Origin of the sequence: Oceanobacter mangrovi (assembly GCF_019740315.1) — a bacterium.
Taxonomy (GTDB): Bacteria; Pseudomonadota; Gammaproteobacteria; order Pseudomonadales; family Oceanobacteraceae; genus Oceanobacter; species Oceanobacter mangrovi.
In genome coordinates this window covers 346029-403699 of record NZ_JAHXZR010000002.1, presented here as the reverse complement: position 1 = coordinate 403699, position 57671 = coordinate 346029, and the positions used below count along the sequence as shown (strand labels likewise).

Here is a 57671-nt window from a genome sequence, read left to right as displayed (position 1 = left end):
CATACTGAAAATCATCATCAGCCCGGTTGGGGTCGAGCCAGCAGGCTTCGGGTTTCAAACCAAAAGATTCGCTACTCCAACCCGGGGGTTGTTGTTGAATCTGTGCCGCGTACTGATGCAGTTCGTCGACCATTGCCGCGACCATTTCGGCGCGCCTGCCCCGAATATGGCGATTATTCAAATCCTGCTGGTTGGCCCATTCCAGAAAACCTGTCAGTTCATCCAGCTGCTTGCGAATGCGCCAGCGATAACCGGCCCAGAAGGCATCGACGGATTTGGGCGGCTTGTTTTGGGACTTCCAAACCGGTGGTTGAGCGTCAAACAGATAAGCTCGACCACCACGCTGACTGTTCAGCAAGGAAATATTCTGCGGCTTGGTGCCACCAAAGGTCTGGATGGCGAGATTCAGATAATCTCTGGTGCCCACCTGCCAGAAATGGCCTTTACGACGAGCCTCCCGAGCGTCTTTGGCTGCGTCGCTGAATCGGGAATGCTGCACCCGCTGGAAAACAGCATGATTCAGGGAAGATGCCGACAGTGGCGCTAACAGGTGATAGCCGGACTCTTCCTCTGTCACAGGAAAATAAAGCTGCTTGGCCAGGGAATGACTGGACGGCTCTTGTACCTTCAGTGCTTCCTTGAAGCCTGACAGCCAGTCAGCCAGCTGTTTTTCATTGGCAAACGGTGCCAGTGCAGAAGAGTCATCTGCGGACAGTTGATCCAGCAAGCGTTCACCGTCGTGTTCCAGCAACAGTAAATTGGCGACATCCAGCGCTGCTGCATTGCCGACTACGTCAGCTTTCATGACCGCTAAATCCGCCGATGACAATGTCCGCTCGGAACCGGCTACAGATGAGTTGACCAGCAGGCTGGTGCCTTTGGCATCACTGTGGGTGTACTTCAGCGCATGACTCACCAAATTGATTTGTTTCGCCCTGCCCGCCGCATCGGTTAGCCACGCCTGTGGCTTGAATTTGTCCAGCAGCTCTTGCTTGCGCTGCTGCCAGTCGAGCCGGAATTCGGCGAAGTCCTCGGCAGCTTTTTCCTTTTCCGCCCGGGCCAGCTCCTTTTCCAAAGGCTCCAACTTGGCTGTACATCGATCTTCGATGTACAGCCGGATTTTTTCGGTCAGTTCCATTGCACCTCCTGCAGGTTCCTGAAATTTTAAAAGATGGAATTAGTAAATATCCCGGAAGATCCCCAGCCACGGATGGTATTGCCATGTTTCTGCCCCACTGCCATCAAGGCGACGCAGGCGGATCTCACAAAAATGTTTGCTGATATCAGACACTTCACGACCCAGCTGTTCGGACAGCTCCGCTATCAGTGCCTTTACATCACCCTTCAACCACGATGAGCAATGTTCACCCGGTGTGAGTTCGGGGTAATCGAAGTTCAGTTTTTGCGGTGATAGCTGTCCATCGCTTTCACGGATGAGATGGAAAACCGGCTCTTCCGTTTCGTCTTGCTGATACAGCACAAAGGCATCATCTGGGCTGGAGTGCCGGAACGGTGTACGCCGTTGCATTTCGGCATGCCAGTCCGGTGTTGGGGTTAGCTGCCACCAGCGGTCGGCGCAGGTTCGGCCCTGAATCTGAACCGCCTTGTTTTCGAACAAGGCGGCGATCAGGTGCAGGTGTTCCAGCTGGATCAAGCTGGTGCCATGTTCCACTTTGGCGGGCTGTAAAATCCGTGGAATGGATGAAATCGCCGCCAGCTCTTCGACAGCGACACAAGAACGAATCGCCCAGTGCTCCGAATCCAGCCGCAGCATTTGGGGTTGCCCGATCGCTTTGGCTTCAAAGCCGGGCTGGGTGTACACCAGGGCTTGCGACTCATCGTCGTCGCCCAGCTGCTTCAGGGCCAATTGTTTCAAGGCCCGGTAGTTGTAGTTCAACACCAGCATATTGGTGGTTTTCGGCGGCTGCTTGCGATGACGCCGAATACGCCCGGCCAGTTGAATCAACGAGCGCATGGAGCTGGGTTCGGCAATGGCCCAGTCGTAATCGTGATCGCGGCCTACTTCCGTTACCGGCGAACCCAACACGACAAACAGGTGGTTTTGTTCAGGGTGATTGTCCAGTGCAGAACGGATTTCCGGCTGTTGCCACAGGGCTTCCGGAGTCTTGCGATTGAGAGTAGTGTCCAGCCGCGCCTCGATAAACGACCGTACCAGCAACGGATGCTGACTGTGATAGACGCACAGATGTAATCGAGTATTTTCCGGAACACTACCTTCAACAAGCTGCCGGGCGACCGCCACCAGCGGATTAATATTGGCCATTCGAATCAAACCCAGCGACACCTGCTTGCCGGTTTGCGGATCGACCGCTGAATGCGCCAGATGCAATCTTTTCATGCCCTGCCACAAGCTGCTGCAAATGGCTTCAATGACGGCTTCCTTGCCGTCGTTATTGGCCTCAACATCCAGCACTTCCGCCAGCCGCAGAGCTTTGCCGGGTTCAAGATCGGCTTGCAGGTGTTTAACCCGCGAAGCTGCAAATTCGCTATTGGCCGCTTTGAATGCTTGTTGATCACCACAAGGCCTGGCTGACGAGCCGAATTCATCAAACCAGCCACAACAGATTTCATCCGACTGACCTGGCGTTCCACAAGCCTGGTTGTAGTGTTTGCGGCCAGCCTGATAAGCACTGAACAGAGCCGTTAACATCGCTGGCGGCATGCTGGCAGATGACAGCAAGACCCGACTACCCAGTAGCCCGGCCCAGTTCACCAGCCGGCAAAGTGCAGGCAAGTCGGCAGAGTCAAAGTCATCCGGTTCGTCGAGCACCAGATCCGACGTCAGTAGCCGCAGCATGGGCGCAATTTGTTTGCCGCCACGAACGCCTTCGGTGGCAGGCATCAGGTGGTCGATGGTGCATACCAACACCGGGGCGCTCAGAAGCTGCAGCGATTTTGATGGCTGCTGATTACGGTCCTTTTGCCCCAGCCAGCGTCTTAAAGGCCCGTCACTGAGCGTACCGTCATAACTGATGTGCAGGGTGTCATCGAGTAAATCGGCGGAGGATTCACTGCCATTTTGTTCTGATTCAGGCGGCTGCTGCTGTTCTGTCTTACGCCGATGAAGTTCCTGCACCGCTTGCGAGCCAACCAGCACTGCCAGTTCGTCTGATTCCAGCTGCAAACGCTCTTGCAGGGCATCACCGGTTTGCAGCGTCAGTGTTCGCAACCCCAGCGCAATACTGAAACGACAACCCGGCTGCTCATTGGCCAGGCCATACATAATGCGGGCGTTGGCAAAGGTTTTTCCCTTACCGGTTGAGGCCATGTTGACGCCAAAGAAACCTTGCCTGGCAGATAATTCCGCCAGGCCTGTCGCGAGATCGTAGGCTTTATCTTGCCAACGGTAATCGGAGTGTTTGGCTCTGGCCTTGAGCGTTTTATGGGAAACCAGCACCGGCAGGTTTGAACGCAAGTTAGGTAGCTGGCGCGCCAGTAGCAGTGCATTTTGACCGACACCGATATTGTGTTCATCCAGATGTTGCTTCAGCGGTCGTTTGCCATTGGCGTCTGGCTTGTCGGTATTGGCGAACACCTGATACTTGTCATCCCACCATTTTGTCTGCTTTCCAGCCGCGGAATAGCTGTGATCCGCGAGCATCAAGGCCAGCCGAGACAAGTGGCTGCTGAAGTGGTCCTGCTGCAGCCATTGGCTTTGGCCATTATGCAAAGAACCTTGCTTCAAGGTTCGCTGTGCCAGTTGCTTTGCTTTGGTCCGCCATTGCAGGCTGGCGATCGGTGTACCCTGAGCGAAAGTGAACAGGTGTTGCCAGTCTGCAGCCGTCCACTCAGAGCGCAAACACTGGGCTGAATTCCAGGGGGCAAACCAGTCCCGCTGCATCAGGGTTAATTTATCCAGATTCAGTTGAGGAATACGGTCACTTTCGTTTTCGATATCCTCTGCGCGCTTTCCTTCACGCGTTGGATAAACCGGTAGCCGATGATGACTGACGATCAACCAGCCAATCGCTTGCGCCAGCGGCAAACCTTCGAGCAGAAGAAACGGATTTTTCAACGCCTGTTGTCGGTCTTCCCTATATCCCGCCAGCGCTTGCTGGCACAGCTGATCATCTGCCGGTGCTACGTCAGCAAGTGCCCTCAACCACTCAGTATCCGTTTTCCCGGCCGATATTTTCGCTTTTACGAATGCGACAAACATCAACAGCGACAACCACTCATGCCGCAGCGGCTCCTGCATTCCACGCTGGCCCAGCAACTTCTGCTGAAACAGCGTATTGGCTTTGCCAAAGTCATGAAACAGCCCGGCAATCCCTGCCATCAGCGCAATCGCCTCAGCGGTATGCCACTGATTTTCAGAGTCGGACTTGAGTACATCCCTTCCCGTCGAATTGGTCGGCACCCGCCCCTGGGCGTTGAATTTACGGGCGTTACCAACGATCCATTCCAGTTCCAGCTGCTGCGTGCCGCGCACCCGGTGACAAACGACGGCGGTGTTTCTGCGGGCGGTTTTGCGCAGCAGCTTGCGAACCATTTTCAACCCTTCCAACGTCACCGGACCTTCCCAGCTACGGTCTCCGGCTCGCTCAAAGAATTGATCCAGCACCCGCCGGGTTTCGATCAGGGCTTTTTTGCCGCATTGGGATTTGATGATCACTATCATGCGTCAGGCGCTCCGGCCGACTGGCCCACTTGTTCAGCTGTGTCTTTGATGGCGTCGATCATGCGATCCAGCACGTCGAATTTCTGCAATTGGCTGATGAGTTGTTGGCGAAATTCCTGTTCATCCTGGCCAGCCATAGCGGAACTGAAAGCAATCGGCATAACGATGGCGTCCTTGATCAGGTCGGCAACGTCAAACACCAGCCCTCCCCGTCGGGTCTTGCCATGCAACACAGCCAGTCCGTGCGGCAGACCTAACACCCAGCAGGCAGTTGCCGCCAGCCCATAAGCGAGATAATTGCCATGATCGAGATAGCGGTTAGCGAGGTCGGTGCCACCGCCCTGCTTGGCACGACTGAATTCACCGTAACAGACAGCCTGACCAGCCAGCTTGTACAGAGCCTTGGTCATGATGGCTTCGGTGCTCAGCACGTCGTTGCTGCTGTTGGCGCCAGACAGACGTTGTTCGAAGGACTGAATCACGCCGTCCAGCTGATCTAGCGCAACCGGGAATTCTATGTCCCGGCTTTTACTGAGTTTGCCCCAGATTTCGCGCAGATTAGCCAGCCGGGCCTGCTGAAAATGAATCGCGGCATCAAGCCGTTGCTGGTCATCAAACCAGAATCGACACCAGAGTTGCAGATATTCGGTAGGACGGTATTCGCTTTGGGAGGTGAGCCACTCAACGTCCGCCTGGACTTCATTGCAGGCGAACAGCGGCGTGCCACCGCCACCACAAAAGCCGATCAAAACACCGGCTTTGGCCAGCTCACGGACTGCCGCCTGGGTGATGGAGGTTCCCGTCCCCAACAAGATCACTGTGGTATTGGCGATCGGGATATTCCAGTAAAGCGATTCCTTGCCAGCTTCGGTCACATACTCAACCCGGCCGCCGTTCACCAGCACCCGGCAGTATTGCAGGTAATAAAGGTTGGCTCTTTTGGAATGCAGAATGGTTTTAAGTTCGGAAGGAGTAAAGTCGTCCATGTGTCATCCTTGACTGAAGCTGGAATCTTCAATCTAGCACATGATCGAATTTATCCTATCCGTGGTTTGATCCAATTGCCGACAAAAATCTAGCTGGTACGCCCCAGCACCCGGTTAATCCAGTCCTGCATTGGCCAGTAAACCGCCACGGCAGTGACGACACCCAGGCTGTTGGCGAGCATGTCGTCCCAACCCATAAAGCGGTGTGGCAACATGCCCTGCAGCAATTCCATTGAGCCACCTAACGCGAGGCAGAACAGCAGGAAATAAATCTGGTTGATACGGCGTCGAAAGCTGATCAGGCCCAGTCCGGCGAGGGTGCCGTAGGCCAGAAAGTGGGCGATTTTGTCGGAGCCTGCGATGGTGTCGCCGGTCGATTTGAGCGAAGCCCAGACCACGATGGCGAGCACAGCTACTAACAGAAAACGGGAGGCTAGAAACAGGTAGTTCTGAAGTTGGGTCATGGATCGTGACTTGTGCCTGTCAGGCTCTGGTTAATAAAAAACCACCCGCTTGAGCGGGTGGTATTGGTGACGCAACAGTCGTTAGAAATCCTGGAACTGCAGCCCCAGTTTCTCTGCCGTCTCCTGGCTGCCTCTTGGTGCCACCACGGCTTTGCTGCCCTGTTGCCCCTTGAGGTACTGCTCGGCTACGCGTTGTACGTCGGACCAGCTGGTAGATAACAAACGCTCACGGAAGTTCTGGCGAATTTCACGGCTGCGGCCACCACGGTCCATATGGAAGGTTTGCTTGGCTTCACCTGCTGGTGAGCCAGGGCGATCCATACCGCCGATCAAACCCAGCACAGCCTGTTCAACAAGGTCTGCTCCGGCAGCGCGTTCCAGTACCCAGTTGATCGAGCGGGCGAAGTCATCAAAGGTACCTTCTACCCGTGGATCACGGTAGGAGTAGAATTTGAAACAGCCGTTAGCATTGTCCTGGGTCGCACCAGCACCGTAGGCACCGCCTTTCTCGCGAATTGCAGTGTGCAGGAAGCCGTTACGCAACACCCCAGCCAGCACCGACAACGCCGCCGAATCTTCACCGGTCAAAGTGGTGGTTGGCAGCGCCCAGGCACAGAAGTTGACCTGTGAGTCGACCATCCAGTAGCTGGCAGTGTCCTGCATTTGCCACTGCATGATTTTCTTGTCACGGCCGGAGGCGTTTTGCCATTGTGCCGCCACCGCAGCCATATGCTGCTGGCGGTGCGGTTCGTCATGCACCGCCACGGCTTCGTCCGGCAGCTGACCGATCACTTGATAGAGATCGTTCATGGCAGCAGCAATAGATGCTCCACCATCCTGCTGTGCCTGCTTGAGGTATTGCTTCAGACGTACCATTTGCGGCATGCCGCCAATGCAGTTGGCAATGTTGGCTGCCGCATTAAGGGACGCCGCAGCAGTCGCCATCGCCAGACTGTGGCCGCTGCCCGTCACACCGTTTTCCTTGCGGGCGGTCATCTGGGTCAGCAAGTCGAGCAAACGGGCTTCTTCGTTGAAAGTGGCGGTTTGCCAGGTTTCTTTCATCAAGGCACTGAATTCAGCAGCCTTGCTGCCGAGCGCCTTGCCTGTCATCACGATGTAGCCGTGCAGGTCGTCACACTGGTCGACACTGCCGCGGATGCTGGCGTAGCTGCTGAGGCTGCCAACCAGTGCGGTCTGTTTGATTTGCTGAGCCAGGTAGTCGTTACCGCCAGCGCCAACTTCGGTCCAGGCGTTGGTGAACAATGGCAGCCAGCCCAGTTGGTCAGCCGACAGCTCTGGCAAATCGGCTACCAGCTGTTGGTACAGAATGCCGTTGGTGCCGGTAACGTATTCGGTGGTTGGCAGGGCATCGGTCGTTTTGGCAGTCGCTGCGGTATAGGCAATCTCAGGTTTGACGTCTTCCAGCGTCACCTGTGGCAACAAGCCCGGGTCATCTTCCTGTGCCTGGCGTTCCTGCAGAGCTTCTGCCTGGTCGCGAATGGCTTGCAGCTGTTCATCAGACAGGCTGGCCTTGATGGTAGCCAGACGCTGTTCTTCCAGCCGCTTGGCTTCGGCATTAAGACCGGCATCGGGAATCAGGCTGTAACGTACGCGGTGACGGTTGTTCAGAATCAGTCGCTGCACGGCTTCCTGAATCCAGCCTGGCTGGCTGACTTTTTCCCGCAGCTGCTTGAGCGCCGGGTCAAGGTTCAGCATGCCCACCGGGTCACCGTAATGGGTCGCGGCTGGCAAGGCATTAAAGATCAGCTGCAGGCCGTATGGGTAATGATCGCCGCCGATTTCGCGCTGGTGCAGTTCCAGTTGGTGTAGCGCGGATTCAACCAGACCACTGTCGACGCCGTTATCGGCGACGTCCTGCAGGGTATCCAGTACCAGCTTTTCAAAGGCTTCGGCGTGTTGCGGGTCGCTGCCCTCCAGACCACACATAAAGCTCATTTCGCGGTTGGATTCTTCCAGCCCACACAGCGGTGACGGTGAACCGCCAAGATCGGTTTGTTCCAGCGCCTTACGCAATGGCGATGCCGAGTTGTCGAGCAGGATCTGGCTCAGCAGGTTGGCTTCCAGCTGGGCATCGAGATCGGTTGAAAAGCCCAGCAGCCAGCCCAGCACGTGGTGGGTCTTGCCGTCCAGGTCATCACTGTCGACACCATAGTGTTCCTGCACGGCCAACGGGGCGGCGTAACGCTGTTCTGCCGGTACACTCCAGGTCTGGTTCTGACGTTCAAAGCGTGCCAGTACCTGTTGTTCCAGCTTGCCTTGCAGTTCTTCAACGTCGAGATTACCAAACGTCATGAAGATGGCATTGCTGGGGTGGTAATGGGTCTTGTAGAACTTCATCAACTGGTCGTAGCTCAGCGAGGTAATCTCGGCTGGCTCGCCACCACTGTTGTAGTGATAGGTAGTGGTCGGAAACAGGTAGGAGCTGATGCCCTGCCACAGCTGCGACACCGGTGACGACATGGCGCCTTTCATTTCATTGAATACAACGCCCTTGAATACCAGCGGCGACTGCGGATTTTGCGGATCTTCCAGCTCCAGCCGGTGGCCCTCCTGGGCAAAGTCGAGCGGATGCAAGCGCGAGAAAAACACCGCGTCGAGGTAAACATCCAGCAGGTTGTTGAAGTCCTTGTCGTTTTGCGAGGCAAACGGGTAAGCGGTCCAGTCACTGCTGGTCATGGCGTTCATAAAGGTGTTCAGCGAGCGCCGGGTCATCATGAAAAACGGATCGCGCACCGGGAATTTTTCGGAACCACAGAGTACGGTGTGCTCGAGAATATGCGCCACACCCGTGCTGTCTTTGGGCATGGTGCGAACCGCTACCATAAAGGCCTTTTCATCGTGATCACTGGACAGGTGATAGTGCACCGCACCTGTGGCGACGTGCTCATAGTGCTGAACTACGATATTGAGAGAATCAACCGGCGTAGATCCCACCAGGCGGAAAGCATTCGAAGACATAGGCAAACCTTGTATTGGTCGTTCAGCTGTTGTTTTAGTCACGACCGGGTGATGTGGCAAGTGAATAATCACTATTGATGAGATTGACTCAGATGGCGAGAGGGTTGTTTTGTTGCCGTTGCAACGCTCTGTCGTGCTGGCTGAACGGCCCTTGCGGGCCTTCCCTGCTCTCGTCTGCTGCAGTTACATGGTGTGGGTTGGTCGATCCGATTTCATCGCACCCGCCAGGTGGGTTTCGATACGGTCACGCGCCATTGCGCTGTCACCGGTAAACTGCACACCGATACCTGCAGGTTTATTACCCTGCGCACCGTTCGGTGTAATCCAGACGACTTTACCGGCAACCGGCAGTTTGTCCGGGTCGTCCATCAGCTTCAACAGCAGGAACACTTCGTCCCCCAGCTGGTAAGGCCGGTTGGTGGCAATAAACAATCCGCCATCCTTGAGAAATGGCATGTAAGCCCCGTAAAGCACAGCCTTGTCCTTGATGGTCAAGGTCAAAATACCACTGCGTCCAGCACCGGACATCAGATTCTCCCCATAGTTACTGCCAGTCCCCGCCATTCAATCAGGAGCGACTCCAGCAACAGTTGCCTGTTGTGATGACTGACTCCCGACCGCAATTGGCCAGCGACGCTACTAATACGCTCATGCAAGGCTAGCAGCTTTGAGACATCCAGAGTAGATGGCTCAAAACACTGCAAAACCCCGCTTTCAATGATTTGTTGCGGCTGCGCACCCATTCTGGCTTTCATCAGATCAGCCAGCATTTTGCCCAGCCACTCAATAACATCAACCAGTTCATCGTTGCGCCATTGCGCCAGAGTATCTTCCAGCGATGCCTGCTTGCTACTCCAGCGTTGCAAACTGGTGAGCCAGTTCTGATGTTTGCTATGGTAATCCTGCTTGACCCACTCCAGCGCAGCAACCGGCGCCAGCTGATTGCTCTTCAGCGACTGACGTGCGTCAGTTTCTGTCAGTCCCTGCTGTTGCAGCCAGGCCAGAGATACCGCCAGCGGTGGTGGTGCCAGCGACAGCCGCTGGCAACGACTGCGAATGGTTGGCATCACCGAGCCGTGACGTTCGGTTTCGAGCAGAATAAAGCTCTCACCCGGCGGTTCTTCGAGGGTCTTCAGCAAAGCATTGGCAGCGTTGACGTTAAGCACTTCCACCGGCGCAAGAATGACCACCTGACAGGGGCTGATCTGTGGAGTTTGCACCAGAAACTCATTTACCCGCCGCACGCCGTCGATCCGAATCTGCTTGCTGCCGTCTTCTGGTTTACATTCGAGGAAGTCCGGATGGTTACCGGCCTGCCAGAGCTGACAGCTGTGGCATTCACCACAGGCGCTGCCCAGCTGTTGCGGAATCCGCCGGGTGCACAGCAGCCAGCGGGCGATTTCCAGCGACAGCACGTGTTTGCCCATCCCGCGTGGCCCGGTCAACATCAGCGCATGCGGCAAGCCTTGCTGGCGGTGCCGCTTTTGCAAGTCCAGCCAGCTGTCGTGCAGCCAGGGATATAAACTGGCAGGAATCGGATTGCTCATGCTCCTCTCAACACTTCCAGGCTGACAGCCAGTTCTGACTGCACCCGTTCGAGCGGCTGTTCGGCATCGATAATGACAAAACGCGAATGTGTCGCCGCAAGGGTATGAAAGCCGTCGCGTACCCGTTCGAAGAAGGCCAGCGCTTCGGTTTCAAAGCGGTCGGTTTGCTCACCGGTTTCGATTGAACGACCACGGGCGCGGCTCATACCAACACTGACGGGAGCGTCCAACAGGAAGGTGCAGTCTGGCTCCAGGTTTCCTTGCGCAAGTTGTTTGAGGGTATCAATGGTTTCCAGTTCGAGCCCACGCCCAAAGCCCTGATAGGCAATGGTGGAGTCAGTAAAACGGTCGCACAGCACCCAAATGCCGTTTTGCAACGCCGGTTCAATTACCGCCTGCAGATGTTGGGCACGAGCAGCGAACATCAGCAGCAACTCGGTCATCGGCATCATAGGTTCCGCATGATGGGCTTTCAGCAGCTTGTTGCGAATCAGCTCGGCGATTGGCGTACCACCCGGTTCACGGGTCACCAGCACTTCAACTCCCTGCGCCATCAGCCATTCGGCACACCACTGGATATTGGTGGACTTGCCAACGCCTTCGCCGCCTTCAAAGGTAATGAATTTGCCAGGTTTACTCATGACTGTTCTCCCCTGCGGCCGTGTTGGAGGCCGAACTCTCTGCTGTGGGAGCCGCAGCTGGCGTCGATCGGTAATCGCTCTTGCGATTACGAATCTGATACTGCCGCACCGCCTTGTTATGCTCTTCCAGTGTGGCAGAAAAAACGTGCGAGCCATCGCCACGGGCAACAAAAAACAGCTCATTGCCGGCCGCTGGATGCAAAGCGGCATCCAGTGCCGGACGACCTGCCAATGCAATCGGTGTTGGTGGCAGTCCCTTGATGCGATAGGTGTTGTAAGGGTTGCTGCGATCAAGCAGATGCTTCTTGCGCAGGTTGCCCTGATATTCGTCACCAAGGCCGTAAATAATGGTCGGGTCGGTTTCCAGCCGCATATTTTTCTGCAAACGCCGCACAAAGACACCGGCGATGCGTGGTCGCTCAGCTGGCACAGCCGTTTCTTTTTCGACAATCGAAGCCATGATCAGCGCATCGTATGGGGTCGCATAAGGCAAATCCTTGTCGCGCCCAGCCCAGGCTTCATCAAGTTGCTGTTGCATCCGCTGATGGGCTTGCTTCAGCACCGCAGACGCTTTCGATCCACCCCGATAGACATAGGTGTCCGGGTATAACCAGCCTTCCGGATTACCACTCAGGCCCAGCAAGCTGGCAACACTGGCGACCGTCAACGGCTCAACATCCTGGGTCAGGCGTTCGGCATTGGCGATATTCTTCAGAGCTTCCTGCAAGGTCGTGCCGTCAATCAGACTCACCCGGTAACTAACCGGTTCAGCAGTTTGCAACCAAACCAGCAATTGTGGCCCGGTCAGCGCCGCTGGCACATCGTATTCACCGGCTTGCAGGTGTTGCAGGTTCAGTAACTTCGCCTGCACGCGCAACAAAAGTGCGGATGGTAACCAGCCTTGCTGCTGCCATTGGCGGGATTTCAGTGACAGGGTTTCCCCCTGCTCGATATGAATGCGTACCGGTTCGGTATTGTTGGCTGGCATGGTCCAGATGGCGGCGGCCAAGGCTATCAGCACCACGGGGATCGCCAAAGCTGCTGCGATCAGTTTTTTCAAAACAGACTCTCCAGTCGTTGCTGCAGTTGTTTCATCACATCCAGCGACGGATGAGTCAATGACAGCGTCAATGAATCAATCGATTGTACAGGCACAATGCCGGTCAAACTGTTACTCATTACCACCGCGTCAGCTTGCAGCAGATCGTCCAGCCGACATTCCACGATTTCAATGGCTTGTTGTTCCAGCAGCCAGCGGCGTATCACACCATTCACCCCACAATGCTGCAGGGATGGCGTTAACCATTGGCCATGATGGCTGAAATAGAGATTGGAAAAGCAGCCTTCAACCAGCTGGCCCTGGCTGTCGAGCATGATGGCTTCGTGCCACTGGGGGGCAAATTCCGCCCGCGCCAGCACTTGCTCAAGCCGGTTAAGGTGCTTGATGCCCGCCAATCTGGGTTGCTGCCCCAGACGCACCGAACTGACGCCCGTCACCAACCCTGCATTCGCACCCAGCGAACGCCATTTCCAGTCGGCGGCATCCATCAGTTGCAGCTGAATATTGATGTCTGTGAGCGCCGGCAACCCATAACCACGCGGGCCACAGCCACGGCTCACCAGCAGCTTGGCCGCTGAATAGCCGCCCAGATCAATTTGATCGGCCAGTTCGGCCATGGCTTCGCTGATCAGGTAAAAGCTGTCAGAGGGAAAACAGAGCGCCTCCAGGCCTTGCTGGAGACGAGCCGCATGAAAGCGCCAGAGAGGCACATCTGCGGCAGACAGGCGCATGGTTTCAAACAAACCATCACCATATTGCAAACCACGATCCGTTGCTGGCCAATGGTCTTGCCACTGGCCAGCAACCCGACACAACACCCGACTCAAACGAATCAGCCGTTGTAGCGTTTGAACAGCAAGCTGCCGTTGGTACCACCAAATCCAAAGGAATTGGAAATGGCGTATTCCAGTTCGGCTTCACGTGCTTTGTGCGGCACGTAATCCAGATCACAACCGTCATCCGGGTTATCCAGGTTGATGGTTGGCGGAATAACGCCGTTTTTCAGCGCCAGAATGGTGATCATGGCTTCAATGGCACCGGCAGCACCCAACAGATGGCCAGTCATCGACTTGGTAGACGATACCGCCAGCTTGTAGGCGTGATCGCCAAACAGTGCCTTGATTGCACTGGTCTCGGCCAAATCGCCAATCTGGGTAGAAGTACCGTGCGCATTGATATAACCAATTTGCTCTGGTGCAACACCGGCATCCTTCAGCGCGTTTTCCATCGCCTTGCGGGCTCCGGAACCGTCTTCTGGCGGACTGGTGACGTGGTGAGCATCATCACTCATGCCCAGGCCAACGACTTCACCGTAAATGGTAGCGCCACGCGCCTTGGCGTGTTCCAGTTCTTCCAGGACCAGAATGGCTGCGCCATCACTGAGGACAAAACCGTCACGCTCTTTATCCCACGGACGACTGGCCTTTTCAGGTTCATCGTTGCGGGTGCTCAGTGCGCGTGCCGCAGCAAAACCGGCGACCCCCAATGGGGTAGACGAGCCTTCGGTACCACCAGCCACCATCACGTCAGCATCACCATAGGCAATCGTACGAGCAGCGTAACCAATGTTGTGGGTACCGGTCGTACAGGCTGTGGTGATTGCAAAGTTAGGGCCTTGCAGGCCATAACGAATAGCGATGTTGCCAGCTGCCATGTTGATCACGGCAGACGGCACCAGGAAAGGCGATACCCGCCGAGGGCCACTCTTTTCCAGCTGCTGGTAGTTCTGTTCGATGGTGTTCAAGCCACCAATGCCTGAGCCTACTGCAACCCCCACACGGTTGTAGTCCGTGCTTTCTGGCAGCGCAGCATCTTTCAATGCCTGGTCAGTGGCGACCAGTGCATATTGCAAAAACAGATCGAGCTTGCGGGCTTCTTTGGCAGACATCACAGCGCTGACATCAAAGTCTTTCACCACACCAGCGATCCGGGTGGAGTAACTGCTCGCATCAAAGTGGGTAATAGGCCCGATACCGGACTGCCCCTGACACAGTGCTTGCCATGTTGTTTCTACGTCCAGACCGAGTGGATTAACGGTACCCATACCGGTTACCACGACGCGTCGTTTCGTCATCACTGTTCAACTATCCCCGTTTACAGACACAAAAAAAGCCGCGTCCGAAGAGGCGGCTTTCAGACGTCGCGATTATTACAGATTCGCAACGATGTAGTCGATTGCTTCCTGAACGGTAGTCAGCTTCTCGGCATCTTCGTCTGGGATTTCAGTCTCAAATTCTTCTTCCAGAGCCATTACCAGCTCAACGGTGTCCAGTGAGTCTGCACCCAGGTCGTCTACGAAAGAGGAAGCTGGCTTAACTTCGTCTTCTTTAACGCCCAGCTGTTCGCAGACGATTTTCTTTACGCGTTCTTCGATGTTGCTCATGGTTTTTCCTACCGTTTCAGTGTTTCAAAGGTCGATAAGACCTTAACCCATATTCATGCCACCATTCACATGAATGGTCTGGCCTGTAATATATTTCGCTTCGTCGCTGGCCAGGAAGGCAACAGCGCTGGCAATTTCTTCTGGTTGACCCAAGCGCTTGCTCGGAATGGTCGCTAGAATGGCTTCTTTTTGCGCGTCAGGCAAGACGTCGGTCATGTCAGTTTTGATAAAACCGGGCGCGATACAGTTAACTGTAATATTACGCGCCGCCACTTCTTGCGCCAGCGAACGGCTGAAACCTTCCAGACCGGCTTTGGCAGCCGCATAGTTGGCCTGACCGGCGTTACCGGTAGTACCAATAATCGAGCTGATATTAATGATGGCACCCGCGCGGGCCTTGATCATTGGCTTGACCATTGCTTTGCAAACGCGGAACACACCAGACAGGTTGGTGTTGATCACCGCATTCCACTCGTCGTCGCTCATGCGCAGGAACAGGTTGTCGCGGGTAATACCAGCATTGTTTACCAGTACAGCCGGAGTACCATGATCCGCCAGCAGCGTCTTCAGCGCTTCAGCAGTTTGATCGGCGTCGGCAATGTTCAGCACCATGGCATCGTTGCCCGCGTCAATCGCCTGCAGCGCTTCACGAATGGCAACTGCACCGGATTCGCTGGTCGCTGTACCAATCACCTTGAAGCCCTGGGCAGCCAGTTTTTCAGCTACCGCACGACCAATACCGCGAGAAGCGCCGGTAACCAGCGCCAATGCTTTTTCTGACATCAGAATTATCCTTGAATCAATTCCATAACGGCTTTGGCACTGGCCAGATCGCCTGCACCATAAGTCGCCAATGTTTTGTCGATACGCTTGTTCAGACCCGCCAGCACCTTGCCAGGGCCGAATTCAACGGCAACATCGGACTTGCTGCGAACCGCTTGCACGGCCCCCGTCCAATTAACCGGACTGTACAGCTGTGCCAACAGTTTTTCCTGCACTTCGGCAATCGGCGCAGGCGCGTTATCAACATTGTGATAAACCGGGAATTCAGTCGCTCGCCACTCAATGGCAGCCAGCGCCTGTTTGAAATCCTGCGCTGCAGCTTTCATCAGACTGGAATGGAACGGACCACTCACAGCCAGCGGCAGAGCGCGTTTGGCACCAGCAGCCTTGGCAAGTTCCACGGCTTTTTCGATACCGGCAGCAGCACCAGCAATAACGATCTGGCCCGGCGCATTGAAGTTGGCCGGCTCAACCACACCAGCAACGCTGGCATCGGCACAAACCTGGGCAACCACATCTTCGTCCAGACCCAGAATCGCAGCCATGCCACCCTGACCGGCAGGAACAGCCTGATCCATCAGCTGACCACGTTTGCGTACCAGCTGAACGGCAGCAGCGAAGTCGATAGCATCTGCAGCAACCAGTGCAGAGTATTCACCCAGTGAGTGACCCGCAGCCGCCACGATATTCAGGGCCGGGCAATGGCTTTTGATCAAACGCAATACCGCTACGCTGGAAGTCAGCAGTACCGGCTGGGCGTTATAGGTCAGGTTCAGGGTTTCGGCCGGACCATCCTGGGTCAAAGCCCACAGATCCATGCCAATCGCTTCAGAAGCTTCAGCGAAGGTTTCACCAATTACGCTGTACTCTGCAGCCAGATCGGCCAGCATGCCAACCTGTTGGGCACCCTGACCCGGGAAAATCGCAATTACATCTGTCATCTATTAACCACCGGCTAGATTGGTTTCAGCAGCCAGACTCATTCATTAAGCAAGACAGCCGCCCTTCTACTACTCGATTGCACCACAGTCTGAACAATCAGCTCCTGCCTGCAACCCGAAGGCGGGCGCCATAGTAGGATCGTCAGACCTCTCAGTAAACAACTGATTGGCACAATTTTATTGAATTTGTTTCAGGCAATCGCAGCTTTCATCGGCATAATCTGCTTTATTAATGACTCGCGGTCATGATTTTGGGCCTGCTTAACCAGATAGCCCAGCGAGTGCTCGAAGGTCGACTCGTCCGATTTACCATGGGTTTTAACCACCACCCCATCGATACCCAGCAACATGGCACCGCCGTGGCGAGACGGTGCGATACGCCGGTGAATGCGCCGAAATGCTGCCTTCAAAGCCGGTGACATCAAGCGCAGCAGCCAGTGGCCATGCAGCTCGTCCTTCACCATCTGGGTCAACCATTCGGTCAGACCCTCGCTGGTTTTGAGCGCCACATTACCGGTAAAACCATCACACACCATGACATCAAGATCGCCACGATAGAGGTCATCACCCTCATAAAAGCCCTGGTAATTAGCCGGCATCAGTCGTTGCAGAATAGTATCCGCTGCACGGATGTCTTCGGTACCCTTGCCAGACTCATGGCCCACATTGAGCAATCCAACCTCTGGGCAAGTCGTGCCCATTGAGCGACACCAGGAAACACCCAGCACGGCAAATTGCACCAACTGAGCCGCTGTCGCACCCAGCGAAGCACCCAGATCGAGTAATAACAGCGGCTTGCCACGAGTAGGAATCTGGGTTGCCAGAGCAGGCCGATCAATGCCCGGCAGCACGCCCAGCAAACGACGGGAAAGAATCATCAGGGCACCGGTACTGCCAACGGAAAGCACACCACTGCTGTGACCGTCCCGACAGGATTTGAGCGCCATCGCCATGGAGGAATTTTGCCGCCGTTTCAACACCACTGTGGGCTTGTCATTGGCAGCGACACTGGCTCCGCATCCAATAATCTGAATACGCTCTGCAGCATCAGAGAAGAGTTCGGCAGCTTCCGCTACCCAGCGCTTTTCGACGAAAAGCTTGATTGAAACCTGGCGATATTTGCCAAGCAGACGTTTGCAGCCCCAGAACGCAGCGCGGGGACCTAAGTCCCCGCCCATAGCATCTACCGCGATGATCAACATCTTAGTTGGTGCCAGTCTCCACGACTTTCTTGCCACGGTAGAAACCGTCAGCAGATACGTGGTGACGACGATGCTTTTCGCCGGAAGTTGGATCAGTAGTCAGAGCTACTGCGCCAGTATCCAGTGCATCGTGTGAACGACGCATGCCACGCTTGGAACGAGTTACTTTGTTTTGTTGAACCGCCATGATTGGCTCCTACACTATTTCTGTTTGAGCTGTGCTAAAACGTCAAACGGGTTGGGCCGCTTTTCGTTACCGCTGGTTGTATTTTCCGGCTCGGGCTGCTGAATCCGGCATTCCGATTCGGAGTGCATTGGAAACATAGGAAGTGCCAATAGCACTTCATCTTCCACCACTTCCCACAAATCGAGAATTCCGTTTTCGTCCATTTCCACCGGCTCCAGACTTCGAGGCAATTGCTTTGCCTGCTCGTCATCAAACACCAAACCCAGCGAAAACTGACTATCAACCTCAATCTCTACAGTACCCAGACAACGCTGACATACCATAGCGACTCGAGTGGAACATGATCCCCTCAAAACTCGATGACGTTCCTCATCCCGCTCGAAAGTAACAAAACATTCAACCGGTGCCAGACACTGGTCTACTGCTTCGTTCAGTCGGGTGAGTTCAGAACTGTCGATTTTCGCCCTAAGCTGTTGATTAACTTCAACAAGTTTGGTCGCATCGACTCGATGGGGTAACTGCGCCTCTGCCATAGTGCGCGAGATATTAGATACCTCGCCCCCCGTTGTCAAAATTATTTCACCAAATACAGGAAGCAACTGCGCTGAAATCAGCGCAGTTGAACACCCTGCCCCATTACCATGGAAGCAATTCCTGCCCCCACGCTGGTACCCAGCTTGCCAATCATTTGTTCGATTGGATCAGGACGCACAGTAAAGTTCACCATTTCTTCGGTGTTCAATTGCTCCCGTGCTACCTGACTCGACGATGCCAGACCGTCAATCAAGCCCAACTCCAGTGCCTGCTCACCAGACCAGATCAGCCCGGTGAACAAATCCGGATTATCAACCAAGCGATCGCCACGACCTTTTTTGACCTGATCAATAAATTGTTTGTGTGTCACCTTCAGCACGCTTTCCCAAAACTCTCGTTCATCCTCACGCTCGGGACGGAACGGATCCAGAAAACCCTTGTGCTCGCCAGCAGTATAACTACGCCGCTCGACGCCCAGTTTATCCATCAAGCCAGGAAAACCAAAACTGGACCCGACAACACCGATCGATCCTACCAGACTGGCTTTATCGGCATAGATTTCGTCTGCAGCCGCCGCGATATAATAAGCGCCCGAGGCTCCCAAATCGACAATCACTGCATAAACCGGAAAATCTGGCCGGATTTGCTTCAAACGCTTGATCTCATCATAAACATAGCCTGCCTGCACTGGACTGCCACCCGGCGAGTTAATACGCAGAATCAGACCCACTGCATCTTCAGAGTCAAAGGCACGTCGAATCGCAGTAATCAGGGCATCAGCGCTGGCATCCTGATCCGCTGCGATGGTGCCATTAACCTCAACAATAGCGGCATAAGGCTGACCATTGGCCAGATCCAGCGCACTTTCTCCCGGCAAACGAAACAACCACAACAAGGCAAACAAATACACAAACATCAGCGAACGAAAGAAGATTCCCCAGCGACGGGTGCGGCGCTGTTCTTTCTGCAGATCCATCACCAGCTTTTCGATCAACGTCCATTCTTTACTATTGTCGTCCGGGCGATTCACATGCTCATCCACTTTAATAACATCCTGTATTTCCATTAAAAGTTACCCCAACCAGACTCAGCGACCCAGCCAGTCATGCAGTTCGGCCAGCGAGTGAAAAATCTGTTTGGGTTTACTGACCCACAATACATCTTCTTCATGAGCACCGTGACTCATCCCCACCGAATCTACGCCAGCCGCCGCCGCCATATCGAGATCATACGTGGTATCACCCACCATCAGGGCTTCCTCAGGCGCAACATTCAGTTCCGCCAGAATTTCCCGCAGCATCAACGGATCTGGTTTGGAGCGGGTTTCGTCTGCGCAGCGGGTAATAACAAACCGATGCCCCAGCTTGAGGTCATCCAGAATCCGATCCAGCCCACGGCGACTCTTGCCGGTCGCTACCGCCAGCAATTTGCCTTGCGACTGCAGGCTTGCCAGCAGCTGCTCAGCGCCGTCAAACAGCTGCATTTTTACCTGACTGTCATAAACGAAGTTGCGGGCATAAGCGTCGCGCATCACATCCAGCTGATCCGCCTTGATATCCGGCCACAGGGTACGAATCGCCTCAGGCAAGCCAAGCCCAATAATATTTTGCACCGCCGCATCACTGATTGCCGGCAACCCAACCAGTCGACCCGCCAGCTGCATGCTGTCAACGATACGGCCAGTGGAATCAGCCAAAGTGCCGTCCCAGTCAAAGACAATCAGCTCATATCTCATAGCTGCATCCTTCTTTTTCAAGAAACCGGTCAAAATCATTTCCCGGCGGCGCCGACAAAGACATCCGCTCACCCGTCAGTGGATGACGGAACTGCAACTGCAGGGCATGCAGGAACAGGCGTCGTACGCCATGCTCCTGATCGATCATCACCTGGGTCCGATCACGGTACTTGTCATCGCCAGCAATCGTGTGACCCTGATACTGACAGTGAACGCGGATCTGGTGCGTTCGACCAGTTACCGGCTCGGCTTCCAGCAAAGAATAATGCGAGCCAGACGACAGCAGGCGATAGCGTGTGTGTGAAGCCTTGCCTTCGGCGTCGACCAACATAATGCGCTCGCCCGACTGCCGCTCGAATTTCTTCAGCGGCGCCTTCACTTCGGTGATTGCAGCTGGCCAGCGACCATGCACCAACGCCAGATATCGCTTCTGGATGCCAACCTTGTTAACCAGCATTTTCTGCAGGGCAACCAGAGCAGAACGTTTCTTGGCAACCAGAATGATACCCGAGGTGTCTCGATCAAGACGATGAACCAATTCCAGAAAGCTGTGCGACGGGTACATCTGTCGCAACGCCTCGATCAGCCCCAGATTAACCCCACTGCCACCATGTACCGCCAGACCATGCGGCTTGTTGATTGCCAGCAGCGCATCATCTTCATAAACAATCGCCTGTCGCAAGCCATCCAGCAAGGCATCCGATGCGTGGCCAACTGCCTGCTCCTGCGGCAAGCGTAATGGCGGCACACGCACAATATCACCAGTAACTACCCGGCTGTCGGCCTTGACCCGCTTCTTGTTTACCCGCACCTCCCCTTTGCGGACGATCCGGTACACCAGCGCCTTGGGCACCTTGCCCAACGAGCCTAACAAATAGTTGTCGATACGCTGCCCGTGATTGTCTTCAGTAACCTCAAGAAAGTTGACCTTGGAGGTGTCGATATCGAATTTGGCCATAATGCTCCGTAAGGGGATTGGGAAAGCAGGCGAAAGAGGCCATTCTTCAAAGCTGCAGAAGTGACGTTTTCTTAATCTTTGCTGCTGTCGAACTTTGTTGCTATATTTCAGCCGCTGATCTGCCATTTACAAAATGATCGGCAATCGCAGGCCTGCAAAGCAAAGGCGGCGAGTATAGAAGAAGAAGAGTGGACGATAAACTCTTCGAGGAATTTAAACGCACGGGTCCGGTTTCCCTTAACACCGCAAACAACAAGGTACAGCGCCTTTCAAGATGAAAGAGCCATGCCGGTCAGGGCGAGCACAGCCCCCTGCCTGTTTGCCAAAGCAACCGGCCCGCTAGTGAGATAAACCAGGCAGCTCATCTGCTGGCGATCTCGCATTATCAAATTATGGAAAGCAGGTTTCTCTCAGAACCACAGCCTTGAGCGTGTGGTTAGCCTGACTGATGGCGGTTGTTAGTCCATCTCAGCCGGGAAATGACTGTTTGCAGTGTTGGTGCTCAGCACCACTGCATGTTGCCTGATGGAAAGAGCTTGCATACAGCCTCCATCAGCAGCAGCAAGGCACCCATAAACATTTTGGTACTGGCCAGCTGAATTCAGCTGGAATTGCCGGCAGTACGCTTGCCCCATGGAGCAAAAAGTACTGCATGAAAAGAATGCTGATTAATGCAACTCAGTCGGAAGAGTTGCGCGTAGCCTTGGTAGACGGCCAAAAACTCTACGATCTGGACATCGAATCCGGTGCCCGGGAACAGAAGAAATCCAACATCTACAAGGGCAAGATCACCCGTATCGAGCCCAGCCTCGAAGCCGCCTTTGTTGACTTCGGTGCCGAACGTCATGGCTTCCTGCCGCTGAAAGAAATCTCCAAAGAATACTTTGTCAAAGATCCTGGTCCGGGTCGCATCAACATCAAGGATGTGATCAGAGAAGGCCAGCAGATCATTGTTCAGGTCGACAAGGAGGAGCGTGGCAACAAGGGTGCCGCACTGACCACCCAGATCAGTCTGGCCGGTCGTTATCTGGTACTGATGCCAAACAACCCGCGCGCTGGCGGTATTTCCCGTCGCATTGAAGGCGATGATCGCACCGAACTGCGCGAAGCCATGAAAGACGTCACCGTACCTGACAAGATGGGTATTATCGTTCGCACCGCAGGCATTGGCCGTTCCGGCCAGGAACTGCAGTGGGATCTGGACTACCTGGTGCAGCTGTGGGACGCCATTCAGCGTGCTTTTGACGAAGTACAGGCGCCTGCCCTGCTGCTGCAGGAAAGCAACGTGATCATTCGGGCGATTCGCGACTACCTGCGTCAGGACGTTGGTGAAGTGCTGATCGACACTGACCGTGCCTACAACGAAGCACTGGGCTTTGTGCAGCAGGTAATGCCGCATTATCAGAACAAGTTCAAGATGTACACGGACAGCGTACCGCTGTTTAACCGTTTCCAGATTGAAAGCCAGATCGAAAGCGCCTTCCAGCGTGAAGTGAAGCTGCCTTCCGGTGGTTCGATTGTGATCGACCCAACTGAAGCCCTGGTATCTATCGACATCAACTCCTCACGCGCTACCAAAGGCTCCGATATCGAAGACACCGCCTTCAACACCAACCTGGAAGCAGCCGACGAAATTGCCCGTCAATTGCGTCTGCGCGACATGGGTGGTCTGGTGGTTATCGACTTCATCGACATGCTGTCCAACAAGCACCAGCGTGACGTTGAAAACCGCCTCAAGAAAGCTCTGGAAATGGACCGCGCCCGCGTTCAGGTTGGCCGTATTTCCCGCTTTGGTTTGATGGAAATGTCGCGTCAGCGTCTGCGTCCGTCACTGGAAGAAACCAGTGGTCACGTTTGCCCACGCTGTAGCGGTACCGGTGTTATTCGTGACACGCAGTCTACCGGCCTGTCGATCCTGCGTCTGATTGAAGAAGAAGCCGCCAAGGAGAACACCGGCCAGGTGCGCGCCATCGTGCCGGTTCCGGTTGCCAGCTTCCTGCTCAACGAAAAACGCGGCCTGATCGAACAGATTGAGCGTCGTCACGGCTGCCGCGTGATGGTATTGCCAAACCCGCAAATGGAAACCCCACATTTCGAAGTGCTGCGTCTGCGTCCGGATGACAGCCTGATCGGTGAAATTTCCTACGAGCACCGCTTTGACGAAGTTGAGCCAGAATACGGCGTTGACATCGTCACTCGTGAAGCCGCCAAACATCAGGAAGCTGTTGTTAAAGGCGTGGTACATGCCAAGCCCGTTGAAACCGCTGAAGAAGAAGCGCCTGCCCGCCCTGCAGCACCCGTTGCAGCGCCAGCCATAGCCCAATCTTCTCCGAGTGTCATTGAGAAAGTGGCGTCTTTCCTGTCCAGCCTGTTTGGTGGCGACAGCAAGGAATCCGCCAAGCCAGCGGCCGAGACCAAGGCTGACAGCAAGCGCAGCAGTGGCAGCGAACGCAGCGATTCCGAGCGCAGCAGTTCAGACAACAGCCGCTCCCGCAACAGCCGTAGCAGCCGCAATAGCAGCTCCAGTAACACTACCGAGCAGAGCAGCCGCAGCCGCCGTAACGAAACCACTGAAAGCAAGGACGAGCCGTCCGAAGATCAGGGCCGTTCACGCAGCCGTAGCCGCAATCGCAGCCGCAATCGTAACAACGACTCACGAGCGGATTCCCGCGGTGATTCACGCAGCAGCGAAAGCCGCAACGAAGCTCGCAGTACCGACACTCGCAGCAATGACGGTGATTCCCGCAAGTCCGACAGCAAGGATCAGGTAGAAGTTGTAGCTGATTCCCGCGCCGACAAGCCGGAAGCCGCAGACAACAATCAGACCCAGGACAACAGCTCTCGCCGTCGTCCTCGTCGTGATCGTAGCCAGGGCAGCCAGGAATTCCGTCGCGAAGCACCGAAACCTGGTTCCGAGGAAGACGAAAAGGTTGTATTGCCAGGCGTTGCTGAAGCTGCATCGGCTTCCGCAGACAATGCTACCGACAACACCGACGATAGCCAGGCCAATGGCGAAGAGCGTCCAAACCGCCGTCGCCGTCGCCGCAGCCGTAGCCGCACCAGCCGTGAAGACCAGGCTGTAACAACGGCTGAAGCAACTGAAGCCGCAGCAACGACTGACACTGACGCCGCTGATGCAGAACCAAAAGCAGCAGATGCAGTAGAAGCCGTCGCTGATACAGCCGACACCGTGGAAGCGCCTGTCGCCGCCGCAGAAGCTGTGACTGAAACTGCGCTTGCCGAAACCCCGGAAGCAGCGGAAGTTGTTGCTGAAGCAGCCGAAACCAGCCCTGCTGATGATACCGAAGGCCAGCCGGAAACCGCTGCCGAGCAGTCTGACGAAGAAAGTACTGGTGGTCGCCGTCGTCGTCGCAGCCGTCGTAGCCGTCGCAGCGCGGACAAAGACGTTGCCGACAACACAGCAACCGAAGAAGCGTCAGAACAGCCTGCAACCGACGTCGTTGCTGAGGAAGCTGTAGAAGTCGAAGTCAGCTCTGAGCAGCCAGCCGCAGAGCCCGCAGCCACTGTAAACGAGCAAGGCAGCGAAACTCCGGCAGTCGAAGACAAGCCTGTGGTAACACCAGCGCCTGAAGCCGTAGCAGAAACTGCAACAGCGCCTGCCGAAGAAGCAGCCCTGCCAGCCGTTACAGAAGCGGTTGTTGAAGCAGCCCCGCAGGCAGAAGAAGCTGATGAATCTGCTGATGACAGTCGTAACCGCAGCCGTCGTCGTAGCCGCAATCGTGGCCGTGCGGCCAACGACCCACGCAACCGTGGTGCCGCCCAACAGGAACTCGCTATCGAGCCACCAGCCGATAACGAAGCTCCGGTTGCTGAAGCTCCGGCAGTTGAGGCAGTGGAAACTAAAACTGTTGCAGCGGAAGCAGCACCAACAGCAGAGGTTGAAACCAGCGCTGAGCCAGTGGCAGAAACCGCTCCTGAATCAGCACCGGCCGCTGTAGTAGAAGCCCCGGCACCAGCAGAAGAAGCCACTGCTGAAGCGCCAGTGGAAACAGCACCAGCCAGCAACACCACGGAAGAAGTTCCGGTAGCAGAATCGGTTTCTGACGCCGCTGAAAGCAGCGCAGACACTGAAGCAAGCGATGCTGAGAAACCTGCCAAACCAGACGTTACGGACAAACCTGCTTCGTAATTCTGACCTCAAGCGCGGCCACCTGGCCGCGCTTTTTGTTTCTGCCTGCCCCACAGCCCTCCCCCGTCATTTTTATCAAACTGGTCCTATGGCCGCGCCCTGTTTATAGGCTAGAGTCATAAGATAGCCGAGCATATACACAGCCTCTGGCTTGAGGTACTTTCCGATATAGATGCCAGTGGTCATGGAAGTGAGCATGGAAAAAAATTACCGCATTCTGGTGGTTGATGACGTCGCAGAAAATATTCAGGTAGCCATGAATATCCTGCGCGAAGATAGCTACGAGCTTTCCTACGCCACCTCAGGCGAAAAGGCCCTTGAGCTGATTCGCAGCCAGGATTTTGACCTCATCCTGCTGGATATCATGATGCCCGGCATCGATGGTTTTGAAGTCTGTGGTCAGTTGCGAACCTACCCACGCTACCGCGAAGTACCGGTGATATTCCTGACCGCCAGAGCCGACATCGACGCCATCAGTCGAGGTTTTGAAGCTGGCGCCGTCGATTACATTATCAAGCCGTTCCATGCTGCCGAATTATTGGCCCGGGTAAGAACTCATCTGGAATTACATGCCGCCCGCCAGGTCTTGCGCCGCCACAACCTCAGCCTGCAGGAAAAGGTCCAACTGACCGAACGGCGGCTGCTGACCGAGCTGGAGCAGAACCAGCTGGAAATGATCCACATCCTGACGGAGCTGATGGAATTTACTTCCGATGAAACCGGCAACCATATCAAGCGGGTAGCCGACTACTCCCGCCTGCTGGCCGAGCTGACCCCGGCCCTGACCGAAGAAGACGCCGAAATCATTTATCACGCCTCGCCCATGCATGACATCGGCAAGGTATTTATTCCCAAGGAAGTCCTCAACAAGCCTGGCAAGCTGAGCCACAGTGAGTTTGAGGTGATGAAAACCCATACCACCAAGGCACACCAGTTCCTGCAAAAGTCCAAACGCAAGCTGTTGAAAGCGGCCGATATCATTGCCTGGCAGCATCATGAACGCTGGGATGGCGCTGGTTATCCGCGAGCCCTGAAAGGGGAAGAAATTCACATCTATGGCCGTATCGTTGCCATCGCCGATGTGTTTGATGCACTGACCCACAAACGCATCTACAAACCTGCCTGGTCCATGGAAGACGCCAGAGACTACATCCTTGAGCATTCGGGCAGCCATTTCGACCCGACTCTGGTAGACCTGTTCCAACAGCATTTCGACCAATTCACCCAGATAGCCAACGACTAGGGTCGCATCTTGATCTGGTTACGCCACTGGATTCTCGTACTGACAGTCTGGCTGTGTTCGCCACTGGCGAATGCCATCGAGCTGAATGCCGAGGAACAATACTGGATCAGCCAGCATCCCAGCCTGACCATTGGGGTATTGCGCAACAGCCCACCATTCGACTTTATCAATAATTACGGTCGTCCCGACGGCGTGTCACAGCAGTTGGCCGCTGAAATCCTGCAAACGCTGGGGATCAAGGCGAACTATGTATCCGGCAACTGGCAAGAGCTGGTCAGCAAAGCGCAACAGGGTGAGATAGACATTCTGCCTGGAGTGGCCAGCAACAGCGCCCTCTCCTCCGAACTTCTCTTCAGCAATGCCTATCTTCGCCAGAGCCTGTATATCTTTGGCCACAGCGACCTGGTAGGCATTGATGAAGACCACCTGGCCCGGCTACGGCTGGCAATTCCCGCAGGTGCTCCCGAAATAGCTTCACTTAAGAGCAGCTATCCGACATTGCAACTGATTGAAGTCGCAGATATCGATCAGGCCATCCAGCTGGTATTGCAGCAACAGGCAGATTTAGTGGCCGGGTTGTATTCGGTGCTGCATTACAAACTCGGCCAGCAAGGGGTACTGAATATCAAACCTCTGCTGAATTTTTCAGCGCTGGACTTGCGCATGGCCGTGCCTATGAATGAGCCAATTATTCGGGATCTGCTTAACAAGGCGCTTGATGATTACAGCCAGACCCAGATCAGCAATATGGTCAGCGAATGGCTGCCCGAACAGCCCAACCTGCGCAAGGATGTACTGTTGTCACTGAGTGAAATCGAATGGCTGGAAGCCAACCGCAATATTGGTGTTAACAGCCGCTTTGGACTGCCGAGCTATAGCGATGAGGATGGCAAACCCGGCGGTCTGGCAGGTGAATATCTGAAGCTGGTAGAAAACAAGCTGGGAGTACATTTTTACGCCAGCAAGGACTTCCGGCCGGTAATGTTAATTGCTGACAGTAATGATCAACAGGTGCTTGAACACTACACGCCGGTCAGCAGCCTGCTGTCGTCACCGGTAGTGATTCTGAAACGCTCGGATGCAGATTTTGTTGATCATCTGAACGATCTGGATGGCCAGCGTATCGGAATCAACGCCAATGCCAGCTTCCGCAATGAACTGCAGCAACAATTACCCAATGCCACACTGATCAGTTTCCAGCTCGACACCAACGAACTGGATAAGCTCGAAAGCGGCGAGGTTGATGCCATTGTGATGGCGCTGGTACGTGCCAACCTGTTGTTGCGCAGTGAGAGTCAACGCCCGATCAAGGTGGTCGGCAAGACCGGATTCATCGTCCAGCCAACCGTCTTTGTCAGTCGCCAGTCAGCACAACTGGCGTCCGCCATTGAAGGCGCAAAAATCTCGCTGCCGGAATCCGAGCGGGTGAAAATTCTGCAGCAATGGTCAGAAGTCGAATTTGCCCAGAAAATTGACTACACCCTGCTGGCCCAATTGGCCGTTGCCTTCCTGTTTTATGTGGTTATCAGCATTTACTGGAACCGCAAACTGGCGGCTGAAGTCAGTCAACGCAAGCAGGCAGAACGCGAACTGCAGGCCGAGCGCGATAATTTCAAGGCGCTCTTCAACGAAGCCGCCGACGGCAACATGATTTTCCAGTTCGGCGAATGCACCACCTATAATCAGACTGCCAACCTGTTGTTTGGCCACTCCCGCCAACATGATCTGCGCCATACCCGACTGGCTGATCTCGCTCCGCCCTTACAGCCTGGCGGTATGGATACCGAAGAACTGATTACCCGCGCCTTCAGCCAGTGCCTCAACAGTGGCACCCACCATTTCGAAATGCTGGCGGTCAAAACCGGTGGAATTCAGCTGTGGGTGGATATCGCCCTGACCCGTATCCAGTTTGAAGGTCAGCCAGCGATTTTTGCAGTGTTGCGCAACATCACCGAACACAAACGTCTGACCAGCGAACTGGGGCGGGCCAAGGAGGCCGCAGAAGTTGCCAACAAGGCAAAATCGGCCTTCCTCGCCAATATGAGTCATGAAATTCGCACGCCCATGAACGCCATTATTGGCTTCACCGAACTACTCAGCGAACAGCTCGACAAACCCCGTCTGCGAGCCTATGTGGATACGGTTCACAAGGCGGGTACCTCGCTGTTGCAACTGATCAACGACATTCTTGACCTGTCCAAAATTGAATCCGGCAAGATGGAAATCCGCACAGGCCCCACCAGTATCAATCAGCTGGTTGATGAGGTTGCCGAATTTTTCTCCCTGGCCGCCACCGCCAAAAATATCAATCTGGTCGTCAAGACAGACAAGCTGTTACCCCATTCAGTGCTGACGGATGACGTCCGCCTGCGTCAGGTACTGATCAACCTGGTCGGTAACGCCGTCAAATTCACCAACAAGGGCAGCGTTACGCTGACCACTAATACGCTGCACATTGATGATCACCTAAGCAAGGTTGATCTGGAAATCTCCATCCGGGATACCGGGATCGGAATCGCTGAAGAACATCAGCAAAGCATCTTTGGCGAATTTGATCAGGTCAGCGGCGGCACCGCCGATAGTGGCGGCACCGGCCTCGGTCTGGCAATTTCCAAACGGTTGGTGGAAATGATGGGAGGCACCATTCGGGTTGAAAGTGAACTCGGCCAAGGGTCTGAATTTATCGTTCACCTGCCCTGGGTCGATATCGCGTCGATTGACCCTGCCAAGCTGCACCCCAACGCCGTAGCCGATCAAAAAGCAGTCCGCCTTGGCATTCAGCAGTTTCTGCCTGCCAGACTGCTGGTTGTTGATGATATCACCAACAACCGTGAGTTAATCAAACAGACCCTGCAGGGCTCGCGCGTGACTGTGATTGAAGCCGCTAATGGCCAACAGGCCGTTGAGCTGGTTGAACAGCAGCACTTTGATCTGGTTTTGATGGACATTCGAATGCCGGTGATGGATGGCTATCAAGCGACCCGGCGCATCAACCAGTTGAAACCCGAACTGCCCGTCGTTGCCCTGACCGCTTCGGTGCTGCGTGGAGACGATGATGGCGGCCAGATGTCGATGTTCAAAAGCCATTTGCGCAAACCGGTATTACGCCGTGATCTGGTCAGTGTGATGCAGCATTACCTGCCCTCCGAAGCCACCGAAACCGTTGAAACTGCAGCGTCAGCAACTGACTCTCAGCCTGCAGACAGTGGCTCGGCAGAACATCTGAATCCCCAACAGATCGCCGCAATTCATGCAGATTTGACGCCGCTTTACCAGCGCGCGCTGGAAACCCACAGCATGGATGACACCCAGGCGTTTGCAGAATCGCTGCAGTTGCTGGCAGACAAGCATCAACTCGGTTATCTGAAAGAAATTGCCGCCAATCTGGTGCTGGCCATCGACGCTTTTGACATCATGCTGATCGAAGCCATGCTAAACCGCTACCAGCAGGTGATTGCGGCCTCCCTGAATACCTCTGAGTAACCAGAGATACTGCCGGGAAACCGCAGTCGCAATGGCAAGAGGAAAGGAATAATACTGAGGCAATCAGTCAGCCAGAACAGCTCCCGGAATTCGTACCATACCTTCCATCAAGACCCGCGCACTGCGGCTCATCACCGCTTTCTGGGCGCGCCACTCACCATTAACGATTTCTGCAGCGGCACCAACCCGCAACGTGCCGGATGGATGGCCAAAGGTAACCGACTCACGCTCACCGCCACCGGCGGCCAGATTCACCAGCGTACCGGGAACGGCCGCAGCGGTGGCAATCGCCACGGATGCAGTACCCATCATGGCGTGGTGCAACTTGCCCATCGACAATGCCCGCACACAGACATCGATATCTGACTCGGCAATCGCTTTGCCACTGGAGGCGGTATAAGCCGTTGCTGGTGCCACAAAAGCAATTTTTGGCGTGTGCTGACGGGTCTTGGCTTCTTCCAGGTCCTCAATCAGGCCCATTTTTTTGGCGCCATGAGCGCGCACGTTTTCAAACCAGGCCAGTGCTTCAGCGTTACCGTTGAGATCTTTCTGCAGCTCGGTGCCCTTATAACCAATATCCGCGGCGTTAAGGAAGATGGTTGGAATGCCGGAGTTGATCATGGTTGCCTTGAAGGTACCAACGCCAGGCACTTCCAGGTCATCCACCACATTGCCGGTTGGGAACATTGAACCTTCGCCATCGGCCGGATCCATAAATTCAATCACCACTTCCGCTGCCGGAAAGGTCACACCGTCGAGCTCAAAGTCACCGGTTTCCTGCACTTCGCCATTGCTCATCGGAACATGGGCAATAATGGTTTTCTGGATGTTTTTCTGCCAGATGCGCACAGTGCAGATGCCGTTTTGCGGAATCCGCTCGGCAGCCACAAAACCGGAAGTAATTGCAAACGCGCCGACGGCGGCAGTCAGGTTACCGCAGTTGCCGGACCAATCGACAAACGCCTTGTCGATCGCCACCTGGCCGAACAGATAATCAACGTCGTGATCCGGCTGGCTGCTGTGATCCAGAATCACGGTTTTGGAAGTACTGGACGTCGCTCCGCCCATGCCATCAATCTGCTGACCGTAGGGATCCGGGCTGCCGATCACCCGCATCAGCACAGCATCACGCACCGAGCCCGGTTGCTGTGCCGCTTCCGGCAGATCCTGACGACGGAAAAACACGCCTTTTGACGTACCACCACGAATATAGGTGGCTGGAATTTTGATTTGAGGAAGATGTGCCATAACAGGCTCCTTGAAACGTCAGGCGTCCGACGTAATCACATTCATGTAGGTTGGGCCGTGCCCAACACCAGATGGGCAAGGCCCATCCTACGGATTCATTACGCCAGACGTCCGATAACTGAAGCTATTCCCGTAGGGTGCCAATAGCCGAAGGCGTATTGCACCGCAATGAATCGGTGTATTACGCGTTCCGCTAATACACCCTACGGTCCACATGTAGGTCGGATAAGCGCAGCGCCATCCGACGTTGCAGGCGCCTGTCTCCAGACACCTGACGTCCGACCGAGCTTCAGGCCCCTTGCAGGAAGTCCTTGGCGAACTTCTGCAGCACCCCACCCGCCTTGTACACTTCCACTTCCGCGGCAGTATCCAGACGCGAGGTCACAGCGACTTCAACCATTTCACCTTCATGGCCAGGTGCCGTGCGGGTGATGACCAAAGTAAGTTCTCCGCGTGGTGCCAGCTCACCCAGGATACTGTAGGTTTCAGTACCATCCAGCTGCAGGGTTTCACGGGTAATGCCTTCGTGGAACTGCACCGGCAACACGCCCATACCAATCAGGTTGGTGCGGTGAATACGTTCGAAGCCTTCAGCCACAATCACTTCAACACCAGCCAGACGCACGCCTTTGGCCGCCCAGTCACGGGAAGAACCCTGGCCATAGTCTGCACCGGCAACAATGATCAGGTTCTGGCCACGATTCATGTAGGTTTCAATGGCTTCCCACATCCGCATTTGCTTGCCGTCCGGCTCAACCCGTGCCAGTGAACCCTGGATAACATTGCCTTCTTTATCACGGCACATTTCGTTGAGCAGTTTCGGGTTCGCCAGCGTCGCACGCTGAGCCGTCAGGTGGTCACCCCGGTGCGTTGCATAAGAGTTGAAGTCTTCTTCTGGCAGACCCATCTTGTGCAGATATTCACCCGCCGCACTGTTCATCAGAATGGCGTTGGACGGTGACAGGTGGTCGGTGGTGATGTTGTCTGGCAGGATCGCCAGCGGACGCATATTGGTCAGTGTACGGTCACCCGCCAGCGCTCCTTCCCAGTAGGGAGGACGACGAATATAGGTCGACTGCTCGCGCCATGCGTACAGTGGGCTTTCGGCCTGTTCTTTTTCACCCAGATCGAACATCGGAATGTAGATCTGCTTGAACTGTTCCGGCTTCACGGCCGCTGCCACAATGGCGTCGATTTCTTCGTCGGATGGCCACAGGTCTTTCAGGGTGATTTCCTTGCCATCAACCACTGCCAGCACGTCTTTTTCAATATCAAAACGCACGGTACCGGCAATGGCGTAAGCCACAACCAGCGGTGGAGATGCCAGGAACGCCTGTTTGGCGTATGGGTGAATACGGCCATCGAAGTTACGGTTACCGGACAGTACGGCGGTGGCGTACAAATCACGGTCGATGATTTCCTGCTGGATCACAGGGTCCAGTGCGCCGGACATACCGTTACAGGTAGTGCAGGCGTAAGCAACGATGCCAAAACCGAGTTTTTCCAGTTCAGGCAGCAGACCGGCTTCTTCCAGATACAGTTTGGCGACCTTGGAACCCGGAGCAAACGAGGTTTTCACCCATGGCTTGCGAACCAGACCCAGTTCGTTGGCTTTTTTGGCCAACAGCGCAGCGGCGACAACGTTGCGAGGGTTGGAAGTGTTGGTACAGGACGTAATGGCCGCAATGATTACAGCACCGTCTGGCATCAGGCCATCGGCTTCCTGTTGTTTGGCTTCCACCAGCTTGGCTTCATCGGCAATGCCACGTTCCGCCAGTGCGGTCGTTGGCAGACGACGGTGCGGGTTAGATGGACCGGCCATGTTGCGCACAACGGTGGACAAGTCAAATTCCAGCACACGCTCGTATTCAGCGGCTTCCAGCGCAGTTGCCCACAGCCCCGTCTCTTTGGCGTACTGTTCTACCAGCGCCACCTGTTCCGGTTCACGGCCAGTCAGCGTCAGATAATCAATGGTTTGCTGGTCAATGTAGAACATCGCCGCAGTGGCACCAAATTCCGGCGTCATGTTGGAGATGGTCGCGCGGTCACCAACGGACAGACTGTCAGCGCCTTCACCGAAGAACTCAACATAAGCGCCTACCACACGTTCGGCACGCAGGAATTCCGTCAGCGCCAGTACGATGTCAGTAGCGGTAATGCCTGGCTGACGTTTGCCGGTCAGTTTCACACCAACGATGTCTGGCAGACGCATCATGGACGGATGACCCAGCATCACGGTTTCGGCTTCCAGACCACCAACACCAACAGAGATCACGCCAAGCGCATCAACATGTGGGGTGTGGGAGTCGGTACCAACACAGGTGTCCGGATAGGCAACACCATCACGGCTCTGCACTACCGGCGACATTTTCTCCAGGTTGATTTGGTGCATGATGCCGTTACCAGCCGGAATCACGTCGACGTTTTCAAAGGCAGTTTTGGTCCACTCGATAAAGTGGAAACGGTCTTCGTTACGACGATCTTCGATCGCACGGTTCTTTTCAAACGCTTCCGGATCAAAGCCGGGTGCTTCTACCGCCAGTGAGTGGTCAACAATCAGCTGGGTCGGAACAACCGGGTTAACCTTGGAAGGATCACCACCCTGTTCAGCGATGGCATCACGCAGACCGGCGAGGTCAACCAGTGCAGTCTGACCCAGAATGTCGTGGCACACCACGCGGGCCGGGTACCATGGAAAGTCGAGATCACGCTTGCGATCAATCAACTGGCCGAGGGCATCATTCAGCAGTTCAGGGTCACAGCGGCGCACCAGCTGCTCGGCCAGAATCCGGGAGGTGTACGGTAAACCGTCGTAGGCGCCAGGCTTGATAGCATCAACTGCGGCGCGGGTGTCGAAATAATCCAGCGCACTGCCAGGCAGTTGTTTACGGAAATTGGTGTTCATGGTGATGTCTCTCAAAAAGCTCGACCGACGGTGCCGGGCGAGCAAATTCTTGTTGTCTGTGCCTCTGACCAGACGGGGAATTTATCCCCGGCCGGTCGGGCAGCCAAACGAGCGATCTGATGTATTACGCGTTCCGCTAATACATCCTACGGTTCTCAGGCCCGGCAAGCTGTGCTGCCAAATCAGGCACGATCTTCAATGGCTACCCACTCAGCCGCTTCAGGGCCGGAGTAGTCAGCAGATGGGCGGATGATGCGGTTGTTGGAACGTTGTTCCAGCACGTGTGCACACCAGCCGGATGCCCGCGAGCAAACGAAGATTGGCGTGAACAGCTTGGTTGGAATGCCCATAAAGTGGTAAGCCGAGGCATGGAAGAAGTCCGCGTTACAGAACAGCTTTTTCTCGCGCCACATCACCGCTTCAACGCGCTCGGAGACTGCGTAGAGGTATTGGTCGCCAACCTGCTCGGACAGCTTCTGCGACCATTCCTTGATGATGGCATTACGTGGGTCAGACTCACGGTAGATGGCGTGACCAAAGCCCATGATCTTGTCCTTGCGGGACAGCATCGCCATGATCTTGTCTTCGGCCTCGTCAGCAGAACGCCAGTCTTCAATCATGGCCATGGCCGCTTCGTTGGCGCCACCGTGCAGTGGGCCACGCAGCGAGCCAATCGCACCGGTCACACAGCTGTGAATATCAGACAGGGTTGAAGCACAAACACGGGCAGTAAAGGTAGAAGCGTTGAACTCGTGTTCGGCGTACAGAATCAGTGAGGCATGCATTACCTGCACGTGCAGTGGTTCCGGCTTTTTGTCGTGCAGGGTCCAGAGGAACTGTTCAGCGATGGAATCAGCTTCGGTTTCAACCTCAACCCGCAGGCCATTGTTGTGAGTGAAGTTGTACCAGTAGTTGATCATGCCCGGGAATACCGCCAGCATGCGATCAATCTTATCGTGGGCCTGCGAGAAATCTTCTTCGGTTTCGAGGTTACCCAGCATCGAACAACCAGTACGCATCACGTCCATTGGATGAGCGTCCGCAGGAATCTGCTCCAGCACAGTTTTCAGCGCTGCAGGCAGCGCACGCATGCCTTTCAGTTTGGCCTTGTAAGCGTCCAGTTCAGCCTGGTTTGGCAGTTTGCCGTACAGCAGCAGGTAGGCCACTTCTTCAAACTGGGCCTTGTCGGCCAGTTCCTTAATGTCATAACCACGGTAGGTCAGGCCGGCACCGGTTTTACCCACGGTACACAGAGCGGTTTCACCGGCGGATTGACCACGCAGGCCTGCGCCGCCCAGTTTTTTTGCTTCAGCCATTTTGATTCTCCGTTTGCTGGTTTTTTATGCCCGTTGCGTTTATTGCTACTGCACGCCATCTGTTTGTGGGCGTTCTCTCATCGCCATCACGCAACCAGCCTATTGTTATTCAACCGCGACCACCATCAGTCGTTGGTCGCCCTGTTTTGTGCTGGCATAACGACAACGACCAGACTGCAAGGACTGGCCGCTGTTTTGTTGCTGGATTACTTGTTCTTGCCTTCCTGGAACAAGGCATCGAGCTTCTGTTCGAAGTCGTGGTAGTTGAGGAAATCGTACAGCTCCATACGGGTCTGCATGGTATCCACCACGGCTTTCTGGTCGCCATCTTTCAGCAGGTGTTCATAGACGTTCAGTGCAGCCTTGTTGGCAGCACGGAAAGCAGACAGCGGGTACAGCACCATGGTGGCACCGTGAGCAGCCAGCTCTTCCTTGTTGAACAGTGGCGTGGCACCAAACTCAGTGATGTTGGCCAGCAGATGGGCACCACCAATACCATCGGCAAATGCCTGATAGTCGTCCAGTGTGTGAACCGCTTCGGCGAAGATGCCGTCGGCACCGGCTTCCAGACAGGCCTGGGCACGCTCAACAGCGGCGTTCAGACCTTCCTGCTGGAAGGCGTCGGTACGCGCCATCACAAAGAAGCTGTCGTCAGTTTTTGCGTCAACGGCGGCTTTCACACGATCAACCATTTCCTGCAGGGAAACGATTTCCTTGTTTGGACGGTGGCCACAACGCTTCTGGGCAACCTGGTCTTCCAGGTGAACCGCAGCGGCACCGGCCTTGATCATTTCCTTGACGGTACGGGCAATGTTGAAAGCACCGCCCCAACCGGTATCGATATCCACCAGCAGTGGCGTTTCAACCGCACTGGTAATACGACGAACATCTTCCAGCACGTCGTTCATGGACGTCATACCCAGGTCCGGCAGGCCATAGGAGTGGTTGGCAACACCGCCACCAGACAGGTAAATAGCCTGGTGACCAACACGCTCAGCCATCATGGCGTGGTAGGCGTTGGTGGTACCGACGATTTGCAGTGGTTTGTTGTTCGCCAGTGCCTGACGGAATCTTTGTCCTGGAGTCATGCTCGACCCTCCTCTTCTGCCAAAAGTTGTTCTAGGTTGCGAAGCGACGTCTGGATATGGCGACGCATCAGGAGTTCAGCCAGCTCGGCATCTCGCGCCGCGATAGCTTCGACAATTCGTTGATGTTCCTGCAGCGCCTGTAACGGGCGCTTTTCACTGGTACTGGTCTGGTAGCGATACATCCGCACCAGGTGGTACAGCTCGCCGCACAACATCTGGTGCAGGCGATCATTTTTACTACCCCGAATCAGCCGGTAATGCAGATCCAGATCACCCGCCTTCTGGTAATAGCTCTGGCCCTGCTCGGCCTTGATCGAGTCTTCGTGGTTTTGCAGCAGCTGCTGCAGCTCGGCGATCTCGACATCGGTCATGCGCTCGGCGGCCAGCCGACAAGCCATGCTTTCCAGCTCGACCCGCACTTCATAGATATCGCGCAGTTCCGCCAGCGTCAGAGACACCACCCGGGCACCGGCATGAGGAATGCGGATTAACAAGTGGCGAGCTTCCAGCTTCTGGATCGCCTCACGCATCGGCGCCCGCGAGCCACCGTACTTTTCCACCAGCATTTGTTCCGACACCCGCGCACCCGGCTTTAACTCACCCCGCACAATCGCGGTGGTCAGTTCGGTCGAGACCTTTTCTGCCAGGGTTGGGGTTTCACTCATGGGCGCATCATCTGCCATATTGTCTACAATCTTTAAAACGAGGTTGAAGATATTGCGATTGAGGGCATATTTCAATCGACCTTAGTCCAAGATTGTATACAAAATACAGATTAACGAACAAAAAAGACAGGCTGGACAGTATTATCCCAGAGGCTTGTATACAATATTAGAATCGAGCGGATTTGAGGGAATTGCAGGAGCACACTTGCTGGTGTTCGACACGGTGCGGGCCTCACCAGCAAGCTGCAATAAATGGTTTAAGCGGTTTATTGCCCTTTTGGGTCAATCAGTTTTTGAATCACAGCTCACGCTGGAGATCAAACACACCGTCGATCGCCAACGTGTCGGCGTCGTCACTCAGCGACAGCAAGTAGCTTTCCGTAATGCCAAGGTCGCCAATGCCGGAACCAGTATCGACTCCGTCTTCGTAATCGGTATTGTCATCATAAAACACCGTCACTGAAGTAATACCTGTACCACCATCATAGCTGTAATCGGCCATTTCCAGACCGTTCATTCCGTTGTAGTCATAGTCCTCGTCATATTCAACATACATCAGATGACCATCAGCAAAAATTCCCAGATAGCTCCAGGAATCGCCATCTGTCATTGACCAGAATCCCTCAATAGAGTCAGCATCGAACGTTTCACGAGTCAACGTAAAATTTGCCTCTTCTACGACCAGACTGGCGCCAGAATCCGCCAAACTCAGGGTAAAGGTGCTGGTACTTCCTATTTCGCCGATGCCAGAGCCATCAGAGGCGGTGTTTTCATCGAACGTCAACGATACCTTGAGCTTGCCGGTATCACTGTCGTAAGTATAAGTGCCACGTTCAACGCCGTTCTGGTCACTTCCATTTTCAGTTGGGTCATCTGAAGTTTCAGCGTCCGGATCGTCTTCGGCGTAAATCAGTGTGCCATCATCCAGAAGCACCAGATAAACAAAATTACTGTCACTAATGTAATTGCTCCAGACGCCAACAACACTGGTTGCTGCCAACTCTGTCAGGCTTTCTTCCAGATTGGCAATGGCTTCGTCGGCATCCACCAATTCAGTGATCACCTCGTCCTGACCGGCATTACTGATCAGGTTCAAGACTGCTGAATCTGACGCAAAATCATCGACAGACTGATCAAAATCAACCGCCGTTGCCGCCGCTTTTGCCGTATCGGTAATTGTAATGCCGTTATCCGCCTCGCCATCCTGATCCAAAGTCTGTAGCAGTCGGGTAATGTTAATAACCACCGGGTCCGATGTGTCATCAGTTCCTGCCATGGTCAGTGGCGTCACTGTGCCAGTCGCGGTGACTGAGGGAAATTCCAGATCACCGATGGAAAAAGTGACTGTATCACCACTTTTATATTGATATTCACCATCATCATTGGTCGTACCATTGATACCGCTACTGGTGACATAGTCAACATTGGCAACGGCGCTATCCACAAGCGTACCGGTGTAGGTTTGGGTGCTGCTTCCTGAGCCGGAGCTGGAACTACCGCCACAGCCAGTCAACACAACAGATAGTAAAACAGCTGATAAAAGTATGGGCCTCATAAGCCTGATCTCCATATGTGGGTCGAAAAGAAATCATTGGTCGACCTGATCAACATATGCCTTCGAAGCCCCCGAACAGCTATCTGGATCAATCCTTTAAGCAAACTCTTGTCGAGTTTTTTCAGCAAGCGCAAAACTCCAGAACCAATGCTCAAAGTTCTTGGCTTTTCCATTATTTTTTGTACAAAGCGGCGATGCGAAACATAAAAAAACAAACAACAATGCAACAAAAACCCGCCGAAGCGGGTCTTGTTTCAAACACATCCAGCAAGCCTGGGTGGCGCTCCGAGATGACTCAAGCGTTAACCTCTCTGGTCAAGTTGCGATCGGCAATCCAAAACACCACAATCGCAGCAACAGCGGTCGCGGTTCCGATATAGCCGGTTGATTGCCAGCCCAGCCCGGCAGAAATCGCCAGGCCACCCAACCAGGGACCCAGTGCATTGGCAACGTTAAAGGCCGATTGATTCGACGCCGCCGCCAATGTTTGCGCTTCGCCGGCGATATCCATCAAATGGGTTTGCAAAGGTGCTGACAGCGACACCATGGTGCCGATGGTCACGCAACTGATCATGATGCTGGTAATCGAAGCCGTTGCCAGCGGATACAGAAACAGCACTACCGCACTCCACAACAACAGAATCCCAACCGCGCGGAACTGCAATTTGTCGAACAGCCAGCCGCCCACATAGTTACCAATGATGGCACCGAGCCCGAACGCCGCCATCGCCAGCGGAATCCAGCTTTTGTCTGCGGCGGTAACTTCCTGCAGGGTTGGCGCAACATAGCTGGCAACACAGAACATTCCGGAAAACCCGATCGAACCGATCAGCAGTGCCAGCCAGACATTGGCGTTATTAAAGTCTTTCAATTCAGCGATCGGATTGCCGCGTGGTTCATTCGGGTTACCCGGCAGAAACATCAGCGTCAGTACCACGGTCAAAACAGCCACGGCACCAACAAAGGCAAACGCGACGCGCCAGTCCAGCGTTTGGCCGACCCAGCTGGCCAGCGGATTGCCAATTAACATGGCAACCGTCAGCCCCACTACGACCATAGCAACGGCCTTGGCACGCTGATCTGGCGACACCAGAGAGGCCGCCACCAGCGATGCCACGCCAAAATAGGCGCCGTGGGGCAAACCCGCAATAAAGCGGAAAATCATCAGGGTGTTGTAATCGCTGGTCAGCGCACTGGCAAAGTTGCCGAAGGCAAAGCAGCCCATCAGCAACAACAACAGAGTCCGTCGTTGAAAACGGGCACCGATAAAGGCCAGCATCGGCGCACCAACCACCACACCAAGCGCATACGCACTGATCAGGTGACCGACTTGTGGCTCGGTCACCTGCAAATCCGAGGCGACAAACGGCATCAGCCCCATAATGGCAAACTCGCCGGTACCGATCCCGAATCCGCCCACTGTCAGGGCAAACAGGATCAATTTCACAGCGCTCGGAGTCAGATTATGCCCCCCTGCCGACACTGCGTTACCTGAAGAAAAAGACATACGTTAATCTCTGAAAAATTGGCTCGATTTTGAACTTTCTATCAATAACAAACCAGTGTATGGCTCAAGACACTTCGTCCAGCCCAATGAACAAAACCATGTTAGGCACTCAGGTATTATATTTCTTGACTACAAGTGAACCCGGATTTGCCAAAAGCCACTGACAAGGCCACAGTGCGCTTCTTTTGAACACGGAAGCCCCATGTTTTCGATTTATTGGCTGACTGCTTTTCTGTTGGATCTCAAACTGGGTGATCCACACCACTGGCCGCATCCGGTGGTACTGATTGGCAAGCTGATCCAGCGGCTACAACAACAACTCCTCAAACCAGAACACACGCCACAGCAGCAAAAGCTGGCCGGGGTTGCGCTCTGGTTAATCGTTGTTGTTGGTGCCTGGCTGGCCGGTTTGCTTCTGATTTGGCTGAGCAGTCTGATATCCAGCTGGCTGGCGGTGGCTGTGCAAATCGCTCTGGCTTATCAACTACTCGCCAGCCGCAGCCTGGCCGACGCCGCCAAAGCCGTGTTTGAAGCGTTGGAATCTGGCTCATTGGCACAAAGCCGGGAAAAGCTGTCGTGGATTGTTGGCCGTGACACCAGCCAGCTGAACGAAGAACAGATTGCCCGCGCCACCGTAGAAACCGTCGCAGAAAACACCGTTGATGGTGTTATTGCCCCACTGTTCTGGCTGTTTATTGGTGGCGTTCCAGCAATGCTGGCCTATAAAGCAGTTAACACTCTGGATTCCATGATTGGCTATCAGAACGACCAGTACCGCCATTTCGGCTACGCCTCTGCCAAACTGGATGACCTCGCCAACTGGCTGCCCGCCCGTTTGAGCTGGCCATTGTTCACCCTGGCAGCGGCGTTATTGCGACTGGACTGGCAAGCCGCCTGGCGCATCGGCTGGCGCGACCGCCACCAACACAAAAGCCCCAATTGTGCCTGGTCAGAAGCCAGCGCGGCTGGCGCTCTCGGCATCCGTATGGGCGGCCCCAACGTCTATTTTGGCCAGCTGGTTGAAAAACCCTGGATCGGGGACGGCGACAGGACAGTTAACCCCAGCGATATTTTGCTGGCGATTCAGCTGATGTATCTGGCTTCAGCACTGGCACTGGGGTTGTTTATCGTGCTGACAGCCATGATCTGAATCTGGATTATTCCTGATAACACTGCACGCGGGATTCTTTGCACTGCATGGCATCACTGAGGGATTCCATACAGGCGCCAACCACCTCATTGATCGCCATATGACGGGCAGTTGCAGAAGCCTGGAAATAGGCATCGGAGAAGGGTGGTTTCAGATTGCAGCGCCAGTCAGCCTGTTTGGCTGCCACGCCGGGAGCACGTGCAGCTTCAGCAGAAGACTTGCCAGATTCAACAGCTGTTGAAGCCGATGTATTAGCCGGTTGGCGCAACAACTCCAGCACTTGCTGCTTGTTGAGATATTCAACGCCGTTAAGGGTAATGGATTCAACATCGTCGAGCGACTTGATACGGGATTCCGCCTGGGCAGGCTCAAGCGCCAATGCAGTAGAAAACAGGACAGTAGAAAACAAGGAAAGAGAGAGTGAGAACGGTGCTTTCAAGCGATCACCTGAATCATCATTAAAACAGGCGATCACAGTAACACAATCCGGCACAGACCGCAGAATAGCGGACTGCACCAAACCGGTCGGAATTACTCTTCCGGCATTTCCAGCGGCTGTGGCGATACAATAATGCCGTTGTTGTCGGCATAAACATAACAGCCAGGCTTGAACACCACACCGCCAAATTTCACGTCAACATTGACGTCACCAATGCCGCGCTTTTCGGTTTTCAGCGGAATGGTTGCCAGCGCCTGTACGCCCAGTTCGGTTTCCATAATGGCGTCAACATCGCGGATACAGCCGTTGATGATGATGCCCTCCCAGCCGTTGACAGCGGCTTTTTCGGCCAGCATGTCACCCAACATGGCATGACGCAGTGAACCGCCGCCATCCACCACCAGTACCTTGCCCTTACCTTCGGTGGCCACCAGTTCACGAACTTTGGAATTGTCTTCGAAAGCCTTGATGGTGACGATTTCACCGCCAAAGGAAGAACGTCCCCCGTAGTTGTTGAACATGGGTTCTACCACTTCAACCAGGTCCGGGTAGGCATCGCACAGATCGGGAGTGAGAATTTGGGTCATGGCCGCTTCCTTTTGCTGTCAGGGAAATATAAGCCGGAGGCACTCCGGCCCTCAAAACCCTGCCAGTTATAAACCAGCAACCACCCGTGTGTGAACGTCAGTTTGGTGAATGCCGCGCATTCACCAAACGAGTCAGGTCAATCCAACCCGCTGGCCCAGCCAGCTTTCAATTAATGGCCAAACTTCAGCTTGTGCCTGCTCGCCTCGCACCATGTCGTTGTGGCCGAAGTCATGGCTGAAGCCATCTCCTGCAGCCAGCACCGTCAGCGTCTTGTCGATGCCAGCCTCGTTATCCGCACCATATTGCTCAGCAAAACGCCGACAACAAGCCAGCGGGTCAACATCATCTGCCGGCCCCATCATCATCAGGGCCGGTACTGAACTGCTGCGCCAATGCGGCAGCAACAGCCGTTTGTCGTGTTCCAGCTGCCACTTACCAAACAGCGCCCGACGCGACAGCATTTCACGGGTAATGCCAACGGGCTCGTTTTCCGGGCCAATGCCAACCTTACGACCGTCCAGTTCGGACTTGCCGGTCATTAACAGTCGTGCGGTAGTGGCGCCCAGCGGCATCCACAAATACCAGGGACGTTTCAGAATCTGGGCTCCCAGAGTCACAATGCCAGGGCAATTTTGAGCCGTCAGCTTGCCTGCTGCCAGCGCCGAGGCAATCGCCACCGCCCCCAGTGAATGGCCAATCCAGACCGGCCAGCAACCGGATTTTTCATGTACAAAGTCATGTACTGCGGGAATATCACAGAGCGCGTATTGCTCAGTATTGTTGGCGGAATAATCGAGATTACGGGGCGAATAGCCGTGGCCGCGCATTTCCATCAGCCAAACATCAAAGCCCTGACGCACCAACCAGGCGGCCAGACCTTCGCCATCATGGCCCAGCCAGACGGTACGATTGTTAAAGGCGCCGTGCAGTAACACCACCGATGGCCGACTGCCATTGCGTAATGGTGAAGTTTCATAGCTGCCCGGAGACAGATGGGATACCGCGACTTCGACACTACGATCCAGGTCCAGGTTGTGCTTGACCAGATAGACGTCGTCGGTAAATCCGGCGAGGTTTTCCGCCCGCGCCAGAGTGACAGGAAACAGCTCACTGCTGCTTTTCATTCAAAACAAGCCTCAAACAATGATGGGCCACAAAGGGCCCATCCAATCGGTTCATGTACTGCTACGCGGGCCGATTATGCCTTGTCTGCCAGGAAGAACCAGGTATCCAGCACGGAATCCGGGTTGAGCGAAACACTGTCAATGCCGTGCTCCATCAACCACTGGGCGAAGTCTGGATGGTCGGAAGGCCCCTGACCACAGATGCCCACGTATTTGCCCTGCTTTTTACAGGCCTGAATGGCATTTTCAAGCAAAATCTTGATGGCCGGGTTACGTTCATCGAACAAGTGCGCAATGATGCCGGAGTCACGATCGAGCCCCAGCGTCAGCTGGGTCAGGTCGTTGGAACCAATCGAGAAGCCGTCAAAGTGCTGCAGGAATTCGTCCGCCAGCAGCGCGTTGGCAGGCAATTCACACATCATGATCAGCTTCAGACCATTGTTGCCACGTTCCAGGCCGTTTTCCTTCAACAAGCCAACCACCTGCTCGGCTTCGCCCGGGGTTCGCACGAACGGCACCATGATTTCGACGTTGGTGAAGCCCATCTCGTCACGCACCTTGCGCATTGCCCGGCATTCGAGTTCAAAGCAGTCGCGGAAGTTCTTGGAGATGTAACGGGAAGCGCCACGGAAGCCCAGCATCGGGTTTTCTTCTTCCGGTTCGTACAAACGACCGCCAATCAGGTTGGCATATTCGTTGGACTTGAAGTCAGACAAACGCACGATCACACGTTTTGGCCAGAACGCCGCCGCCAGCGAGGAAATACCTTCCACCAGCTTTTCAACGTAAAAATCGACCGGGCCAGCGTAGCCAGAGAAACGACGCTGCACGGTTGGCTTCAGATCTTCCGGCAGACTGTTGAAGTTCAACAGCGCTTTTGGATGCACACCAATCATACGGTTGATAATGAATTCCAGACGAGCCAGACCCACACCCGCGTTCGGCAGGCTCTGGAAGTCGAAAGCGCGATCCGGGTTACCGACGTTCATCATGATCTTGAACGGCAGGTCCGGCATCGAATCGACACTGTTGGTACGAATATCAAAATCCAGCGCACCTTCGTAAACGAAACCCGTGTCGCCTTCGGCACAGGAAACCGTGACTTCCTGACCATCCTGCAAACGGTCTGTGGCGTCTTCGCAGCCAACAACCGCCGGAATACCCAACTCGCGGGCAATAATTGCAGCGTGACAGGTACGACCACCACGGTTGGTGACGATGGCAGCAGAACGCTTCATCACCGGTTCCCAATCCGGGTCGGTCATGTCGGCAACCAGTACGTCGCCTTCCTTGACCTGATCCATCTCTTCGATATTGCGCAAGATGCGCACCTTGCCAGAACCAATGCGGTGACCGATTGAGCGGCCTTCAGCCAGCACAGTACCGGTTTCTTTCAGCAGATAACGCTCCATGACGTTCTTGCTGGCGCGGCTCTTGACGGTTTCCGGGCGCGCTTGTACTACGTAAAGCTTGCCGTCATCACCGTCTTTGGCCCACTCGATGTCCATCGGCCGACCGTAGTGTTTCTCGATGGTCATTGCCATCACGGCCAGTTGCTGAACTTCATCGTCATTGATCGAGAATTGCTGACGCAGCTCGCGGTCAACCCGCTGGGTTTCAACCGACTTGCCAACGCTGGCGGATTCGGAATAGACCATCTTGATGGCCTTGGCACCCAGGTTACGACGCAGAATCGCCGGACGGCCTTCCTGCAGATTGATTTTGTGAACGTAGAACTCGTCCGGGTTAACTGCACCCTGAACGACCGTTTCACCCAGACCATAGGAAGAAGTAACAAACACCACCTGATCAAAACCGGATTCGGTATCAATGGTGAACATCACACCACTGGAAGCGGTTTCGCTGCGTACCATCCGCTGCACACCAGCAGACAGGGCGATCTGCGAATGTTCAAAACCCTGATGCACCCGATAGGCAATCGCACGGTCGTTAAACAGCGAGGCAAATACGTCCCGCACGGCGTGCAGAACGTTGTCGATACCAACGATATTGAGGTGGGTTTCCTGCTGACCAGCGAAAGATGCATCCGGCAGATCTTCTGCAGTCGCCGAAGAACGCACGGCCACTGCCATGCTGCTGTTGCCTTCCTGCAGGGTCACAAACGCCGCACGAATGGCTTCTTCCAGGGCTGGCGGCAACGGCGCATCGAGAATCCAGCTACGAATCGCACTGCCAACTTCTGACAACTGACGGACGTCATCAACATCGAGATTGTTGAGGGCTTCGTTAATACGATCAGCCAGTCCTTCATAGGCCAGGAATTCACGATAGGCCGAAGCTGTGGTGGCAAAACCACCGGGCACGGTAACCCCGGCATTGGCAAGATGACTGATCATCTCACCCAGCGACGCGTTCTTGCCGCCAACCTGTTCTACATCGCCAATTCCGACCTGGTTAAACCAAAGTACATAGTCAGTCAACGTCGTTCTCCTGTACCATCGAGTGTTTATTAGCCCTGTCGAACCGCCGGGTGGCGTGCCTGCAAGTTTGGGGAGTCGCTGTGTAACAGCAACAGAGGCCAAATCCGGGCTTTTCTGATTGTTTGTACGAGTGCCTGCTTTTCGTGGGTTGCAGCCTATTCTCTTTCGTTATGATGCTGCATGATCTGGGTCGCGGCTGTGGATGGCTCATACCAACACCACAATACTTTACAACCGCGACAAATATCGACCCGCCTGAGAACGACTCCAGACCGGCATTTTCTTGCCTCAGCCGGAGTCGCCACAACGTGAATTCGACATACGCCAGTAGGTTTCAGCGCGGACAAATGGCCGTCAGCTGCCTACAGCGCGCGATATACTAAGTGCAGGTAAAGCAAATTTCCATATGAAGCGATTCGCCTATTTTGTCTCTGATGGCACCGGCATCACCGCCGAGATGCTGGGTAACAGCCTGCTGGCGCAGTTTGAAGCCATTGAATTTGAGCGTTTGACCGTCCCCTACATCGACAGTGTTGCCAAGGCTGAAGCACTGGTCGATAAGATCAACCGCAAGGCTGAAAGCTCCGGCCAGCCAGCGATTATTTTCGACACCATCATCGACAAGGACATCCGTAAAATCCTCGGTCAGGCCAACGGCCTCAATATTGATATTTTCTCGGCTTTTCTGAATCCGCTGGAACAGGCGTTAGGTGTTGAGTCATCGTACCGGGTTGGCAAATCCCATTCCGCACTCAGTGCCAGCTACGTGGCTCGTATCAACTCGGTTAACTTTGCTCTCGACAACGATGACGGTGCCCGCACCCGTCACTACAACGAAGCCGATGTGATTCTGGTCGGTGTTTCCCGCTGTGGCAAAACCCCGACCTGCCTGTACCTGGCGATGCAATATGGCATCAAGGCCGCCAACTATCCGCTGACCGAAGAGGACATGGCTGACCTCAAACTGCCACCGGTACTGGAAAAACAACGCCACAAGCTGTTTGGCCTCACCATCGACCCTGACCGACTGTCGGTGATTCGCCATGAGCGTCGGGCTAACAGTCGTTATGCATCACTGAAGCAGTGTTATCACGAGGTCGATGAAGTCGAGATGCTGTTTGAGCGGGAACAGATTCCCTACATCAGCACCACCGACAAATCCGTGGAAGAAATTTCGACCCGCATCATGGCCGAGACCGGTTTGCAGCGTCGTCTGCAAACCTGAGGGCGGTGTTACACGCAGGCGCGTTATTCGCCGAGATCTGCCAACAGCAATTTCAGGCGCTCGTTCATCAACCGAGCGACCTGCTTGGGATGGGTGAAGACCAGACTGTGATCAGCTCCGGCAATCTGTTGGGCAATCCAGTCAGGGCTTTCCTGCTCCAGCCGCTGCTGGCGCACATACATATCTGGTGAGCTGTTCTCCCCCACCATGCTCAGCCCTGGCAGGTCCGACACCCAGTTGAGGTAATAATCCTGCTGGCTTGCCAGTGATTCACTGACCGCATGAAGCGCTTCAACAAGGCCTTGTTCGTTGGTTTTCAGCCGTTTGATAGCAATCTTGTCAGCAGTTGGATTCGAACGCCGGTTAGGCGATACGGCATCCAGGAAATCCAGATAGGCAGACTCATCACCACTGGCCAGGCGCTCACTCAAACCCGCATATCGCTGCCGTTTTTCGATTAAATGACTGGCCGAATCCCCCGCCAACCAGGCCGGTTCCAGCAGGTACAGCAGGTTGAATGAATGCTTTTTCAGCAGCTCAACCGTAACGGTACCGCCAAAGGAATAGCCAGCGATGTCCGCATCCCACCAGTCGAGCTTGTCGATCAGCTGTTCCATTTGAGTTGCATAATCTTTTGCCGTTGGCTGGGTCAGACCATGGAAACGTGAACCACCCATACCCGCCAGGTCTGGCACCAGGATTTCACTCCAGCCCTCCAGGTAGTTGACCACATAGGTCCAGGTCAACTCACCGGCGATACCGGCACCGTGAATCAGAATCAGCCGCCGGCCACCCGGATTATTCGGGCACTGGAACAACAGCGCGTGCTGGTCGGCAATTTCAGTTCGGACATTAATCGGGTGCTTTTCCAAAGGACTTCCTAACGACAACAACAGGCTACAGGCTACAAGCTACAAGCTACAAGCTACAAGCTACAAGCTACAGGCCAGTCAGTAGCCATGCTGTATAAAACAGTCGGGTAAAAGAGTTGTATAAAAACGACAGCCTCAAAGTGACTGTCGGAAATCGCCCCCGCAGGGGTTGTGATTTAACGTCAGCGGCACCGATAATACTCCGCTTGTCCTGTTTTGATAAATTTTCGGTATCCGCCCGGCCAATGCCCTATTTTCGTCACCCTCTGCCCTTTACTGCCGACAGCCTGCTGCAAGCCTGCCACCACCTGACTGCGCCCGCGCTGCTGTATTCCGGTGCCAGTGGGCAACATGACAGCGATCCAGCCGGTGAGCCGCAACGCTGGGCGATTCTGGCGTTTGATCCAGTCGAGCAGCAAACCGTCCGCAACCAGGCAGAATGGCAACAACTGACAGCCAACCTGCGCAATCACGCCGGTATTCTTTCGCCATTTGAAGTACAACCCCACGAACGTTTCATCAGCGGTTGGATGGGATATTTCAGTTACGATGCAGGCTGCTGGAGTGTCGCAGGGCTGGCTTCCGCTCAGCCCTCCATAACAGAGCAGCCGTCTTACACCGAACAATCGTCTGGCACCGAACAACCGTCCAGCACCGAACAACTGGCAGCCGCCAGCTTTAACCGCTATCGATTCAGCCTGTTGCTTGGACTCGACAACAATCAGGTTGAATTGCGCGCACCGTACGCGTTGGCACCGGATGACCTGCAGGCCATCGAGCAACAGCTGGAACAGGCGTTAACACAGCAGCAAGCCGACTCAAATCAGTCGCCAGACAGCCCCGCTCAACCGACCGAATGGCAACCCGCCTGGAATCCCGGGCGTTATCAGCAAGCCTTTGATCAGGTGCAGCAATACATCGACGCCGGCGATGTTTATCAGGTCAACCTGACCATGCCATTTTACACTGGCAGCAATCTCACCAGCGCCAATCCGGCAGCCCTGCTGCAGCACTTCGACGCGCCGTTTTCCTGTTATTTCCGCAACCCGGAACTGACCCTGTTCAGTGTCAGCCCGGAGCGTTTTATCAAGATTGAACAGCAGCAGATGGTTACCAGTCCGATCAAGGGCACAGCGCCACGGGGCGACACACCCGCAGAAGACCTGGCCAACCGCCAGTGGCTGGCAGCCAGTGAGAAGAATCAGGCGGAAAACCTGATGATTGTCGATCTGCTACGCAATGATCTTGGCCGCTCTGCCGAAGCCGGCAGCGTCAAGGTCGACAAGCTGTTTGATATCGAATCCCACGCCAACGTCCACCACATGGTCAGCACCATCAGTGCCCGGGTGAAAGCTGAGCTAACCCCGGTCGACGCCATTGTCAGCGCCTTCCCTGGTGGTTCGATTACCGGCGCGCCGAAAAAACGGGCGATGGAAATTATTGCTGAACTGGAAGCAGGCCCACGCGGCCTTTACTGCGGTTCATTTGGTTATTTCAGCGATCAGGGCATTAGCGATTTCAATATTCTGATTCGCTCAATTGTCGCCACCCCAACGGGAGCAGAATGCTGGGGCGGCGGCGGTGTGGTGAAGGATTCCACCAGCGAGTCTGAATACGACGAAATTTTTGCCAAGGTACAGCGCTTGCTGGATGGTCCGCTGGGCTGATAGCAGATCTAATCAACCAGCGCCAGAATCACACTGCTGGCATCAAATACAGCAGTGACAGCGTCGCCTTCCCGCAATTGCATCCGATCAAGCTGATCATTGGCGACCGAACCAACCAGATTACGCAGCCCGGATAATTCAATAATCACCTCGCTGCGCTGCTCACCCGCCCGCACCTCAACCAGCTTGCCCGCCAGCCGATTACGAATTTCAGGCTGGTCAGCCGGGTTTTCCAGCAAACTGACATAGTTGGTTTTGATCAGCGCAAAGATCGGCATACCAATGCGTAAATCCAGTGTCTCAACACTTTCATTGGTGATAATCGAGACGATGGTCGTTTGGTCGTCCAGCTTCATACGAACTTCGCAGTTCACCTGATTCTGAATCAGGGCTGTCACCCGTCCATGCAGCTGGTTACGGGCGCTGGTACGCATGGCAAAACGATTCATCAAATGATTGAACTGATCAACATCATCAAGACTGGCGCTCAGCTGGTCGAGCACCTGTTGATATTGTTTCTCAACCGTCCGATAAAAACGCACCAGCTTTTTACCTTGCTCCGTCAGCGCGGAACCACCACCACGGCGGCCTCCCACTTCCCGTTGCACCAGTGGCTGATCCGACAGGTTATTCATGGAATTGATCGCATCCCAGGCGGCTTTATATGACAACCCAACCACTTTGGCGGCTTGCTGCAAGGTACCGTGTTCCGCCACTGCCTCAAGCAGACGTACCCGCTTGTCAGCCAACAACGAGCCTTCGTCGGTATCCAGCAAAATCCGTCCCACCAGGTGCATGACACTAATCCCCTGCAAAAATACGTTATTAGTGGCTATTCATAGTGCCTGCTGATTACAAGCGCAATAGGCAATTTAGCGTTGTAGACTTGGCTACATAGCGTAAAGTTTCACACAAGAACTCGCACAAACGTTATGTATCATGCTACATAAAAAGCCACAACCGCTTGCTAAAACCCAGTAATCAAGCCTGTTTTGCTGATTGGCACCGTCCATGCTAACTCATCTTAATCAATTATTTATGTAGCAATACAACACATAAAGTGAGGCTAAGGTGAAAATCAGGACGTTATTCGCGGCCATATCCGGCTGGCTTTTATTGAGCAATCTGGCCGCTGCGAGCACTGTTGAAGACATGGCTGGCCGTCAGGTCAATCTGCCAGATGTGATTGAGCGACCTTATGGTGCCGCACCACCGATTACCGCCTTGCTGTATGCCCTTGACCCTCAGCTGGTTATTGCCCTCAACATGCCGTTTTCCAGCGATGCCAGCGAATATCTGCCACCGTCACTGGTGAACAAACCTGTGATTGGCAGCTCCATGGGCCATGGCCGCCAACTAAACCCGGAAAGCCTGATGACACTGCAACCGCAGGTGGCCTTTCTCTGGAAGAACAGTATCGCCCCCGTCAATCCAGACATCATCGAAGCGCCGTTCCGTAAAATTGGCATCCCAACCTACTACATCAAACTCGATAGCCTGGCCGATTGGCCACTGGCGTTCGAGCAGGTTGGCACTCTGTTAGGGCGGGCGGAACGTGGCCACCAATTGGCACAGTACATCCGCAACGCCATCGCGAGGGTCGACAAGGCAGTTGGGAACATTCCACAACAGCAACAGGTAAAGGTTTATTACGCCGAAACTCCGGACGGTCTGGCGACCGACTGCCACAGCTCCTTTCACACCGAAGCGATTGTGCTGGCAGCGGGCTACAACCTCTATCGCTGCGAGCCCCAAAGCATGGTAGGTCTGGAACGCGTCAGTATTGAGCAGCTGAACCTGTGGCAGCCGCAAGTGATTGTGGCCCAGGACCCACGTTTTACCGACTACGCCAACAATGACAGCCGCTGGAAAACACTGCCCGCCGTTGCCAACCAACGTATTTACCAGGTGCCCACCAGCCCGCTGAACTGGATCGACCGACCTCCCTCCTTCATGCGTGCGCTCGGCATGCAATGGCTGGCGGCCAACTTCTACCCCGAGCGAGTCAACTGGGACATCCGCACGGAAACCCGCCGCTTTTTCCAGCTGTTCTTTCAGCACGAACTGACTCACGCCCAGATGCAGCAGCTGTTTTCCCCTGCTGGCCAGCCGCAAGGCAACCAGCACATGCACGACCAGATGACCCACACCAACCCTTGATCTGACTTCGCCCTGATGCCTGGAGGCACCATGAACAATCTGACCGCCGCCAACCACCCGGATTTCAACCATCCGACCAACACCGTGGTTACTGATATTCCAGCAGACGCTGCTGCTTTCGATTGCTTGTGCAGCCAGGATCGCATCCAGGCCTCTGAGCAGGTGCGTTGGTTAGCTGAAAAGTCAGACAGCGCCTATCCGCCAGTGCCATTTCCATCTCGCCAGATGTTTGAACAGGTCGGTGCCGATGCATTGACCCAACTGGTAGAGCGACAACATCAGCGGCTGCTGGAAACCGATATTGCCGGTCTGTTTCCCAGTGATCCAAAACGGTTTCTGAATACCGTCAGCAAAAGCGTCGATTTTGTGGTGGAAGCCGCTGGCGGACCAGAACACTTCTCCGCCAAACAAGGTGCCATGCGCATGCGTGAGCGCCATTTTCGAACCACGATTGATGAGCGCGCCCGCGACATCTGGCTGCGCGAACTGTACTACGCCATGCAGGATGTCGACTTCCCGACTGACTGGCGGCCGGTTTATTGGCTCTGGATGGAGTCTTTTTCCATTCGCATGATTAACCGCCGAACCCGCATGGCAGCCCCCAATCGCTACCCCTACGACAATGCTGCGACCGAGCTATCCAAGGCACTGGGCTGGATTCCCAGCCAGTTTGTGCCACCCAAATCAGACCGATCCGATGAAAGCCAGCATGGCAACAGCGAGGCATCGGCCTGATGACGGTACGTACCCTGCCTCGCCTGTTTTACTGGCAAACTCCCAAACTGTCCTGGCTGCCGTTACTGCTGCTACTGACCATCAGCGCCGCCTTGCTGGCGCTGACACTGGGTCCATACCCGGTTTCAGTGGCAGACATCAGCCACTGGATAGCAGGCCGGTTACTGGGAATGGCCACTGCTATCAATAGTGAGGCTGGCTGGCTTGAACGCATGGATACCTTGCTGATTGAAATCCGCCTGCCACGGATTCTGGCTGCGCTGCTGATCGGCGCAGCGCTGGCCTCCTCCGGCGCAGCCTATCAGGCGGTATTTGTAAATCCACTGGTATCACCCGGGATTCTGGGCGTGTTGGCCGGTGCGTCGTTTGGCGCTGCTCTGGGACTGGTCAGCAGCGACAGCTGGATGCTGATTCAGCTAATGACCGTGATTGGCGGCGTGACTGCCGTTGCAGTCGGCCTCGGCATTGGCCGGATGTTTGGCAACCAGTCCGTCATCATGCTGGTACTGGGCGGTATTTTTTCCGGCGCCTTGTTCTCTGGCTTGCTGGCGCTGGTGAAATTCAGCGCCGATCCCTATGAGCAGTTGCCTGCCATTGTTTATTGGCTGATGGGAGCGCTCGGCCAGGCCAGCCTCGACGACATGAAACTGTATGGCCCGATATTACTGGTGTGCATCGGAGGACTGGCAATGCTCGGGCGCGCACTGGACGCCCTCACACTGGGGGATGACAGTGCTGCAGCACTGGGAATTCCGGTGGCTCGTATCCGTTTACTGGTGATTATGCTGGCCACCGTCGCCTCTGCCCTGACGGTATCACTGGCAGGCATGATTGGCTGGGTCGGGCTACTGGCACCGCACATTGCGCGCTTGCTGGTCGGCCCACTCAACCGCATTCTGATTCCTGCCAGCGCACTTATCGGAGCCCTGTTTCTGTTGGCGGCAGACGCGCTGGCTCGCTCGCTGACCCAATCTGAAATCCCCATTGGCGTGATTACCGAACTGGTGGGTTTACCCGTGTTTTTGCTGGTGCTGCGACGGGCAAACCGGGGGTGGCGCTGATGTTGAATCCTGTTTCCGAACAGCCCTCAACAGCAACCAGCGCGGTGCTGGAAGCCCGTCAGCTGCATTTCAGCTACGGTGCCAGCCAAGCGGTTTTGCACGGTCTCGACTTTGCCATAATGGCAGGCGAAGTCGTGTCCTTGCTGGGCACCAATGGCTGCGGCAAAAGCACGCTGATGCGTTTACTGCTGGGCCTGCTGACACCGGCCCAGGGGAGTATTTGCTTGCACGGCAAACCCCTCCAACGCTATAGCCGCACAGAGCTTGCCCAACACATTGCCTGGGTTCCACAAAGCCAGCCAATGCCCTTTCCCTACAAGGTTGCCGATCTGGTCGCCATGGGGCGTTTACCTCAACGCGGATTATTTCAGCGCCTGCAGGCCGAAGACCACCAGCTGATTCATAACACTCTGCAACGGCTGGGAATCGTCCACCTGTCCGATCGACTGGTCAGCGAGTTATCCGGCGGCCAGCAGCAGCTCTGCCTGATTGCCCGCGCCCTGGTGCAGCAAGCCAGCATCATTCTGCTCGACGAGCCGGTTACCGGACTTGATTACGGTAATCAGTGGCGACTGCTGCAACTGATTCGGGAACTTGGCCAACAGGGCGTCAGCATCATCAAGACTTCCCACTACCCGGACCACGCCGTTGGCATCGCTGACCGAGTGGTGATGATGGAACAAGGACGAGTCTTCTGCGATGGCAGCCCACAACAAGTACTGACACCTGCCAACCTCCAACGTCTTTATGGCCTGCCAGTACAGGTTATTCCGTTATTCAACGAACAACTGGCGATTCTGCCAGTACTGGCAGCGCGCCAGCATCCGCTCAGCCAGCCCGCATCTTCCGGTTAGTACCACGCAGGCTGGTCATTTTTCGTTTTAGTCATAGCACAAACACAAGCAGGAGAATTTCCATGCAAACCCTCCGCAATGGCAGCGCAAGCTGCCATGACGCTCCCCTGTTGCCTGCGCACAGGCTGGTTGTCTCTATTCTGGCAGCGGCTGCTTTTTCACCAGTTCAGGCCCAAACGGATACCGAGTCCGTCATGCTGGCGAGTGTCAGCGACACCCTGATCGTGGTTGGCGAACAGCCATCCTTGTGGTCTCCCGGCGAGAGTATCGATTCCCAACGCACCATCAGCGCGGAAGAACTGGCCATGTTTGCCGCTCCTGGTGCTGGCAGCCCTTACAGCGCGGTCTCTGCCTTACCCGGCGTACAGGCAGAGACCCTCGACCCGTTTGGTTTCGGTAATCTGATGGGTGGCAACAAAGGCCTGCGGATTCGCGGTGTCAACGCCACTCACGGCGCCAATGGCACCATCGAAGGCACACCAGTCACCGGCATGGGGCCGGGACCCGGCTATTTATGGCTGTTCGACCAGGAAAATATTCGTCAGGTGCAATTAACCCAGGGGCCGGTGAAAGCCGACGACACCGACCTCTACAACACCATTGGCGCCTTGAATACCGACCTGCTCTGGCCCTCCGCGGGGCCGTCCGGGCGCTTGTCTGCCAGCCTTGGTATTGACGATATGAACCGCTTTTATGCCCGTGGCGATACTGGCGAGCTGAGCACCGGTGGCCGTGCCATGGCGTCGGCTTCACGCTCGCAGGCAGACCAATGGACCGGGCCCGGCAAAGCAGCCGACAACCGCAATCTGGCCATTGCGCTCGAACGCAACTTTGGCGCCCTCAAAGCCAGCCTCTGGTACAGCCAAAGCAAGGGGGAACAACACAGCTACCGTGCGCTCAGCTACGCCCAAAGCAAGGACCTCGACAGCTGGTACGACTACAGCTACAGCGCTGACCCTGGAGACCTGGCCAATTATTACGACCACAACCGCCAGCAGTTCAACAGCAACCTGTGGCTGGCAAAACTGCGCTATCAAATATCCGCTTCCAGTTACATCGAGGTGCAGCCCTATCACAGTCATGAAGGTGGCGATTACTGGTCTGGCACAACCACCGGACTGATACGCGACTGGGCAATTGATCATGAAGCCACGGGTATCAAAACCCAATGGGTCAATGAATGGGATAGCGAACAGGGCAACAGTCGTCTCACCATTGGCCATTGGTACATGACCATGGAGCCACCCGGACCGCCAACCGCCTGGAAAATGTACAAGCCGCAAGACAATGGCAGTCTGGTTTTCACCAAATGGATGGTGCTTGCCAAGGTAGTTGAAGAGCATCAATTCAACAGCGCCTGGGCTCAGTTTGACCAACAAGGGGAACGACTCGATTGGTCGGCAGGCTTGCGTTATTTGCGAGAAACCCTGCCCAGCCTGGACTTTTACAACACTGACGGACTCGGTGATGTTTCCTACAGCACAGCACTCAAACAATCCAGCGGTGTCGTCGCCGCTCGCAGCGCCGAGGGCTTTGATCTGGATGCCTGGCTGCCGTTTGCCGGGTTGAAATACCGCTGGAATGACAGGCTTTCGTCCCGCCTGGCAGTGGGTCGATCAATGGGTGCTCCAGCGTTTTCTTCCTGGCCGCAATTCCAGTCGAATTACGCGTCATTCAACGCTGCCGGAGTAACCTCTCAGGATGTGATGGACCAGCAAAAGATTGAGACCCAGGATGGTATTGATATTGGGCTGACCTGGCAGGATGCCGATCGCTATGCGGACCTCACTCTCTACTACGCCCAATTCCGCAATAAAGGCATTACCTACTATGACCCGGACGTCGGTGTCGCCTATTCGCAGAACGTCGGTGATGGTCACCAACAAGGGCTGCAATTTGCCGGTGGTTGGCAGCTATTGGAGGACTGGCAATTATTCGCCAACCTGGCCTGGACCAAAGCTGTACTGGATGATGATGTATTGGCCGCAGGTGGCAGCACGCTGGAGGTGGAAGGTAAACAATTACCCGATGTGCCGTTATGGTCCGGTGCGATTGGCAGCCGCTGGCAGTATGAACAGTGGTCGGTTGCGCCTCTGCTGCGTTATACCGGCCAGCGCTACGCGGATTCTGCCCATCAGGAATCGGTTGCTGGTTACGCCCGCCTGGACATGACAGCCGGCTACAGTGCAGCAATGGGTACAGGCGTGATGTCCGTAAAACTGAGTGGCGTCAATCTCACCAACAAGCGTTATATCGGCCGGATTAACGCGGGTGATGTACAGAGCAGCGGCGCACTGACCTATTACGCCGGCGCACCCCGCTCCTGGCTGGCAACCGTGGGCTACGAATGGTAGGCGCCACGTAATCGTTCAGTACTTCTGGAGATCCGTATTACTGCTCTCCGGATTGACTGACGCACGGGTATTTTTTCACCAACGCCACCAACAGCGACAGCTCTACCGGCACATTGGTATCTGTATCGGTATCGCTGTCGTTGCTCGCCTGGTTTTCTGTCACCGCGGCGCTCTGCTCCAGCTGCTGATCCAGCAGGGTCATATAGTCATCCACGGACAGCTCGCTGGTGTCCGGCATACAGTAGAGTTCCTGGCTATCACTGGCTTTAAGCATGCGATTGCTCCAGTCAAAACCCAGTACCACACCATTGATATGCAGTTTCATGACCGGTCGGGATTCCTGCAGCAGCTGCTGATACTCATCAGCCGACAAGGCCAGGCTGGCATGACTGAAAACCACCAGCCCGATGCCAATCAGTAAAGACTTGCAACAACAGCAAGGTTTAGAACGAAACAAGGATTGGAAACGGCCGAAGACATTAAGGAGAACGTGATGACTCATATTGGCAGTCCTTTTACGAGGGCGTTGACCTCTGCTTTCTCCACACCCAAACGCTGCTGCGGTAACAACAGCCCCTCAGGCAACAACCGGAAAGCGCGGCTGGATTTGGTTCTGCAAGCACATGCCTTGCTGATACCAAACATGATTGCGGCAGTGTGATACCAGCCCAATATGAAAGAATCGAGTACAGCCTGTCGGCCAGACTGACAGAGCTGTCAAATAAGCGAGTAAACGTCAAAAAGTCATATAGCCGCCAACCAGCAGCCCATAGCGCAGAGATTTGCCAATCGTCACCAG

The 57671-nt window shown here is 55.0% G+C and carries 46 protein-coding genes (2 of these 46 cut by a window edge); 11 read left to right on the top strand and 35 right to left on the bottom strand.

Going from position 1 to position 57671, the window contains the following annotated elements:
* The 20 genes from csy1 to K6123_RS05725 all read right to left on the bottom strand — a co-directional run.
* Positions 1-1138 carry the 5' portion of a type I-F CRISPR-associated protein Csy1 gene (csy1, locus tag K6123_RS05820; protein WP_221795084.1) on the bottom strand. 185 nt of this gene lie to the left of the window's left edge, so only the first 1138 of its 1323 coding nucleotides appear in the window; its start codon is at positions 1136-1138; the stop codon falls past the left edge of the window.
* 39 nt (positions 1139-1177) lie between these two features.
* Complete coding sequence (cas3f, locus tag K6123_RS05815; protein WP_221795082.1) at positions 1178-4642, bottom strand: type I-F CRISPR-associated helicase Cas3f; 3465 nt, start codon at positions 4640-4642, stop codon at positions 1178-1180.
* Positions 4639-5628 carry a type I-F CRISPR-associated endonuclease Cas1f gene (gene cas1f, locus K6123_RS05810; RefSeq protein ID WP_221795080.1) on the bottom strand — a complete coding sequence of 330 codons (990 nt, stop codon included), beginning with the start codon at positions 5626-5628 and terminating at the stop codon, positions 4639-4641. Before cas1f ends, cas3f begins: the two co-directional genes overlap by 4 nt.
* Before the next feature lie 89 nt (positions 5629-5717).
* The gene (locus K6123_RS05805) at positions 5718-6092 is read right to left on the bottom strand and encodes a VanZ family protein (RefSeq protein WP_221795078.1); all 375 of its coding nucleotides are present in this window, start codon (positions 6090-6092) and stop codon (positions 5718-5720) included.
* A gap of 81 nt (positions 6093-6173) precedes the next feature.
* The gene (locus K6123_RS05800) at positions 6174-9071 is read right to left on the bottom strand and encodes an insulinase family protein (RefSeq protein ID WP_221795076.1); all 2898 of its coding nucleotides are present in this window, start codon (positions 9069-9071) and stop codon (positions 6174-6176) included.
* Positions 9072-9254: 183 nt separating this feature from the next.
* Complete coding sequence (locus K6123_RS05795) at positions 9255-9599, bottom strand: PilZ domain-containing protein (RefSeq protein WP_221795074.1); 345 nt, start codon at positions 9597-9599, stop codon at positions 9255-9257.
* The gene (gene holB, locus K6123_RS05790) at positions 9599-10618 is read right to left on the bottom strand and encodes a DNA polymerase III subunit delta' (RefSeq protein WP_221795072.1); all 1020 of its coding nucleotides are present in this window, start codon (positions 10616-10618) and stop codon (positions 9599-9601) included. Before holB ends, K6123_RS05795 begins: the two co-directional genes overlap by 1 nt.
* Positions 10615-11259: a dTMP kinase gene (tmk, locus tag K6123_RS05785; RefSeq protein ID WP_221795069.1), complete on the bottom strand. Its 645-nt coding sequence runs from the start codon at positions 11257-11259 to the stop codon at positions 10615-10617. Before tmk ends, holB begins: the two co-directional genes overlap by 4 nt.
* Positions 11252-12319 (bottom strand): endolytic transglycosylase MltG, encoded by a 1068-nt coding sequence (gene mltG, locus K6123_RS05780; protein ID WP_246624635.1) that lies wholly within the window; start codon positions 12317-12319, stop codon positions 11252-11254. Before mltG ends, tmk begins: the two co-directional genes overlap by 8 nt.
* Positions 12316-13137: an aminodeoxychorismate lyase gene (gene pabC / locus K6123_RS05775; protein ID WP_343223968.1), complete on the bottom strand. Its 822-nt coding sequence runs from the start codon at positions 13135-13137 to the stop codon at positions 12316-12318. The genes mltG and pabC overlap by 4 nt, the downstream gene beginning before the upstream one ends.
* A gap of 14 nt (positions 13138-13151) precedes the next feature.
* Complete coding sequence (gene fabF / locus K6123_RS05770; protein ID WP_221795065.1) at positions 13152-14393, bottom strand: beta-ketoacyl-ACP synthase II; 1242 nt, start codon at positions 14391-14393, stop codon at positions 13152-13154.
* 75 nt (positions 14394-14468) lie between these two features.
* Positions 14469-14702 (bottom strand): acyl carrier protein, encoded by a 234-nt coding sequence (gene acpP / locus K6123_RS05765; protein WP_221795063.1) that lies wholly within the window; start codon positions 14700-14702, stop codon positions 14469-14471.
* A 42-nt stretch (positions 14703-14744) separates the two neighbouring features.
* A complete protein-coding gene (gene fabG, locus K6123_RS05760; RefSeq protein WP_221795062.1) occupies positions 14745-15485 on the bottom strand; it encodes a 3-oxoacyl-ACP reductase FabG in 741 nt (246 codons plus the stop codon).
* Positions 15486-15490: 5 nt separating this feature from the next.
* A complete protein-coding gene (fabD, locus tag K6123_RS05755) occupies positions 15491-16426 on the bottom strand; it encodes an ACP S-malonyltransferase (protein WP_221795059.1) in 936 nt (311 codons plus the stop codon).
* Between the two features lie 191 nt (positions 16427-16617).
* The gene (gene plsX / locus K6123_RS05750; RefSeq protein ID WP_281423902.1) at positions 16618-17628 is read right to left on the bottom strand and encodes a phosphate acyltransferase PlsX; all 1011 of its coding nucleotides are present in this window, start codon (positions 17626-17628) and stop codon (positions 16618-16620) included.
* Position 17629: 1 nt separating this feature from the next.
* Positions 17630-17815 (bottom strand): 50S ribosomal protein L32, encoded by a 186-nt coding sequence (gene rpmF / locus K6123_RS05745; protein ID WP_221795056.1) that lies wholly within the window; start codon positions 17813-17815, stop codon positions 17630-17632.
* A gap of 14 nt (positions 17816-17829) precedes the next feature.
* The gene (locus tag K6123_RS05740) at positions 17830-18348 is read right to left on the bottom strand and encodes a YceD family protein (protein ID WP_221795053.1); all 519 of its coding nucleotides are present in this window, start codon (positions 18346-18348) and stop codon (positions 17830-17832) included.
* A gap of 77 nt (positions 18349-18425) precedes the next feature.
* Positions 18426-19415, bottom strand: a complete 990-nt coding sequence (locus K6123_RS05735; RefSeq protein WP_221795051.1) for a S49 family peptidase — start codon at positions 19413-19415, stop codon at positions 18426-18428.
* A gap of 21 nt (positions 19416-19436) precedes the next feature.
* A complete protein-coding gene (locus tag K6123_RS05730) occupies positions 19437-20084 on the bottom strand; it encodes an HAD-IA family hydrolase (RefSeq protein WP_221795049.1) in 648 nt (215 codons plus the stop codon).
* Entirely contained in the window at positions 20074-21042 is a 969-nt protein-coding gene (locus K6123_RS05725; RefSeq protein ID WP_221795048.1) for an RluA family pseudouridine synthase, read from the bottom strand. Before K6123_RS05725 ends, K6123_RS05730 begins: the two co-directional genes overlap by 11 nt.
* A 652-nt stretch (positions 21043-21694) precedes the next feature.
* Here K6123_RS05725 and rne point away from each other — a divergent pair.
* The 3 genes from rne to K6123_RS05710 all read left to right on the top strand — a co-directional run bounded on the left by rne (position 21695) and on the right by K6123_RS05710 (position 29918).
* Positions 21695-25192, top strand: coding sequence for a ribonuclease E (rne, locus tag K6123_RS05720; protein WP_246624634.1), 3498 nt, complete (start codon positions 21695-21697; stop codon positions 25190-25192).
* A 196-nt stretch (positions 25193-25388) separates the two neighbouring features.
* Entirely contained in the window at positions 25389-26435 is a 1047-nt protein-coding gene (locus K6123_RS05715; RefSeq protein ID WP_221795046.1) for an HD domain-containing phosphohydrolase, read from the top strand.
* 9 nt (positions 26436-26444) lie between these two features.
* The gene (locus K6123_RS05710; protein WP_221795044.1) at positions 26445-29918 is read left to right on the top strand and encodes an ATP-binding protein; all 3474 of its coding nucleotides are present in this window, start codon (positions 26445-26447) and stop codon (positions 29916-29918) included.
* A gap of 63 nt (positions 29919-29981) precedes the next feature.
* Here the strand turns inward: K6123_RS05710 and prpF are convergent, their stop codons facing one another.
* The 7 genes from prpF to K6123_RS05675 form a co-directional block, all read right to left on the bottom strand.
* Entirely contained in the window at positions 29982-31166 is a 1185-nt protein-coding gene (gene prpF, locus K6123_RS05705) for a 2-methylaconitate cis-trans isomerase PrpF (protein WP_221795042.1), read from the bottom strand.
* A gap of 289 nt (positions 31167-31455) precedes the next feature.
* Positions 31456-34071 carry a Fe/S-dependent 2-methylisocitrate dehydratase AcnD gene (acnD, locus tag K6123_RS05700; RefSeq protein ID WP_221795040.1) on the bottom strand — a complete coding sequence of 872 codons (2616 nt, stop codon included), beginning with the start codon at positions 34069-34071 and terminating at the stop codon, positions 31456-31458.
* A gap of 182 nt (positions 34072-34253) precedes the next feature.
* Complete coding sequence (gene prpC / locus K6123_RS05695; protein WP_221795039.1) at positions 34254-35387, bottom strand: bifunctional 2-methylcitrate synthase/citrate synthase; 1134 nt, start codon at positions 35385-35387, stop codon at positions 34254-34256.
* 206 nt (positions 35388-35593) lie between these two features.
* Positions 35594-36475: a methylisocitrate lyase gene (gene prpB / locus K6123_RS05690; RefSeq protein ID WP_221795037.1), complete on the bottom strand. Its 882-nt coding sequence runs from the start codon at positions 36473-36475 to the stop codon at positions 35594-35596.
* The gene (locus K6123_RS05685) at positions 36472-37140 is read right to left on the bottom strand and encodes a GntR family transcriptional regulator (RefSeq protein WP_221795035.1); all 669 of its coding nucleotides are present in this window, start codon (positions 37138-37140) and stop codon (positions 36472-36474) included. The genes prpB and K6123_RS05685 overlap by 4 nt, the downstream gene beginning before the upstream one ends.
* 298 nt (positions 37141-37438) lie before the next feature.
* Positions 37439-38584, bottom strand: coding sequence for a hypothetical protein (locus K6123_RS05680; protein ID WP_221795033.1), 1146 nt, complete (start codon positions 38582-38584; stop codon positions 37439-37441).
* A 406-nt stretch (positions 38585-38990) separates the two neighbouring features.
* The gene (locus K6123_RS05675; RefSeq protein WP_221795031.1) at positions 38991-40202 is read right to left on the bottom strand and encodes an MFS transporter; all 1212 of its coding nucleotides are present in this window, start codon (positions 40200-40202) and stop codon (positions 38991-38993) included.
* A 202-nt stretch (positions 40203-40404) separates the two neighbouring features.
* Here K6123_RS05675 and cbiB point away from each other — a divergent pair, with 202 nt between their 5' ends.
* On the top strand, positions 40405-41352 hold the full coding sequence (gene cbiB / locus K6123_RS05670; RefSeq protein ID WP_221795029.1) for an adenosylcobinamide-phosphate synthase CbiB: 948 nt from the start codon (positions 40405-40407) through the stop codon (positions 41350-41352).
* Positions 41353-41359: 7 nt separating this feature from the next.
* Here cbiB and K6123_RS05665 read toward each other — a convergent pair whose 3' ends face one another.
* From K6123_RS05665 to ppsA, 4 genes are all read right to left on the bottom strand, one after another.
* Positions 41360-41791: a hypothetical protein gene (locus K6123_RS05665; protein ID WP_221795027.1), complete on the bottom strand. Its 432-nt coding sequence runs from the start codon at positions 41789-41791 to the stop codon at positions 41360-41362.
* A 92-nt stretch (positions 41792-41883) separates the two neighbouring features.
* Positions 41884-42378: a ribonuclease E activity regulator RraA gene (gene rraA, locus K6123_RS05660; protein ID WP_221795025.1), complete on the bottom strand. Its 495-nt coding sequence runs from the start codon at positions 42376-42378 to the stop codon at positions 41884-41886.
* A gap of 132 nt (positions 42379-42510) precedes the next feature.
* Positions 42511-43503: an alpha/beta fold hydrolase gene (locus K6123_RS05655; RefSeq protein ID WP_221795023.1), complete on the bottom strand. Its 993-nt coding sequence runs from the start codon at positions 43501-43503 to the stop codon at positions 42511-42513.
* A 74-nt stretch (positions 43504-43577) separates the two neighbouring features.
* The gene (gene ppsA, locus K6123_RS05650) at positions 43578-45944 is read right to left on the bottom strand and encodes a phosphoenolpyruvate synthase (RefSeq protein ID WP_221795021.1); all 2367 of its coding nucleotides are present in this window, start codon (positions 45942-45944) and stop codon (positions 43578-43580) included.
* A gap of 406 nt (positions 45945-46350) precedes the next feature.
* Here ppsA and ppsR point away from each other — a divergent pair, with 406 nt between their 5' ends.
* The gene (ppsR, locus tag K6123_RS05645) at positions 46351-47169 is read left to right on the top strand and encodes a posphoenolpyruvate synthetase regulatory kinase/phosphorylase PpsR (protein WP_221795019.1); all 819 of its coding nucleotides are present in this window, start codon (positions 46351-46353) and stop codon (positions 47167-47169) included.
* A 23-nt stretch (positions 47170-47192) separates the two neighbouring features.
* Here the strand turns inward: ppsR and K6123_RS05640 are convergent, their stop codons facing one another.
* A complete protein-coding gene (locus K6123_RS05640; RefSeq protein ID WP_221795016.1) occupies positions 47193-48041 on the bottom strand; it encodes an alpha/beta fold hydrolase in 849 nt (282 codons plus the stop codon).
* Positions 48042-48286: 245 nt separating this feature from the next.
* Here K6123_RS05640 and pabB point away from each other — a divergent pair, with 245 nt between their 5' ends.
* Positions 48287-49708: an aminodeoxychorismate synthase component I gene (gene pabB, locus K6123_RS05635; protein WP_221795014.1), complete on the top strand. Its 1422-nt coding sequence runs from the start codon at positions 48287-48289 to the stop codon at positions 49706-49708.
* 8 nt (positions 49709-49716) lie between these two features.
* Here pabB and K6123_RS05630 read toward each other — a convergent pair whose 3' ends face one another.
* Positions 49717-50505 carry a TOBE domain-containing protein gene (locus K6123_RS05630; RefSeq protein WP_221795012.1) on the bottom strand — a complete coding sequence of 263 codons (789 nt, stop codon included), beginning with the start codon at positions 50503-50505 and terminating at the stop codon, positions 49717-49719.
* 319 nt (positions 50506-50824) lie between these two features.
* Between K6123_RS05630 and K6123_RS05625 the strand changes: the two genes are divergently transcribed.
* From K6123_RS05625 to K6123_RS05605, 5 genes are all read left to right on the top strand, one after another.
* Positions 50825-51868 carry an ABC transporter substrate-binding protein gene (locus tag K6123_RS05625; RefSeq protein WP_221795010.1) on the top strand — a complete coding sequence of 348 codons (1044 nt, stop codon included), beginning with the start codon at positions 50825-50827 and terminating at the stop codon, positions 51866-51868.
* A gap of 30 nt (positions 51869-51898) precedes the next feature.
* Positions 51899-52603: a globin domain-containing protein gene (locus K6123_RS05620; protein ID WP_221795008.1), complete on the top strand. Its 705-nt coding sequence runs from the start codon at positions 51899-51901 to the stop codon at positions 52601-52603.
* Complete coding sequence (locus K6123_RS05615) at positions 52603-53664, top strand: FecCD family ABC transporter permease (RefSeq protein WP_221795007.1); 1062 nt, start codon at positions 52603-52605, stop codon at positions 53662-53664. The genes K6123_RS05620 and K6123_RS05615 overlap by 1 nt, the downstream gene beginning before the upstream one ends.
* The gene (locus tag K6123_RS05610; protein WP_221795005.1) at positions 53664-54518 is read left to right on the top strand and encodes an ABC transporter ATP-binding protein; all 855 of its coding nucleotides are present in this window, start codon (positions 53664-53666) and stop codon (positions 54516-54518) included. The genes K6123_RS05615 and K6123_RS05610 overlap by 1 nt, the downstream gene beginning before the upstream one ends.
* 62 nt (positions 54519-54580) lie before the next feature.
* The gene (locus tag K6123_RS05605; RefSeq protein ID WP_221795002.1) at positions 54581-56872 is read left to right on the top strand and encodes a TonB-dependent receptor; all 2292 of its coding nucleotides are present in this window, start codon (positions 54581-54583) and stop codon (positions 56870-56872) included.
* A gap of 37 nt (positions 56873-56909) precedes the next feature.
* Here K6123_RS05605 and K6123_RS05600 read toward each other — a convergent pair whose 3' ends face one another.
* Together K6123_RS05600 and K6123_RS05595 are read right to left on the bottom strand one after the other, a co-directional pair.
* Positions 56910-57374, bottom strand: a complete 465-nt coding sequence (locus K6123_RS05600) for a hypothetical protein (RefSeq protein WP_221795001.1) — start codon at positions 57372-57374, stop codon at positions 56910-56912.
* 234 nt (positions 57375-57608) lie between these two features.
* Positions 57609-57671, bottom strand: the end of a protein-coding gene (locus tag K6123_RS05595; RefSeq protein ID WP_221794998.1) for a YqaA family protein. It continues 387 nt past the right edge of the window; 63 of the gene's 450 nt are visible here — the last part of the coding sequence; the start codon falls outside the window, past its right edge; its stop codon occupies positions 57609-57611.

What these genes read in the sequence shown, in the direction of transcription:
- cas3f (WP_221795082.1), bottom strand. Translation starts at nt 4,642, where the DNA reads ATGATAGTGATCATCAAATCCCAATGCGGCAAAAAAGCCCTGATCGAA.
- cas1f (WP_221795080.1), bottom strand. Translation starts at nt 5,628, where the DNA reads ATGGACGACTTTACTCCTTCCGAACTTAAAACCATTCTGCATTCCAAA.
- K6123_RS05805 (WP_221795078.1), bottom strand. Translation starts at nt 6,092, where the DNA reads ATGACCCAACTTCAGAACTACCTGTTTCTAGCCTCCCGTTTTCTGTTA.
- K6123_RS05800 (WP_221795076.1), bottom strand. Translation starts at nt 9,071, where the DNA reads ATGTCTTCGAATGCTTTCCGCCTGGTGGGATCTACGCCGGTTGATTCT.
- K6123_RS05795 (WP_221795074.1), bottom strand. Translation starts at nt 9,599, where the DNA reads ATGTCCGGTGCTGGACGCAGTGGTATTTTGACCTTGACCATCAAGGAC.
- holB (WP_221795072.1), bottom strand. Translation starts at nt 10,618, where the DNA reads ATGAGCAATCCGATTCCTGCCAGTTTATATCCCTGGCTGCACGACAGC.
- tmk (WP_221795069.1), bottom strand. Translation starts at nt 11,259, where the DNA reads ATGAGTAAACCTGGCAAATTCATTACCTTTGAAGGCGGCGAAGGCGTT.
- fabF (WP_221795065.1), bottom strand. Translation starts at nt 14,393, where the DNA reads ATGACGAAACGACGCGTCGTGGTAACCGGTATGGGTACCGTTAATCCA.
- acpP (WP_221795063.1), bottom strand. Translation starts at nt 14,702, where the DNA reads ATGAGCAACATCGAAGAACGCGTAAAGAAAATCGTCTGCGAACAGCTG.
- fabG (WP_221795062.1), bottom strand. Translation starts at nt 15,485, where the DNA reads ATGTCAGAAAAAGCATTGGCGCTGGTTACCGGCGCTTCTCGCGGTATT.
- fabD (WP_221795059.1), bottom strand. Translation starts at nt 16,426, where the DNA reads ATGACAGATGTAATTGCGATTTTCCCGGGTCAGGGTGCCCAACAGGTT.
- plsX (WP_281423902.1), bottom strand. Translation starts at nt 17,628, where the DNA reads ATGTTGATCATCGCGGTAGATGCTATGGGCGGGGACTTAGGTCCCCGC.
- rpmF (WP_221795056.1), bottom strand. Translation starts at nt 17,815, where the DNA reads ATGGCGGTTCAACAAAACAAAGTAACTCGTTCCAAGCGTGGCATGCGT.
- K6123_RS05740 (WP_221795053.1), bottom strand. Translation starts at nt 18,348, where the DNA reads ATGGCAGAGGCGCAGTTACCCCATCGAGTCGATGCGACCAAACTTGTT.
- K6123_RS05735 (WP_221795051.1), bottom strand. Translation starts at nt 19,415, where the DNA reads ATGGAAATACAGGATGTTATTAAAGTGGATGAGCATGTGAATCGCCCG.
- K6123_RS05730 (WP_221795049.1), bottom strand. Translation starts at nt 20,084, where the DNA reads ATGAGATATGAGCTGATTGTCTTTGACTGGGACGGCACTTTGGCTGAT.
- K6123_RS05725 (WP_221795048.1), bottom strand. Translation starts at nt 21,042, where the DNA reads ATGGCCAAATTCGATATCGACACCTCCAAGGTCAACTTTCTTGAGGTT.
- rne (WP_246624634.1), top strand. Translation starts at nt 21,695, where the DNA reads ATGAAAAGAATGCTGATTAATGCAACTCAGTCGGAAGAGTTGCGCGTA.
- K6123_RS05715 (WP_221795046.1), top strand. Translation starts at nt 25,389, where the DNA reads ATGGAAAAAAATTACCGCATTCTGGTGGTTGATGACGTCGCAGAAAAT.
- prpF (WP_221795042.1), bottom strand. Translation starts at nt 31,166, where the DNA reads ATGGCACATCTTCCTCAAATCAAAATTCCAGCCACCTATATTCGTGGT.
- acnD (WP_221795040.1), bottom strand. Translation starts at nt 34,071, where the DNA reads ATGAACACCAATTTCCGTAAACAACTGCCTGGCAGTGCGCTGGATTAT.
- prpC (WP_221795039.1), bottom strand. Translation starts at nt 35,387, where the DNA reads ATGGCTGAAGCAAAAAAACTGGGCGGCGCAGGCCTGCGTGGTCAATCC.
- prpB (WP_221795037.1), bottom strand. Translation starts at nt 36,475, where the DNA reads ATGACTCCAGGACAAAGATTCCGTCAGGCACTGGCGAACAACAAACCA.
- K6123_RS05685 (WP_221795035.1), bottom strand. Translation starts at nt 37,140, where the DNA reads ATGAGTGAAACCCCAACCCTGGCAGAAAAGGTCTCGACCGAACTGACC.
- K6123_RS05675 (WP_221795031.1), bottom strand. Translation starts at nt 40,202, where the DNA reads ATGTCTTTTTCTTCAGGTAACGCAGTGTCGGCAGGGGGGCATAATCTG.
- cbiB (WP_221795029.1), top strand. Translation starts at nt 40,405, where the DNA reads ATGTTTTCGATTTATTGGCTGACTGCTTTTCTGTTGGATCTCAAACTG.
- rraA (WP_221795025.1), bottom strand. Translation starts at nt 42,378, where the DNA reads ATGACCCAAATTCTCACTCCCGATCTGTGCGATGCCTACCCGGACCTG.
- K6123_RS05655 (WP_221795023.1), bottom strand. Translation starts at nt 43,503, where the DNA reads ATGAAAAGCAGCAGTGAGCTGTTTCCTGTCACTCTGGCGCGGGCGGAA.
- ppsR (WP_221795019.1), top strand. Translation starts at nt 46,351, where the DNA reads ATGAAGCGATTCGCCTATTTTGTCTCTGATGGCACCGGCATCACCGCC.
- pabB (WP_221795014.1), top strand. Translation starts at nt 48,287, where the DNA reads ATGCCCTATTTTCGTCACCCTCTGCCCTTTACTGCCGACAGCCTGCTG.
- K6123_RS05630 (WP_221795012.1), bottom strand. Translation starts at nt 50,505, where the DNA reads ATGCACCTGGTGGGACGGATTTTGCTGGATACCGACGAAGGCTCGTTG.
- K6123_RS05620 (WP_221795008.1), top strand. Translation starts at nt 51,899, where the DNA reads ATGAACAATCTGACCGCCGCCAACCACCCGGATTTCAACCATCCGACC.
- K6123_RS05615 (WP_221795007.1), top strand. Translation starts at nt 52,603, where the DNA reads ATGACGGTACGTACCCTGCCTCGCCTGTTTTACTGGCAAACTCCCAAA.
- K6123_RS05610 (WP_221795005.1), top strand. Translation starts at nt 53,664, where the DNA reads ATGTTGAATCCTGTTTCCGAACAGCCCTCAACAGCAACCAGCGCGGTG.
- K6123_RS05605 (WP_221795002.1), top strand. Translation starts at nt 54,581, where the DNA reads ATGCAAACCCTCCGCAATGGCAGCGCAAGCTGCCATGACGCTCCCCTG.
- K6123_RS05600 (WP_221795001.1), bottom strand. Translation starts at nt 57,374, where the DNA reads ATGAGTCATCACGTTCTCCTTAATGTCTTCGGCCGTTTCCAATCCTTG.